We start from the raw sequence: 54,403 nt of genomic DNA on the forward strand, positions 1-54,403 counted from the left end.
CGTAAATCTCGGACAGCGCGACGCCGAGCGGATAATAGACGCCCGACGTGCCGCCGGTCAGCACGTTGATGAATTCCTGCGCTCCGGCCGACACGGCGCCGAGGCCGAGCGACAGCGCCAAGGCGCCGGCGGCAACAAATTTCGTCCTGAAATAGAGCATATGGTTTCCTCCTCCTGAAACGGTCGCGCCGCGCCGCCTCCCCGGCGCGAGCTGGTGAGTTTAGACAGGAGGCGCCAAATGCCAACCCGCAATTGCAGACCTTTCTGTTTGACCATGATCTTTTCCAAAAACCGGAATCCACTTTTCGGTATCATGGTCTAGACGAACGGTTGAGTATGGCGAAAAGCGCCGGCTTGCGCTCGATTGGTTCGGGGATGAAAGATTTTCAAGGCGCCTGTCGAAATCGGCCGCGGCCGCACGACTTTAGCTCGGCCCGCGACGACGCGGCCTTCGAGAAACAGGAGAGACCCATGCGATACATGCTGTTGATCTACAACGACGAAGCCGCAATGGCGAATGCGCCGCGCGACAAGACCGAGCAGACCCTCGCGGCCTACGGCGCCTATACGGACGCCTTGAAGAAATCCGGCGCGTACCTTGCCGGCGAAAGGCTGCGCCCGACCCAGGCGGCCACATCGATCCGGCTGGCCAATGGCAAGACCAACGTGCTCGACGGCCCCTATGCCGATACCAAGGAGCAGCTTGCCGGTTTCTACATGATCGAGGCGACCGACATCGACACGGCCATGGAATGGGGCGCGCGCTGTCCGGCAGCCAGCACCGGCACGGTCGAGGTGCGGCCGATCTGGGAAATGACCGACTACCTGTCCTAGGAATATGGACGGTCGCTCGGAGTTGGCGCGGGCGGCGGCCGAGGCGGCCGCCCGGCAGAGCTACGGCAAGCTGGTCGCCTATCTCGCGGCCCGCATGCGCGACGTCGCCGGCGCCGAGGACGCGCTGGCCGATGCGTTCGCCGCCGCGCTGGAGCGCTGGCCGAAGAGCGGCGTGCCCGAAAAACCGGAAGCCTGGCTGCTTGCGGTGGCGCGCCGGCGCGACGTCGACGCCGTGCGGCGGCGGCTGACCGGCGAGGCGGCCCGCGATCACCTGCGGCTGATAGCCGAGGAGGCGGAGGCGCGCATGACGAATGAGGATTTGCCCGACGAACGGCTCAGGCTGATGTTTGCCTGCGCGCATCCGGCGATCGAATCGAGCGTGCGCGCGCCGCTGATCCTGCAGACCGTGCTGGGCTTCGACGCGGCGACCATCGCCTCGGCTTTCCTCGTCTCGCCGGCGACGATGGGCCAGCGCCTGGTGCGCGCCAAGAACCGCATCCGCGAGGCCGGCATTCCCTTTCGCGTGCCGGAACAGGCCGAGCTTGGCGAGCGGCTCGACGCGGTGCTGGAAGCGATCTACGCCACTTTTGCCGAAGGCTGGTCGGACCCGGCCGGCACCGAGACGCGCCGGCGCAACCTCGCCAGCGAAGGCATCTGGCTCGGCCGGCTGGTCGCGTCGCTGATCCCGGACGAACCGGAGACGCTCGGACTTCTGGCGCTGATGCTTTTCGCCGAAGCGCGGCGCGCGGCCCGGCGCGGCCCCGAGGGCGACTTCGTGCCGCTGGCCGAGCAGGACACCGCGCTCTGGGACGACACGCTGATCGACGAGGCGGAAGCGCTGCTGAGGCGCGCCGCGGCCGGGAGAATCATCGGCCGCTACCAATTGGAGGCCGCGGTGCAATCGGCGCATACGGCGCGACGGCGCGGCGGCGGCACCGACTGGGCCGCGATCCGCCAGCTTTACGACGCGCTGATGGCGATTGCCGTCTCGCCGGTGGTGGCGATCAACCGCGCCGTGGCGATCGCCGAAACCGAGGGGGCGGCCGAGGGCCTTGCCGCGCTCGACGCGATCGGCGCCGACAAGCGGCTTGCCGAGTACCAGCCTTATTGGGCGGCGCGGGCCGAGCTGTCGGCCAGGCTCGGCAGGACCGCCGATGCCGCCGAGGCCTATGACCGGGCGATCGGCCTCGAGCGCGATCCGGCATTGCGCCATTTCCTGCAGACGGAGCGGGGGAAGCTGGTCCGGAATTGAGGCGAGGTCGTTCCGTCGACGGATTCCAGGCGGAAAACTTCTGCGTTGGCGGGACAGCGCCCCCTCTGTCCTGCCGGACATCTCCCCCACTTGGGGGGAGATCAGCTTTCACGCTGGCTTTCGCCAACCTCTAACCTTTGCAAGAATGAGCGAGGCGCCGAAACGGCCAATCTCCCCCCTTGTGGGGGAGATGCCCGGCAGGGCAGAGGGGGGCGCGAAGGATCGCTACGGATCCGTTCGAAATCGCTGACCTACGCCCCCAGCCCGTCGAACAGGATCGTCGAGAGATAGCGCTCGGCGAAGGACGGGATGACGACGACGAGGTTCTTGCCCTTGTTCTCCGGCCGCGAGCCGACGACGATGGCCGCCTGCAGCGCTGCGCCCGACGAGATGCCGACCGGCACGCCTTCGAGGCGGGCGACGAGGCGCGCATTGGCGACCGAATCCTCGTTCGAGACCCTGACGATCTCGTCATAGATCGAGGTGTCGAGAATCTTTGGCGCGAAGCCGGCGCCGATGCCCTGGATCTTGTGCGGACCGGGCTGGCCGCCGGAGAGGACCGGCGAGGCTTCCGGCTCGACCGCCACGACATGCACCGAGGGCTTGCGCTTCTTCAGCACCTGGCCGACGCCGGTGATGGTGCCGCCGGTGCCGATGCCGGCAACGAAGATATCGACCTCGCCACTGGTGTCGTTCCAGATCTCCTCGGCCGTGGTGCGGCGGTGGATTTCCGGATTGGCCGGGTTCTCGAACTGCTGCGGGATGATGGCGTTGGGCAGCGTCGCGGCGAGCTCATCAGCCTTGGCGATGGCGCCCTTCATGCCTTTCGGCCCTTCGGTCAGCACCAGCTCGGCGCCGAGCAACGCCAGCATCTTGCGCCGCTCGACCGACATGGTCTCCGGCATGGTCAGGATCAGCTTGTAGCCCTTGGCGGCGGCGGCGAAGGCCAGCGCGATGCCGGTGTTGCCGGAGGTCGGCTCGATCAGCGTGGTCTTGCCGGGCGCGATCTTGCCGGCCTCCTCCAGCGCCTCGATCATCGAAACGCCGATGCGGTCCTTGACCGAGGCGATCGGGTTGAAGAATTCGAGCTTGGCGAGCACGTTGGCGACGATGCCCTTTTCCTTGGCGAATTTATCCAGCCGCACCAGCGGCGTGTCTCCAATCGTCTCGGTGATCGAATTGAAGATGCGGCCGCGGCCGGGGACGCGCGCGGAGGTGACGGGCTTGTTCATTGGTTTCGCTCCCAAGGCAATGGCATAGGCAGACAGAATAATGCTTTCAGCCGCGCAAGATAGGCTGGCGGCCGAAAATATCCGAGTGGGGCGGTTGCTGAAAACCGCGGCACGCCGGAAATGCATTTTCCGGATTGGCCCGTTTTCGGAATGCTTTCGCCGAAATCAAGGCAACTGCGCACCAAGGTGTGTTGAGATTCAGGTCAGGCCGAGCTGAGAAGGGTGGGTTCCGAGAACCGGAGCGGAGCGTACTTGAAGTACGTGAGCACCGGAAGCGCAGGAAACCGCGCTTCGCAGGCCGGCCTCACCTGAATATCAATACACCTTATTGGCGGGCCGCGATTGCCGCTGCCGCACCCATCATGAAGCCGGCGGCGGTGCGGTTCAGCACCTTCAGCGCACGCGGCGATTTCAGGAACCAGCGCGCCTTGGCGGCCAGCGCCAGATAGGGCACCAGCACGACGAACAGGACAACGACGGTGAGCGCTACCAAGATGCCGTAGTCGGCCAGCGTGATGGTCTTCAGGTCGACGATGGTCGGCGTGATGGCGAGATAGAAGATCATCGTCTTCGGGTTGCCGAGCGTGACCGTCAGCCCGGCAATGAAGCTCGCCACGAAACCGCCCTTGGCCTTCCGCCCCTCGATGTTTTCGGGCGAGATGCCGCTGGTCCAAAAGCGCCAGGCAAGGAAAGCGAGATAGGCGACGCCGGCCCATTTGATGGCGAGGAAGACCATGCCGAAGGTCTGCGCGACGAAGGCCAGGCCGAGCACGACGGCGGTGAGATAGGTGATGTCGCCGAGCATCAGGCCGAACGACATCGCCAGCGAGGAACGGAAGCCGGAGCCGAGCGCACGGGCAACCAGCGCCGTGACGCCAGGACCCGGAATTGCGGCGGCGATGCCGAGCGCGGCGCTATAGGCGAGAAATCCGGTGAGTGTCATGATTCTAGACCGTGGGGACCGATGTCGAGCCGGGCTTTTATCATGATGTCGGGTCGACGGTAATTCCCTTGCGGCGAGATTCGTTGCGCCAACTCAACGGGAGCCGGTTCCCCGGCACAGGAATTTTGACCGGTCGGCTATGCTCGCGTTGCCGATCGCATGCCTTCGAGATTGGCCGAAACGGCGAAACCTTCGTCATTCTAGGGCGAAGCAAGGAGCGGAGCGACGCGCGCAGACCCTAGAATCCATGCCGTTACATACGAGCGCTGCTGCGGTGCAAAATTCTGCTCCGCTGCACGCTTCGGTCAAGGTCACGGCATGGATCCCAGGGTCTCCGCGACGCCGCTTCGCGGCTGCTCCGCCCAGGGATGACGAGGTTGGGGAGGCCTCCGCCAATCTCCCGCGTTTGCGCTGATTTCATGGAAATGAGCGGTGAAAGCCTTGCTCTTCGATTGTGGCAGCCTCTAAAATCCCTCTGTCGAGGAGCTATCCACCATAACTGACGCGCCAGATCGTGCCGTTGCCGTCCTCGGTCAGGATCAGCGCGCCGTCCTTCGCCACGGCCACGCCCACCGGCCGGCCCCAGACCTCGTCATCCGAGATGACGAAGCCGGTGGCGAAATCCTCATATTCGCCGGTCGGCTTGCCGTCCTTGAATTTCAGCCGCACCACCTTGTAGCCGGTGCGGACGCCGCGGTTCCACGAACCATGCAAGGCGACGAAGGCGTCGCCCTTGTAGTCGGCCGGGAAGTTGCCGCCTTCATAGAAAGCGATGTTGAGCGGCGCCGAATGCGCCTGTACCAGTACATCAGGCACCGTGACCTTGCCGGCGAGATCGGGCCGCGCGCCCTTGTGGCGCGGATCCTCGTTGTCGCCGATATAGTACCAGGGCCAGCCATAGAAGGCGCCGTCCTTGACCGCCGTGGCGTATTCGAAAGGCACGTTGTCGCCCAGTTCGTCGCGCTCGTTGACGACGCACCAGAGCGCGCCCGTCGCCGGCTGCACGGTCATGCCCGAGCAGTTGCGCAGGCCGGTGGCGACCATCCTGCGGTTCTTGCCGTCTGGATCGAAGGCGAGCACGTCGGCGCGGCCTTCCTCGGCACCCCAGGTGGCGCCGAGCGGCTCGGACCGCGCCCATTCCTCGACACCACCCTTCGGCCTCGCGCCCATATCCTCGGCGATGTTGGAGCCGGAGCCGACCGACAGATAGAGCGTCTTGCCGTCGGGCGAGAAGGCGATGTCGCGTGTCCAATGATGACTGGCCGGAATCTTGGCGACGATGGTTTCCGGCCTGCCCGACGCTTGCATGTCGCCCTCGCGATAGGGAAAGCGCACGATGCTGTTGCTGTTGGCGACATAGACCCATTGCGGCTTGTCGCCCGGTGGATAGAAGGCAATGCCGTAGGGCTGGGTGAGGCCCTTGGCGAAGACGGCTTTCTCGGCGGGCTTCGCGCTGCCTTCCGTCAGCCGATAGACCCTGATTTGATTGGCCTCGCTGTCGGCGACGAAGAGGTCGCCGTTCGGCGCCACGCGCACGACACGCGGATTGTCGATGCCGGAAGCGACGAGCTCGACAGAGAAGCCGGCCGGCACGACGGGCTTGGCATCCGCAGGGCGGTCGGCGAGGCCGGCGCTATTCGACGAGGATTCGGCGACATTCGGCTGCTGGAGATCGTCCGGCTTGATCAGACGCCGCACGCCTGGCCGGTCGGCCTTCCAATCACCGAAGGCCTTTTGTCCGGTGAGCAAAGGTTGGTCGGCCTGCTGCGCGAAAGCGCCGGTAGCCAGAAGCAGGACAACGCCTGCAAGGCCAGCAATCCTTGTCATGCCGTTCTCCGTCATTCGCCGACGCGCCTTGTCAGCACAACCAGACAGCAGATATCGGGCTGGCGCTGCAAAAGAGAAGCGCGGGCACGCAGATTTGACGGGAATTCCCGGCCGGTCAGCTCTCTTCGACGTCGAAATCCTCGTCGAGCCGCTTTTCCAGCGCGACCAGATCGGCCGGCAGCGGCAGACCCATGGCGCGCATTTCCCTGAGCTTCTCGCGCAGCTGCTCCTGGATTTCGTGCTCGTCCTCGGGCTGGTTCACCATTTCCTCGAGAAGCAGGCTGATCTGGGCCTTGAACGATTCCAGCGCCATTTCCACCCTCCTTACGGCGATCGTGCTCGCCTATCTCAGCATGCGCGAAATCAATTGGGCAGTATAGTCGACCATCGGCACGATGCGCGCATAATTGAGCCGGGTCGGGCCGATGACGCCAAGCGCACCGACGACGCGCGCGTCCTTGTCGCGATAGGGCGCGACGACCAGCGACGAGCCGGACAGCGAAAACAGCTTGTTCTCCGAGCCGATGAAGATGCGCACGCCAGGCCCCTCCTCGGCAAGGTCGAGGAGCTGCAGCAGGCCGTCCTGCGTCTCCAGATCCTCGAACAGATGGCGCAGCAGTTCGAGGTCGGCCTGGGCGGTGACGTTCTCCAAGAGGTTGGCTCGGCCGCGCACGATGAGGCGCGCCGGCAGGCCGCTTTCCGCCCCGGCCCAGACCGCGAGGCCCTTCTCGACCAGCTCCTGCGACAGCGTGTCGAGGGCCGCCCTGGTCTCGTCCTTGATGCGGGCGATCTCGATGCGCGCCTCGGCCAGCGTGCGGCCGCGGATATGGGCGTTGAGGAAATTGGAAGCCTCATGCAGCTGCGAGACGGTGATGCCGGCCGGCAGGTCGACGACCCGGTTCTCGACGTCGCCGCTCTGCGACACCATGACGGCCAACGCCTTGGTGGGCTCGAGCTGGATGAACTCGATATGCTTCAGCGCCACCTCGTTCTTGGCCGCGAGCACCAGCCCGGCGCCGCGCGACATGCCGGACAGCATCTGGCTCGCCTCGGTCAGCATATGCTCCAGCGTGGCGCCCGAGCCCGAGGCGCGCACCTGCGCCTCGATGACGCGGCGCTCCTCGTCGGAGAGATCGCCAAGCTCCATGAAGGCGTCGACGAAGAAGCGCAGCCCGGTCTGGGTCGGCAGACGGCCGGCCGATATATGCGGGGCGTAGATCAGGCCCAGATGCTCGAGGTCGCTCATCACGTTGCGGATGGTGGCCGGCGACAGCGACGAGGGCAGGATGCGCGACAGGCTGCGCGAGCCGACCGGCTCGCCGTCGCGCAGATAGGAATCGACAATCCGCCTGAAGATGTCGCGCGACCGCATGTCGAGCGACTGAAGGACGGGTGGCTGCGAAGTTGGGTCGACTGCCTTGTTCATTCCGGCCAGAAACCTCCGCCTAAAAGATATAGACTTCCGCCCCACAGGCGCAACCCGGCCTGCTCTCCTTGCGCCTCGTTTGCTTTGTGCCCTTTTCCTTTGCGCCCCCTTTTTCTTTGCGCCAGGCGCCGCATGCGTCTACAAGCCGCCGACGAATCCGAGAAAAGAACAGAAAGAGCCTCGATGCGCCCCTCCAAACGCCAAGCCGACGAAATGCGCGCCATCTCCTTCGAGCGCGGCGTCTCCAAGCATGCCGAAGGCTCGTGCCTGGTGAAGTTCGGCGACACGCATGTCTTGTGCACGGCGAGCCTGGAGGAAAAGGTGCCGGCCTGGATGCGCAATTCCGGCAAGGGTTGGGTGACGGCGGAATACGGCATGCTGCCGCGCTCGACCGGCGAGCGCATGCGCCGCGAGGCCTCCGCCGGTAAGCAGGGCGGCCGCACGCTGGAGATCCAGCGGCTGATCGGCCGCTCTTTGCGAGCCGTGGTCGACCTGCAGGCGCTGGGCGAGCAGCAGATCACCGTCGATTGCGACGTCATCCAGGCCGATGGCGGCACCCGCACCGCTTCGATCACCGGCGGCTGGGTGGCGCTCTACGACTGCCTGCGCTGGATGGAAGCCCGCCAGATGGCCAGCGTTTCCAAGGTACTGAAGGATCATGTCGCGGCGATTTCCTGCGGCATTCATGACGGCCAGCCGGTCATCGACCTCGACTATCTCGAGGATTCCTCGGCCGGCACCGACGCCAATTTCGTCATGACCGGCAAGGGCGGCATCGTCGAGATCCAGGGCACGGCGGAGGGCGAGCCGTTTTCCGAAGAGCAGTTTGCCGCGCTGATGGGATTGGCCAAGAAGGGCATTTCGCGGCTGGTGAGCTTGCAGCAGATGGCGGTGGCGTAAATCTGAAATGCCGAGCTTGAGCGCCCCCCTCGGTCCTGCCGGACATCTCCCCCTCAAGGGGGGAGATTGGCAGCTTCCGCGCTCCGCTCAGTCCTGCAACGTAGGTGATTGGCGAAAGCCGCAATCGCGGCTGATCTCCCCCCATGTGGGGGAGATGGCCGGCAGGCCAGAGGGGGGCGCCTCGTGACTCCCTCCGCGATCCTGGAATCGGCCCTCTACGTCACCGACTTGCACGCTGCCGAACAATTCTACCGCGACATCATCGGCCTCAACATCGTGGGCAAGGTCGAAGGCCGCCACGTCTTCTTCCGCTGCGGCAACGGCGTGCTGCTGCTGTTCAACGCGGAGGCGACCAAAATCCCGCCGGCGCCCGATGCCAGGCTGGCGGTGCCGCCGCACGGCACGGTCGGCAACGGCCATCTCTGTTTTGCGGCGACTGCCGACGAGATCGCCGGATGGCGCGAGCATCTCACGGCGAACAACATCGCCATCGAAAGCGATTTCGAATGGCCGCAGGGCGGACATTCGATCTATATCCGCGACCCTTCGGGCAATTCCATCGAGTTCGCCGAGCCAAGGATCTGGGGTCTTTGATGCATTCTCTCAACGGACAGAAGATCGTCGTCGCCAGCCACAATGAAGGCAAGCTGCGCGAATTCGCCGACCTGATGGCGCCGTTCGGCTTCGAGGCGAAGTCGGCCAAGGAATATGGCCTGCCGGAACCAGACGAAACCGGCACGACCTTCGAGGAGAATGCCTATATCAAGGCATATGCGGCCGCCAAGGCGACCGGCCTGCCGGCGCTCTCCGATGATTCAGGCCTTTGCGTCGACGCGCTCGACGGCGCGCCGGGCGTCTACACCGCCAACTGGGCCGAGACGCCCGACGGCACACGCGATTTCGGCATGGCGATGCAGCGCACCGAAGTGGCGCTGCAGGAGGTCGGCGCGACCGAACCGGCGCAGCGCAGCGGCCGCTTCGTCGCCGTCATCTGCCTCGCCTTCCCGGACGGCGAGGCAGAATATTATCGCGGCGAGGCCGAAGGCACGCTGGTGTGGCCGCCGCGCGGCACGCTCGGCTTCGGCTACGATCCGGTGTTCCTGCCCAACGGCTTCGACAAGACCTTTGGCGAGATGAGCGCGGAGCAAAAGCACGGCTGGAAGCCCGGCCAGGCAACCGCTCTTTCGCATCGTGCTCGCGCCTTCCAGAAATTCGCGCAAGCCCGCCTGGACTTACGGCGCTTGGATTTGGCGCGGCTCGACTCAAGATGATCGGCACCGGCCAGACCATGCCGCTCGACCGCAGCCCCGGCTTCGGTGTCTATATCCATTGGCCGTTCTGCGCGGCCAAATGCCCTTACTGCGACTTCAACAGCCATGTTCGCCACCAGCCCGTCGACCAGGAGCGTTTTGCGCGCGCCTTCGAAACGGAGCTGGCGACCATGCGCGCCCGCACCGGCCCGCGTGAGGTGACCAGCATTTTTCTGGGCGGCGGCACGCCGTCGCTGATGAAGCCGGAAACCGTGGCGGCGGTGCTGGAGGCGGTGGCGAGAAACTGGACCGTGCCCGCCGGCATCGAAGTGACGCTGGAAGCCAATCCCTCCTCGGTCGAGGCCGAGCGTTTCCGTGGCTACCGGACAGCCGGCGTCAACCGCGTCTCGCTCGGGGTGCAGGCGCTGAACGACAAGGATCTGCGCTTCCTCGGCCGGCTGCACAATGTCGAGGAGGCGCTGCACGCCATCGGGCTCGCGCGGGAGATATTCCCCCGCCTTTCCTTCGATCTGATCTATGCGCGGCCGGGGCAGACGCCCGAGGCGTGGCAGGTGGAGCTGGAGCAGGCGATCGGCCATGCCGCCGATCATCTGTCGCTCTACCAGCTTACGATCGAAGAAGGCACGCCCTTCCATGCGCTGCACGCGGCGCGCAAGTTCGTTATCCCGGACAATGACCAGGCTGCCGACCTCTACGCGCTGACGCAGGAGGTGACTGCGGCGCATGGGCTACCGGCCTATGAGATCTCCAACCACGCGCGGCCGGGCGCGGAGAGCCGGCACAACCTGACCTACTGGCGCTATGGCGAATATGTCGGCGTCGGGCCAGGCGCGCATGGCCGCTTCGTCGAGAACGGCCGCCGCACGGTCACGGTCGCGGAGAGGATGCCGGAGACCTGGCTTAACCTGGTCGAGGCCAAGGGCCACGGCGTCACCGGCGGCGAGGTGCTGACGCGCGCCGAAGAGGCGGACGAGTTCCTGCTGATGGGGCTGCGGCTGGCGGAGGGCATCGACCTTCAGCGCTACGAGGCGCTCTCGGGACGTGGCCTTTCGAGCGCCAGACTTTCCGTGTTGCAGGAAGAAGGGCTGGTGGCGCCGGTCGGCAACGCGCGGCTCCGCGCCACCACCGCCGGCATGATCGTGCTGGATGCGGTGGTGGCGGACCTGGCAAGGTAGGCTTCTACGGGGGGTGCGAAGCCCATGGCGTCGGCGGGACAGCGCCCCCCTCTGTCCTGCCGGACATCTCCCCCACAAGGGGGGAGATCAGATGTCTCGCCGCTTTCGCCAATCACCTTCGTTGCAGGAAGGATGCCGGCGGCGAAGCTGCCAATCTCCCCCCTTGTGGGGGAGATGCCCGGCAGGGCAGAGGGGGGCGCGAAGGAACGCTACATTCGAGGGGAGCGCGTCATCCAATCAAGCGTCGTGCTTCTGGCGGTGCTTGCCGCGGTTCTTCTCGGCATGCGTATCGCCGTTGCGGACCTGCTTCTGGTCAGCCTTGTCGCGGCGGGCGCCTTGCTGTTCGGCGATCGGATGTGAGGGGATGCCCTCGCGGGCGGTTTTGCTTTCAAGTCTGCTGATGAAAATGTCGAAGCGATTGGGCATCGTCCGGTCCTGCCTCCTCCGGGGAATCAGGGATTAAAATCGACCGGCCACGGTTTCGTTCCTCACTGTGGCGAAGGCATGGCGATTTCCTTGCCTCGACTTCACGTTTTGCAACCGGCCGTGAGCCATGCCAAACAGGCATTGTTTTTGCGCAATTCCAGACGGAAAACCGCCGTGCACTTTTCCTGGAATTGCTCAGACGGAGGGTTATTCTTGACCGGCGACAAACGCAGCTATCTGATCGGGCAGACCGAGATTCCGGCGCGACCGATCGCGCCGGCGCTCTATCTGGTGGCGACGCCGATCGGCAATCTGGCCGACATCACGCTGCGCGCGCTGGAGACGCTGGCCAGCGCCGACATCGTCGCCTGCGAGGACACGCGGGTCTCGCGCGTGCTGCTCGAGCGCTACGGGATCCGCCGCCGCACCACCGCCTATCACGAGCACAATGCCCAAGAGGCAGGACCGAAGCTGATCGAGGCCTTGGCGGCCGGGCAAAGCGTGGCACTGATTTCCGATGCCGGCACGCCGCTGGTTTCCGATCCAGGCTACCGGCTGGTCGGCGAGGCGCTGGAGCGCGGCATCCGCGTCGTCCCGGTGCCCGGACCGTCGGCAGCACTTGCCGCGCTGACTGCTTCCGGTCTGCCGTCCGATACTTTCCTGTTCGCCGGTTTCTTGCCTGCCAAGGCAGGCCAGCGGCTGACCAAGCTGGAAAGCTTCAAAGTTGTGCCGGCGACGCTGATCTTCTTTGAGTCGCCGCGGAGGCTGGCCGAAACGCTTGGCGCGATGGTCGCGGCGCTCGGCGGCGCGCGGCAGGCGGCAATCGCCCGCGAGCTGACCAAGACTTTCGAGGAGATGCGCACGGGCACGCTCGGCGCGCTGGCCGAGCACTATGCGGCGGCCGACACGCCCAAGGGTGAAATCGTCATCTGCGTCGGCCCGGCCGAGGCAACGGCGGACCAGCCGGCTGATATCGACAGATTGCTGTTGTCTTTGGCCGCCGAAATGCCGGCGTCCAAGGCGGCGGCGGAAGCTGCAAAAATGACCGGCGGCCAGAAGCAGGCGCTCTACCGGCGGCTGCTGGAGCTCAGAGAAGACGGCGATGGCTGAGCGGTCGGCCGGCCATCGACGCAAGGCCTATCGGCGCGGCCATCGCGGCGAATGGCTGGCGGCGCTGGCGCTGATGCTGAAAGGCTACCGGATTCTCGCCCGCCGCCATCGCACCAAGCTCGGCGAGATCGACCTGATCGCGCGGCGCGGCGATCTGGTTCTCTTCATCGAGGTCAAGGCGCGCCGCACGCTGATCGAGGCGATGGAAGCGATCGCCCACAATTCGGAACGCCGTATCGAGGGCGCCGCCGACCTCTGGCTGTCGCGCCAGCCGGACTATGGCCGGCTTTCGATACGTTTCGACTTGGTGGCGGTGCTGCCCTGGCGCTGGCCGGTGCATGTCGAGAACGCGTTTTATGGAAGGAATTGAGGGGTGTGCGGCCGTAGCTTGCGAGGCGTCGGCGGGACAGCGCCCCCCTCTGGCCTGCCGGCCATCTCCCCCACTTGGGGGGAGATCAGATGTCGCCGTCGCTTTCGCCAATCGCCAACGTTGCAGGAGATAGCGCCCCCGGCGAAGCTGCCAATCTCCCCCCAAGTGGGGGAGATGTCCGGCAGGACAGAGGGGGGCGCGAAGGAACTCGACGTTGCGCTAGTGAGCGGCCCTGCCACTCACCCCCAGATCATCAGCGCCACAAGGCCGAGCCCGCCGACCACCAGCCGCCACCAGCCGAACAGCGAATAGCCCTTGCGGGAGACGAAATCGAGCAGGAAGCGCACCACGAACAGCGCGGTGACGAAGGCGGCGACGAAGCCTACGGCGATGATCGGCAGGTCGGCCGAAGTCAGCACGTTGCGGTTCTTGAACAGGTCGAAGGCGAAGGCGCCGACCATGGTCGGCATGGCGAGGAAGAAGGAGAACTCCGCCGCCGCGCGCTTGTCGACGCCCAACAGCAGCGCGCCGACGATGGTCGAGCCGGAGCGCGAGGTGCCGGGGATCAGCGACAGGCACTGGAACAGGCCGATCTGCAGGTAAAGCCTGGTCGGGAAGCGCTCGACGTCATGATAAACAGGCTTGAGGTTCATGCGGTCGACGGCAAGCAGCACGACGCCGCCGATGATCAGCATGATGCAGATCAGCCGCGGCGATTCGAACAGGAAGGTCTTGATGAAATCATGCGCCAGCGCGCCGATGACCGCGGCCGGCAGGAAGGCGATCAGGATGCCGATGACGAAATGCCGGGTCAGCCGGTCATAGGGCAGTTCGAGCAGCATTTTCCAGAGGCGGCGGAAATAGACGCTCAGGATCGCCAGGATCGCGCCGAGCTGGATCAGGATCTCGAAGGCCTTGCCGGTCGAATGGAAGCCGAGGAAATGGCCGGCGAGCAGGATGTGGCCGGTCGAGGACACCGGAATGAACTCGGTCAGGCCCTCCAGCAACCCAAGCAGTAGCGCTTCGACGATGGTCTGGCTTTCCATGGCAACCTCAGGATTTAGGGGACGGCTGGAGACAACGGCTTGCTTGTCACGGCGCGGAAGTCCCCCTATAGGTCGCAACACCGTGACGGCCGCATGACGGGCCGCCAAGACTTACCGGCGCAGGGGGCGATTCGCCAGTGCGCCCTATCATCGCGGAACCATGCTGACGCTTTTCCACCATCCGATGTTCGCCACTTGCCGGTTCGTGCGCCTCGCTTTCGGCGAGTATGGCGAGGAGCTGGCGCTGATCGAGGAGAAGCCCTGGACGCGGCGCAAGGAGTTTTTGGCGCTGAACCCGGCCGGCACGCTGCCGATCCTGCTTGCCGAGGGCGACGTGCCGATCGTCGGCGCCATGGTGATCGCCGAATATCTCGACGAGACGCGCGGGGTGCTCAAGCGCGACAAGCGGCTGTTCGCCGAGGACCCGATGCAGCGCGCCGAAATCCGCCGGCTGACCGACTGGTATCTTAGCAAGGCCGAAAGCGAGGTCACCCGCCACCTGGTGCGCGAGCGTGTGCTGAAGCCGGTGATGCCGGAGACGGCGGGCGGCGGCTCGCCCGATTCGGCGGCGATCCGCGCCGCGCGCGCCAACATCCGCCAGCACATGAAATATACCAATTGGCTCGCCGGCACGCGCCATTGGCTCGCCGGCAATAAGGTGACCTATGCTGACCTCGCCGCGGCGGCGGCGCTTTCGGTGCTCGATTATCTCGGCGAGATCGACTGGCGCGAGCACTCGGCAGCGCGCGAATGGTATACACGCGTGAAATCACGGCCGTCGTTCCGGCCGCTGCTCACCGACCGGGTGCGCGGCCTGTCGCCGGTATCGCACTATGCGGATCTCGATTTCTGATAAAACCCGCCTGCGCGCGCTGATCGACGCGGAGGCGCGCCGCGCCGGCTTCGAGGCCGTCGCCGTCACCAGGCCGGACGCGATCCCGCTGGCGCCCGCGCGCCTGGCCGAATTCGTCGCGGACGGTTTTCACGGCTCGATGGACTGGATCGCCGAGACGGTTCAACGGCGTGGCGAGCCTTCGACACTGTGGCCGGAGGTGCGCTCGATCATCGTTCTGGCGATGAACTACGGCCCGGACCGGGATCCGCGCGACATCCTCGAAAAACACGATCGCGGCGCGATCTCCGTCTACGCGCAAAACCGCGACTACCACGACGTGATGAAGGGCCGGCTGAAGGAGATCGCCGGCAAGATCGTCGCGCGCGCCGGTGGCGACGTCAAAGTCTTCGTCGATACGGCGCCGGTGATGGAAAAGCCGCTGGCCGAAGCCGCCGGGCTCGGCTGGCAGGGCAAGCACACCAATCTGGTAAGCCGCGCGCATGGCTCATGGCTGTTCCTCGGCACCATCTTCACGACGGCCGAGCTCGAGCCTGATGCACCGGAAGAAGACCATTGCGGCTCATGCCGCGCCTGCCTGGATGTCTGCCCCACCAACGCCTTTCCGGCGCCCTACCGGCTCGATGCGCGGCGCTGCATCTCTTATCTCACCATCGAGAACAAGGGGCCGATCCCGCGCGAATTCCGCGAAAAGATCGGCAACCGCATCTATGGCTGCGACGATTGTCTCGCAGCCTGTCCGTGGAACAAATTCGCCAGCGTCGCCTCCGAGGCCAAGCTTGCCGCGCGCGCCGATCTGCGCGAGCCCCCGCTGTCGGAGTTGTTGCGGCTCGACGACGCGGCGTTCCGGTCCTTCTTTTCCGGCTCGCCGATCAAGCGCATCGGCCGCGACCGCTTTGTCCGCAACGTGCTGATCGCCGCCGGCAATTCGGGCGATGCTTCGCTGACGCCAATCGTGCATGGCCTGCTCGACGATGGCTCGCCACTGGTGCGGGGTGCGGCAGTATGGGCGCTATCGCGGCTGATGCCTCGGCGCGATCTTGCCAAGCTCGCAGCGTCCGCCTTGCAGACCGAAGGCGACGCAACGGTACGCGACGAATGGCTTGCGGCGCAGCGAAATTCTGCAGAGGTTCATTGATGGGCGAAAGACGCTTCTTCATCTTCGGCGCCGGTTATTCCGGCAAGGCTTTTGCGCGAGCCAACGGGCAGGGCACGCCGATCTCCGGCACGACGCGCGCGCCGGAAAAATTCGAGGCGTTGCGGCGGGCGGGCATCGAGCCATTGCGCTTCGACGGCTCGCTGACATCCGAGATCAGTGATGCCCTTCGGCAAACGACGCATCTCATCATCTCGGTCGCGCCGGACGAGTTGGGCGACCCGGTGCTCAACGCCGCCGGCGAGACGATCCGGGCAAAGATGCCGGCGCTGGAATGGATCGGCTATCTGTCGACCGTCGGCGTCTATGGCGATCATGGCGGCGCCTGGGTGGATGAGAGCGCCGACTGCAAGCCGGTGTCGAAGCGCTCGGTGATGCGGGTGGCGGCCGAACGGGACTGGCTGAAGCTCGGCCAGGAGATCGGAAAACCGGTGGCGGTCCTGCGGCTTTCCGGTATTTACGGGCCAGGACGCAACGCGCTTGCGAATATCGAGGACGGCACCGCGAGGCGGCTGGTCAAGAAGGATCAGGTGTTCAACCGCATCCATTGCGACGACATCGCAGGCGCGCTTTGGCATCTGGCCGGGAACAATCTCGGCGGCATCTTCAACGTCACCGACGACGAGCCGGCGCCGCCGCAGGACGTCGTCGCCTATGCCGCCCGGCTGATGGGCGTCGAGCCGCCGCCCGAAATTCCGTTCGAGACCGCCCAACTTTCGCCCATGGCGCGTTCCTTCTATGGCGAGAACAAGCGCGTCGCCAACAAGGCGATCAAGGCGGCCGGTTACAGCTTTCGTTTCCCGAACTATCGGGTAGCGCTGGAGCGGATGTGGGCCGACGGCAACTGGCGGGACGGAGAGCCGCGCAGCCCGATGAAACGCTCATGATCGAAGCGCCGCGCGTGACATGGTATGATTCGCTCGCGCCAACGAGTTTGACTGGAGAGGGGACCCGGCCTGATGACGCTGCGATCGCTGCCCGACAGGAAGCCGTTCCTGACCGCCGCGCTGGCGCTGCTGACGCTGACTGCATTGGCAGCCGGAGCGATTTCCGCCGAGCAACGCGCAAAAGACCTGTTCGGCGCCGAGAAACTGCCGGCGGTAGCACCCGCGCAATCCTTCGGCTTCTATTCCAAGGGATGCTTCACTGGCGGCGTCGCGTTGCCTATGGACGGGCCGAGCTGGGAAGTGATGCGCCCCTCGCGCAACCGCCGCTGGGGCCATCCGGCGATGATCGCGCTGATCGAGAAGCTCGCGCGTGATGCCCACGCGGATGGCTGGCCGGGCCTGTTGATCGGCGATGTCTCGCAGCCGCGCGGCGGCCCGATGATGACCGGCCATGCCTCGCACCAGATCGGCCTCGATGCCGATATCTGGCTGACGCCGATGCCGAGGCGCCCGCTGACGTTTGCCGAGCGCGAGTCGATGAGCGCCACGCTGATGGTCGACGAGAAGACGCATCTGGTGAAGGAGGCGCTGTGGACGCCGGCGCATACGCGGCTGTTGAAGCGCGCGGCGAGCTATCCTGAGGTCGAGCGCATCCTCGTCAATCCGGGCATCAAGAAGAAGCTCTGCGACACGGTCACCGGCGACCGTTCCTGGCTGCGCAAGATCCGCCCGTTCTGGGGCCACGACTATCATTTCCATATGCGCATCGGCTGCCAGGCGGGCTCGCCAGGCTGCAAGGCACAGGAGGCGACGCACGACGACGACGGCTGCGGCAAGCCGCTTGCCTGGTGGTTCACCGAGGAGCCTTGGCGCCCGAACAAGAACCCGGATGCGCCGAAGGCCCGCGACCTGATGACCATGGCCAACCTGCCGAGAGAATGCCAGGCGGTGCTCGCCGCGCCGGACGCGCCTTCGCTGGAGGCCGTGACCTATGATGGCGGGGCGGCGGCGGTAGCGGCAGCCAAGCCGGAACCGACCGAGCCGGCGGAGACGATCTCCAGCGGGGATGCCGTGCTCCCCGCGGCAGCCAGCGCCTTCGCGCCCACCCCCTCGATCGGCATTCCGCTGCCGCGACCGAGACCGGGGAACTGAGGTCCCTGCGTAATCTCCCCTTTGAGGGGGAGATGGCCGCGAAGCGGCCAGAGGGGGGTCGTCTCGCGTAGATCGCCGGCGGTGTCTGTCGTCGCGGAAGGCGCCGGCGGTTCACGCGCGGCGACCCCCTCTGTCGCCTTCGGCGACATATCCCCCTCAAGGGGGGAGAGGATGCCGGCAGGCAGGTGAGGGGCAGCGCAAGCGCTGAAAAGGTGTGGCGAGGCCGGAATTCAAGCCTGAAGCGAAGCCGCTTTCCCTTTGCAGGTCCATGCGCTAGTTCAACGAACAGACAAGCGGCAGATGGCCAAGAATGGGGACGAGCGAGAAAAGATGGCAGGCGAAGACGATACAGCGCTGCGGTTTCCGGTCCTGATCGGCGACATCGGCGGCACCAATGCGCGTTTCTCGATCGTGCTCGACGCCAATTCGGAAGCGACCGAGCCGCAGATCGTCCAGACGGCCAATTTCGCCACCATCGACGAGGCGATCCAGGCGGCGGTGCTCGACCGTTCGTCGATCCAGCCGCATTCGGCGGTGCTGGCGGTTGCTGGCCCGGTCGACGGCGACGAGATCCGGCTGACCAACTGCCCCTGGGTGGTCAAGCCGCACCAGATGTTTGCCAATCTGGGCTTGAGCGAGATTGTCGTGCTCAACGATTTCGAGGCGCAGGCGCTGGCTGTCGTGGCGCTCGGCGAGGAGCATATGGAAAAGATCGGCGGCGGCACGCCCGAGCCGAGCGCCGGCCGGGTCGTGCTCGGCCCCGGAACCGGGCTCGGCGTCGCCGGGCTGATCTACGCGCTGCGCCACTGGATACCGGTGCCGGGCGAGGGCGGGCACATGGATATCGGCCCGCGCACACCGCGCGACTTCGAAGTGTTCCCGCATATCGAGAAGCTCGAGGGCCGTATCTCCGGCGAGCAGATCCTGTGCGGCCGCGGGCTGGTCAATGTCTATCGCGCGGTGGCCAAGGCCGACGCCAAGCCGACGCCGTTCACGACACCGGCCGAAATCACGGCGGCGGCGCTCGCCAAATCCGACCCGGTGGCGGAAGAAGCGCTGTCGCTGTTCGTCACCTGCCTCGGCCGCACCGCGGGCGACCTGGCGCTGGTGTTCATGAGCCGCGGCGGCGTTTTCCTGACCGGCGGCATCGCGCAAAAAATCGTGCCGGCGCTGAAGGCCGGAAACTTCCGCGCCGCCTTCGAGGACAAGGCCCCGCACAGCGCGCTGATGCGGGCGATGCCGGTCTATGTCATCACGCACCCGTTGGCGGCGCTTCTTGGCCTCGCCGCCTATGCCAGGACCCCCTCGCTGTTCGGCGTGCAGACGGCGGGGCGGCACTGGCGGGCGACCGTTTGAGGCTACGGGTTCGTGCCGCGACGAAGTTTCGCCATAGGCAAGCCGCAACCGGAGCGCTAAGAGGGGTGCCAAATTGCGGCCCTGCTGCGAAGGCAACCGAAAAATCACGGAACAAATCCCGATTTGAACCAGTCGCTTCAACCTCAAGCGAAGGCCCTGCCGGGCGAGACCTGGGCGATCCTGCGCCGCATCATCGCCGAGAACGGCCGCGAATACCGCTGGGCCTATGTGACGGCCATCACCTGCTCGCTGGTCGTTTCGGGCACGACGGCCTTCGCCGCATGGATCATGAGCCCGGTCGTCAACGAGATTTTTTACGATCGGCGCGGCGATCTGATCTTTCTGATCTGCGCGGGCATCATGGCTTCTTTCGTGCTGCGCGGACTTGCCACCTACGGCCAGGCGGTGACACTGGCGAGAATCGGTAACAATCTGGTGGCGCGCTACCAGCGCCGCATCTTCGACCATCTGATGAAGCTCGGGGTCGGCTTCTTCACCGACACGCGTTCGGGTCAGCTCGCGGCGCGGGTCAACGAGAACATCAACGGCATCCGCGATCTTCTGTCGATGACGCTGACCTCGATCGCGCGCGATGCGGTATCGCTGATCGGCCTGATCGGCGTCATGATCTACCAGGACCCGCTGTTGTCGCTGTCCTCGCTGCTGATCGGGCCGCCGCTGATCTGGGCCGTCGTCTATCTACAGCGCCGGGTGCGGCGCATCTCGCGCGAATCCGTGCAGATCAACTCGCGGCTGATCGGCGCCATGCAGGAGGCGACGCAAGGCATCGCCATCGTCAAGGCCTTCACCATGGAGGAAGAGCTCGCGCGCCGCATCGGCAAGCTTTCCGAGAGCGCCGAGCAGCGCGGCAACAAGATCGCCCGCGTCTCGGAGCGGCTGACGCCGATCTCCGACTTGCTGGCCGGCCTCGCCGTCACCGGCGTCATCGCCTATTCCGGCTACCGGGCACTGGTGCTCGGCCAGCCGCCGGGGGCGGTCTTCTCCTTCATCACCGCGCTGATCCTCGCCTATGATCCGGCACGCCGGCTGGCGCGCATGCAGGTCGGCATGGAGCGGTCGCTGGTCAATGCGCGCATGATCTACGAGCTGCTCGACCTCGAGCCGCAGCAGGGCGACGCGCCCGGCGCGGCCGCGGCCAGGATCGCCAGCGGCGAGGTGCGCTTCGACAATGTTTCGTTCGGCTATTCGGCCGACATGCCGGTGCTGAAGGATCTGAGCTTCACCGCCGCCGCCGGCAAGGTGACCGCCATCGTCGGCGCGTCCGGCGCCGGCAAGTCGACGCTCGTGGCGCTCTTGCAGCGCTTCTACGACGTCGACCAAGGCAGCATCGTGGTCGACGGCCAGGACATTGCCAAGGTGACCAAGCAGTCGCTGCGCCAATCGATCGCCTATGTCTCGCAGGCGCCCTATCTGTTCGAAGGCACGATCCGCGACAACATTCGCTACGGACGGCTTTCCGCCTCGGATGCCGAGATCGAGCTGGCGGCTGCCCAAGCGGCGGCCGACGAGTTCATCCGCCAGCAGCCGCAGGGCTACGACACGCCGGTCGGCGAGAACGGCGTCACGCTGTCGGGCGGCCAGCGCCAGCGCGTCTCGATCGCGCGGGCCATCGTGCGCCAGGCGCCGATCCTTCTGCTCGACGAGGCGACGTCGGCGCTCGACAACGAGGCGGAGGCGCGCGTCCAGGAAGCGCTGACCCATGTCATGGAAGGACGCACCACCATCGTCATCGCGCACCGGCTGTCGACGGTCGTCAATGCCGACCACATCATCGTCTTGGAAGAGGGCCGGCTGGTCGAGCAGGGCACCCATGCCGCGCTGATGGCCGATCCGCACAGTGTCTATGCCCGCTTCCACCGCGTGCAGGGCAAGAAGGGGCTGGGGCTTGTCGATGACGCCAAGCCAATCCAAACTCCGCAGCGCACGAAAAAGGCCGTCAGGAGAAGCGCATGAGCGAAACGGGCGATATGGGCCTGGTGGTGGTGGGCGCTGCCGGCCGGATGGGGCAGACGCTGATTCGCGCCATCCACACGATTCCGGGTGCAAGAGTAGCCGGCGCCGTCGAAAGGCCAGGTTCGCCCTATCTCGGCAAGGATGCCGGCGAGCTTGCCGGCATCGGCATCATCAACGTGCCGATCGTCGACGATCCGCTGCCGGCCTTCGCCAAGGCCGACGGCGTGCTGGATTTCACGGCGCCCAAAGCAAGCGTCGAATTCGCCGGCTATGCCGCGCAGGCGCGCATCGTCCATGTCATCGGCACGACCGGCTGCTCGGCCGACGACGATGCGAAGATCGCGGCCGCCGCGCGCCACGCCACGATCGTCAAATCCGGCAATATGAGCCTCGGCGTCAATCTTTTGGCGGTGCTGGTGGAGCAGGCGGCACGCGCGCTCGACCCGCAAGATTTCGACATCGAGATCCTGGAGATGCACCACAAGCACAAGGTCGACGCGCCGTCCGGCACGGCGCTGCTGCTCGGCGAGGCGGCGGCCAAGGGCAGGGAAATCGCGCTGAAGGACAACAGCGTGCGGGTGCGCGACGGCCACACCGGCGTGCGCAAGCCGGGCACGATCGGCTTCGCGACGCTGCGCGGCGGCTCGGTGGTCGGCGAGCACTCGGTGATCCTGGCCGGCACCGGCGAGCGCATCACGCTCTCGCATCAGGCCGAGGACCGGGCGATCTTTGCCCGCGGCGCTGTAAAAGCGGCGCTTTGGGCGCGCGGCAAGAAGCCTGGGCTCTACTCCATGCGGGACGTGCTTGGGCTGAGCTGAGGCGGGTCCATATTGTTCTTACACAATTCCGGACGGAAAGCCGCTTTCCCGGAATTGCTCAAACCCTAGAGGAGCAAACATGTCGGGAACTCTCGTGCTCGTGCGCCACGGCCAGAGCGAATGGAACCTGAAGAATCTGTTCACCGGCTGGCGCGACGTCGGCCTGACCGAGCAGGGCAATGCGGAAGCGCTTGCCGCCGGCGAGAAGCTCAAGGCGCGCGGGCTGAAATTCGACATCGCCTACACCTCGGCGCTGAAGCGGGCGCAGAAGACCTGTCAGATCATCCTCGACGTGGTTGGCCAAGGCAACCTCGAGACGATCCGCGACCAGGCGCTCAACGAGCGCGACTATGGCGACCTTTCCGGCCTCAACAAGGACGACGCGCGCAAGAAGTGGGGCGAGGAGCAGGTGCATATCTGGCGCCGCTCCTACGACATCGCGCCGCCCGGCGGCGAAAGCCTGAAGGACACCGGCGCGCGGGTGTGGCCCTATTACCTGCACGATGTGCAGCCGCATGTGCTGCGCGGCGAGACGGTGCTGGTCGCCGCGCACGGCAATTCGCTGCGCGCGCTGATCATGGCGCTGGACGGCAAGAGCGGCGAGGAGATTGTCAAGCTCGAGCTCGGCACCGGCGTGCCGGTGATCTACAAGCTCAACGCCGATTCCACCGTGGCGAAGAAGGAAGTGCTGGAGGGGTGAGGGCTATTGGCAACGCGCTCGGCCGACGCGGCAGGGCGAGATGCAAGACAAGCTTGGCCAGCAAGCGTTGCCGGGTCGCGAAAAAACCGCGTTGACACATATCGTTTGCCCGCTTACATGAGCGCCCACCAGCCCAGATGGCGGAATTGGTAGACGCGCACGGTTCAGGTCCGTGTTCCGCAAGGAGTGGAGGTTCGAGTCCTCTTCTGGGCACCATCTTTCGCTCTTCGAGCTTCGGGTGGCAGGCCACCCCGGAGTTCCAAGAGCGAAGGGTATCCTCCGAAGCCTTGGCGAAGGAGACGCACCATTCGTCCCGACTGCCAACGGGATCGGGCTAATCCTCGACATACAAGGTCGTGAAAGCCGGGAGGTCATCCCGTGCCTTGTGTTCCTTGGCTTATGCTACTGACACGGGTCAAACCGTGAAGGTAGCAAGAAGCTCATCGATAATGACAACGTCATTACAAACTGCTATCCTGAAACGATGAAATACGAATCTCCGGACGAAGCTTCCAAGAGAAGCACGCTGAACATCCGGATCAAGCCCGAGGAACGCGGCTTGATTGACGAGGCCGCGCGCGCGCTTGGCAAGACCCGAACGGATTTCATCCTCGACGCCGCGCGGCGTATGGCCGAGGACACGCTGCTCGACCGCACGCTCATCAAGGTTTCGCCCGAGGCCTACGCGGAGTTCCTTTCTCTGCTCGATGCGCCGGCCAAGTCGAACGAGCGACTGTCCAAGCTGATGAACGCGCCCCTGCCGTGGGAAACTAAGTGACGCTTCGGGCGCCGGCACCGCTCGACCGTACACACGATCTTTCATCCTTTTCATCCGGTGTTCCGGTTTTGGACGACTGGCTCAAACGCCGGGCGCTGGCCAATCAGGACAGCGGAGCAACGCGCACCTTCGTCGCTTGCCAGGGCGACAAGGTCGTCGCCTATTACGCGCTCGCTTCGGGCGGTGTCATCGCCAGCCACACGCCGGGCCGGTTCCGGCGCAACATGCCGGATCCAATTCCGGTTGCTATTCTTGCCCGCCTTGCCATCGATATTTCTCATCAGCACCGAGGCTTGGGCCGGGCGCTCGTTCAGGACGCAGCACGCCGAGCGACGAACGCGGCCGGGTCGCTTGGCATCCACGGCATCCTTGTTCACGCGATCTCGGATGACGCTCGAACCTTTTACACGGCACTGGGGTTCGATCCCTCGCCGCTCGATCCGATGACACTGGTGATCTCTCTCGCCGATCTGCGGAAGGCAATCGCGCAGCGGAATGTTTGATCGAACGCCTTAACCCGCCAGACAGCAAAGCGCTTGTTGCATGACGCCGGCTGGCCGACAGGAGGGCGCCCTATTTCACCGAGCTCGTCACGGTCCGGTCTATTGCCGCGGGGTCGCGGTCGTTGCCGGCGAGCGCGCCGATGATCAGGAGGCTGACGACGACCGGTACGAACAGAATGGCGACGCGCGCCTGGACGTAGAAAATGGCGCGCCATTCATTGCGCTTTTCGGGGCTGTCGTTCATCGCGCTCACTCTGTCATGCCTCCCCGAGGCGGGACATAGTAGCGAAGCGTTAAGCAACCTTTTCCAGAACCGTTAACCGGCGGATTTCAAACAGGCCAATCCGCCAAATCTGATCAGGCAATCGGCAGCGCGAACAGCCTGCCGCCGGCCGGCACGACGTCGTCGATGCCGGCGAGGCGCAGGCAGTGCCAGGCCATGGCGTGGTTGGAGGAGGTGACGGGGATGCCGATGCGCCGTTCCAGCCCCGCCACCGCCTCGGCGACGCGCAGGCTGGTGCAGGAGATGAAGATCGCGTCCACACCCGGCGCCGCCGCCATCCGCTCGGCCGCCGCCTCGATCGAGGCGAGCGAGATGCGGGCCGCCTCGCGGTCGTCGCGGCGGTCGAAGGTGGCGACGGCGGCGATGTCGAGGCCGCGGCCGGTGAAATAGCGGACCAGGCCCTGATTGATCTCGGGTGCGTAGGGCGTGAGCAGGCCGATGCCCTTGGCGCCGAGCGCCTTGAAGGCCGCAAGCGCGCCGGTGACCGGCGTGGTGCAGGCGACGCCCGGCCGCGCCTTCCTGATCTCGGCGAAGACGGCTTCCTCGCCGAGCGTCATGGTCGCCGAGGTGCAGCCGAAGCCGACGACGTCGAGCGGGATGCTGGGCAGGATCAAGTCGACGGTCGGCGCGATCCGCGGGGCGATGGCGCGCAGCGTATCGGGCGTGATGTCGTTGTCGTTGAAGAGGCGGGCTTCGTAGAAGGCGACACCCGGAATGCGCACCAGCGCGCGAAATTCATGCTCCAGCGTCTGGTCGGTGGCGAGGATCGCAAGCCCGATCGCCGCGCGCGAGGCAAGGCCGCCATCGAGCTCCGACGGCAATATGCCGAGATCGACCGGGCCGGAAGCGGTAAGGCGGGCGGCGGCAAGATTGGCGGACATCGCGTTCCCTTTCTTGGCTGAGCAGGATCCTTTCGAACGACCCCGCTTTTGGGATCATGCTCTCAATTCAAAAGTCCATCCATGGAGATCGCCGGCCGGCGGCCGGCGATCAGATCGGCGGTGATGCGGGCCGAGCCGTGCGACATGGTCCAGCCGATATGGCCGTGCCCGGTGTTGAGGTAGAGGTTGCGCAGGCGGCGGCGTCCGAACTCGGGCAGGTTGTTCGGCGTCATCGGCCGCAGGCCCGCCCACATCTCGGCGCGGTCATAGTCGGCGCCCTCGGGATAAAGTTCCTGCGTGACGCCCTTCATGAAGGCGAAATCGGCCGGCTTGTGGCTGGTGTCGTAGCCGGCGAATTCGGCAGTTGCAGTGACGCGGATGCGGTCGCCGAAGCGCGAGATGGCGACCAGATTGTGCTCGTCGACCGAAGCGATGGTCGGCGGATGCGGCCGGTTGCCGACGGGAATGGTCAGCGAATAGCCCTTGATCGGGTAGATCGGCAGGCCGATGCCGATCGTCCTGGCGATCAGCGGGCTGTAGGAGCCGAGCGCCAGCACATAGGCATCGCCCTTGACGCTGCCCTTGTCGGTCAGCACCTGGGCGACGCCGTCTCCGGAAGTCTCTATGCCGGTGATGGTGGCGCCGGTGCGGATTTCGCCGCCGCGCTCGACGACCTTGGCGGCAAGCGCCCGGGTGAACTTCGCGGGATCGCCGGTCTCGTCGGTCGGGCAATAGATGCCGCCGGCGATTTTTTCCCTCGCGGAAGCCAGCGAGGGATCGAGCGCGACGATGCCGGCGCGGTCGAGCACTCTGATCTCCTGCCCGTCGGACTCCAAGAGCTTCATGTGCTCGACGCCCTTGTCGAGCGCCTGCTGGCTGCGGTGGAAATAGACGATGCCGCGGTCGTTGCTGTCATAGTCTATCTGCTCGTCGGCAATGACCTCGTGCAGGACCGATTGCGAATAGGCGGCAAGGCGGTGCTTGAGCAGCGTGTTGCGCCTGGCCTTTTCGGCCGTGCATTCCATCAGGAACAGCCATGACCAGCTGTAGAGCCTGGGATCGGCCGAGAGCCTGAAGCGCAGCGCCTGGTCTTTCAGCACCAGCGATTTCAACAGGATCATCGGCGCCTTCGGCGACGACCAGACGAAGGAATGTCCAGGCGCGATCATGCCGGCATTGCCCCAGCTGGTCTCGGCCGCGACTTGGAGTTGGCGCTCGAGGATGACGACCTCGTGCCCGTCCTTCTGCAGCTGATAGGCGGTGGTGACGCCGACAACGCCGCCACCCAACACGATCACGCGCATGACGCCTCCGGAGATCGCAAAGTGAGTACACTTTAAAGTGTAAGTTGCGGTCTGCAATGGCACACATACCGAGATGTCAGCGGGACAGCGCCCCACGGCCATCCCCTCTTGTGGCAGGGCAATCGCATATGGCGGCGCCAACGCCCTGGAGATGTCGCCAAAGACAGCGGAGAGGGTTCTTGCGCGTCAAGCAGCGACGTATCCTTCGTCATTCTAGGGCGGAGCAAGGAGCGAAGCGACGCGCGCAGATCCTAGAATGACGAAAGACAGGTCGGCAGGACAGAGGGGGGCGCGAAGGATCACGACGAAGGCTGTTTAACCCTGCAGCGCCTGCTCCAGATCCGCGATCAGATCATCCCCATCCTCAATCCCGCAGGACAGCCGCACCAGCGAATCGGAGATGCCGTTTGCCGCGCGCTTTTCGGGAGGAATAGAGCCGTGTGTCATCAGCGCCGGATGCTCGATCAGGCTTTCGACGCCGCCGAGGCTTTCGGCCAGCGTGAAAAGCTGGGTGCGTTCGAGGAAGCGTTTTGTCCCCGCTAGGTCGCGATCGAGGTCGACCGAGATCATGCCGCCGAAGGCGTGCATCTGCTGGACGGCGATGGCGTGCTGCGGGTGGCTGGCGAGGCCGGGATAGATGACGCGGCGCACGTCCTTGCGCGTCTCCAGCCATTGCGCAATCTTCAGGCCGTTGGCGGAATGGCGCTCCATCCTCAGCGCCAGGGTTTTTATGCCGCGCAGCGCCAGAAAACTGTCGAAGGGACCGGAAATGGCGCCGATGGCGTTTTGCAGGAATTTCATCCGGTCGGCCAAATCCTTGTTGTCGCCGACGACCGCCACGCCGCCGACCATGTCGGAATGGCCATTCAAGTATTTCGTCGTCGAATGGACGACGATGTCGATGCCGAGCTCCAGCGGCCGCTGGATGTAAGGGCTGGCAAAGGTGTTGTCGGCGACCGTGATCAAGCCCTTGCGCTTGGCGAGCGCCGCAAGGCCCTCGAGGTCGACGACGCGCAGCAGCGGGTTGGTCGGCGTCTCGACCCAGAGCAGTTTTGTTTCGGGCCGGATGGCGGCTTCGACGGCGGCAAGGTCGGTGAAGTCGGCAAAACTCACCTGCAGGCCGGCCGAGCGCTTGCGCACCCGCTCCATCAGCCGGAAGGAACCGCCATAGATGTCGTCGGTGGCCACCACATGGGCGCCGGCATCGAACAGCTCGAGCACAGTTGCGATCGCGGCCAGGCCTGACGCAAAGGCGAAGGCGTTCGTGCCGCTTTCGAGGTCGGCCACCGCGCGCTCGAAGGCAAAGCGCGTCGGGTTCTGGCTGCGCGCATATTCAAAACCCTTGTGCACGCCGGGCGACTGCTGGCCATAGGTGGAGGTGGCGTAGATCGGCACCATCACCGCGCCGGTCGTCGGATCGTGGCTCTGGCCGCCATGGATGGTGCGGGTGGAAAAGGCCAGGCGGTTCTTGCCGGTGGACGTCATTTTGCGCGGCGCCTCAAATGGTTGATCAGGTCGATACGGGTTATCAGGCCGATGAACTCCTCGCCATCGAAGACGATGGCGACCTCGTTGCGGTCGAAGACCGGCAGCAGCGCATCGAGCGTCTGGCTGGCCTGCAGCGTGTGCAAGGTCGAGGTCATGGCGGTGCGGACGGGCGCGTTGAAACGGTCCCAGCGGCCGTCATAGGGGCCGTCGACCTTGGCCAGGATGTCGCTCTCGTCGACGATGCCGACCAGCCTGCCCTCATCGAGCACCGGCAATTGCGAGACATCGGAGCGGCGCATGCGGCCATAGGCGTTGAGCAGGCTCTCCTCAGGACCGACCCAGACTGTGTCCCCGGTGCGGTAGGTGCGCATGACGAGATCGCGCAGATCGCCATGCTGCTCGCGCTCGGCAAGGCCCTGCTCGGCCAGCCAGAAATCGTCGAAGACCTTCGACAGGTACTTGTTGCCGCTGTCGCAGACCAGGGTGACGACGCGCTTGGCCGTCGTCTGCTCGCGGCAGTAGCGGAGTGCTGCCGACAGAAGCGTGCCGGAGGACGAGCCGGCGAGGATGCCTTCCTTCGACAGAAGATCGCGCACCGTCAGCATGCTCTGCTTGTCGGTGATGGAATAGGCCTTCTTGACCAGCGACAGATCGGCGTTGGGCGGCACGAAATCCTCGCCGATGCCTTCGACGGTCCAGCTGCCGGCCTCCTGCATCTTGCCGGTCTTGATCAGCGGCGCCAGCACCGAGCCGACCGGATCGGCCAGCACCATCTCGGTCTTCGGCGAATGTTTTGCGAAATAGCGACCGATACCGGTAAGCGTGCCGCCGGAGCCGACGCCGACCACCACCGCGTCGACATCGCCGCCGAGCTGCGAAAAGATTTCCGGGCCGGTCGTGGTTTCGTGCGCCAGCGGATTGGCCGGGTTGGCGAACTGGTTGGCATAGAAGGCGCCGGGCAGCTCGGCGGCGATCTTCTCGGCCATGTCCTGGTAATATTCGGGATGGCCCTTGCCGACGTCGGAGCGGGTCATGTGCACCTCGGCGCCCAAAGCGCGCAGGTGCTGGATCTTTTCGCGCGACATCTTGTCGGGCACGACCAGGATGATGCGATAGCCTTTCGGAATGCCGACCTGGGCGAGGCCGAGGCCGGTGTTGCCGGCCGTGGCCTCGACGATTGTGCCGCCGCGCTTCAGCTGGCCCGCCTTCTCGGCCGCCGCGATCATCGACAGCGCGATGCGGTCCTTGATCGAGCCGCCGGGGTTCTGGCTTTCGAGCTTGATGAACAGCCGGCACTTGCCGGTGTCGAATTTGGTGAGCTCGACGACGGGCGTCTGGCCGATCAGGTCGAGCACCGAGGCATAAGGCGGCCGCAACCGCGACAAAGTGCTTTCCGCGCCGTCGGGCGCCGCTTTCCTGTGCACGCTCATGTCAGCTGCTCCATGGGTCGAAACTAGCGTCTTTTCCAGCCGATCGCCGTTGGAAAGAAGATAGATCGTGCCAATCCGGCGGCGAGTGGGGGAATGAAATTCCAGGCCGCCTGTTCTCCCCCCTCGAGGGGGAGATGTCGCCGAAGGCGACAGAGGGGGTCGCCGCGCGTGAAGCGCCAACGTCTTCCGCATACCAGGTCGGCCGTTTCAACGAACCATGTCGTTCGTTGCCGCCGCCGATTTCGCCATGCTAGCCGAACACTGCGCGGGGCCAATGCAAGGAACAGCCGATGAAGATTCTTGCCTTTGACAATTTCAAGCCCGGCGTCACGCTCGACGATCTCAGACCCTACCTGCGCGACGAGGTCTCGAATGTCTGGCGGCTTTGGAAGGCGGGCATCGTGCGCGAGAACTACGCGCGCGCCGATGTCGGCGGCGTCATCATCGTCTTCGAGCTCGACAGCGTCGAAGCGGCCAGGCGCTACACCGACGACTTCCCGCTGTCCAAGGCCGGGCTGCTGGAATGGCACTTCATCGCCTTCGACGCGCCGCTGCCGCTCGAATTCCTGTTCGACCCGACCGTCGACATCGCGAAGCCCTGGGATCGGACCGCGGCATGATCCGGTCGAGCCAAGGCATCGAAATCCCGGCCAGCCTGGCCGAATGGTGCGATCCGCGCCGCATGGCGCTGGTCGTCTACGACATGCAGATCGGTATCTGCCGCCAGGTCGCGGGCGCCGCAGCCATCATCGAGCGCACCGGCACCGTGCTGGAAGCGGCGCGTTCGGCGGGCATGCGGGTGGCGTTCACCCGCCACCTGTCCCTGCCGAAGACATGGATGGGCGCCACGCAATTGCGCACCGCCATGGCCTGGCAGCGGCGCGACGACCCCGACGCGGTCGAGCCCTGGTTTCTGCGCGACGCCGAGGCGACGCGGATCGTGCCGGAACTGGAGCCGCGCGCGGACGAGGCGGTGTTCGACAAGCTGACCATGTCGGCTTTCGATTCCACCTCGCTCGGCTTAGCCTTGCGCGATTGTGGCGTGCGCGCCGTGGCACTCGCCGGCATCGCCATGGAGATCGGCATCGAGCCGACGGTTCGGCAGGCGACCGACAACGGCTTTGTCGCCGTGGTGATCGAGGACGCCTGCGGCTTCGGCAGCAAAGAGGCACGCGACCGCTCGATGGCCACGCTTCGTTTCCTCGGCGAAGCCGTCATCACCGACGTCGCGGGCTTTCGCGGCGCGCTTGCCGATGCGGCCTGAGAGACTCGCTGTGCTAGGCTGCGGCCTCGACATCGGTGCGGAAGCGCACGCCCTCGGCCCGCCCGTGCACGCTGCCCCAGTCATAGAGCGCCTGCAGCGCGGCGGCCAGATCGTGGCCGCGCTCGGTCACCGTGTAGCGCCCCTTGCCGTCGGGCGACGCCTCCAGCGTGACGAAACCGATCTCGACGAGATCGGCCAGGCGCTGCGTCAGCATCTTGTCGGAGAGCGAGGGGATCATGCGGCGCAATTCGGAATAGCGCAGCGGCTTCTCCTTGATTCGCGCCAGGATCACCGTCTTCCACTTGCCGCCGAGCGCGTCGAGCGCGAACTCGACCGGACAGCCATAAAGTCTACCGCGTTGGGTCATGCGCCCGATCGTAGGCAAGGCCGGACCGCGACGAAAGCGAAAATTACCCGGCCATGTGGCGAGGCGACCGGCCGCTGTGCCCGGCATAGACTTCATTGAGGAGAAGCAATCATGAGTGTGCGAGACGCCAATCCAGTCAACGCCCGGAGACCCAAGCGCGTGGCGATCGTCATCGCCAATCCGGCCGTCTCGACCACGACCGGATGGCCGGTCGGCTTCTGGTGGAGCGAGCTGACGCATCCCTGGTTCACCTTCACCGAACGCGGCTATCAAGTCGAGATCTTTTCGCCCGAGGGCGGCAAATGCGAGGCCGATGCGCTGAGCGACCCGCGCGATCCGTCAGGCTATTCGGAGACCGACCTCATCTCGCTCGGCTTCATTTCGAGCCCGAAACTGGCAGCCCTGGTCGACAACACGCGGCCGGTGGCCGAGATCGATGTCGAGCGCTTCGACGCGATCGTCGTCGCCGGCGGCCAGTCACCAATGTTCACCTACGAGCACGCCACCGGTCTTCAGCAAGCATTCGTCGCTTTCCATGAAGCCGGCAAGGTGGCGGCCGCGCTCTGCCATGGCACCGCCATCCTGCGCTACGCCAGACGCGCCGACGGAACGCTGCTTGCCGCCGGCAAGACGGTGACCGGCTTTGCCAATATCGAGGAGGACTTCGCCGACAAGGCGACCTGGGAGATGGGCGCGCTCGACCGCGGCAAGCACCTGATGCCGTGGCGGATCGAGGCCGAGCTCAAGGCGATCGGCGCCAACTATGTCCAGGCCGGCCTGTGGCGCGGCTTTGCCGTGCGCGACGGCAACCTCGTCACCGGACAGCAGAATTTTTCCGGCGCCGAAACCGCGCGGGTGGTGTGCGAGGCGCTTGGCGGCTGAAGCCCGAACGGGAACTAGCCCAGCAATTGCTTGCTCAGCCTGGCACACTGGACGCGGATATCCGGAATGGCGTCGATTTCGAAGAAGGTGCCGCGGGTCAGCGGTCCGACCGCGAGGAGCTTTGACGACACCGTGCCGTCGGCCGCGATCAGCTCGCATCTGGCGGTGACGTCGAGGCCGAGGCGCAGCGGGTCCGGCCGCGCCAGGCCGCGCTCGACCAGCGAGCGCACGACGCCGTTGGACGTGGTTGAGATGTCGCGGGCAATGCCCATGCAGTCATAGATGCGGGCGACTTCGAGCGTTTCGAGCGCCTGCGTGCCACGCTGCTGGACTTTTATGGCAAAGCCATCGTTCGGTTCGATGTCCACCACCCGGCCGGCGACAAGACGGATGCGGCCCGAGCGGACCGCTTCGGTGACGCGCTCATAGACCTCGGGCGCCATGCGGTGGCGGTGGATGTCCCACCAGGCCTTGGTGTGCTCGACGAAGCGGCGTTTCGCCGAGGACGGCCAGTTCTGCCAGATCTTCTGGTTGAAGGGCCTTAAGCCGTCGACGACGTCGCGCCAGTCGCCGCCGGCCTTCTGGTTCTCGCGGATCAGGTTGCGGAACCAGCTGACGAAATAGGAAAGCTGGGTGCCGAGCGGTATGTCGGCAACGTCGAGCTTGATCGGGTTGCCCTTGCGGTGCGGCGAGGGCAGCAGGCCGCGCCGCGACACAGCTATGATCTCGCCGCGATGGCCGCGCTGCTCGAGCGAGAGGAAAGCGTCGACCATGCTCAAGCCCGTGCCGAGCACCAGGACCGGAGCCTCGGGGTCGAGCACGGTGTCCGCCTCCGAGCCCATCCGGATGGCGCGGCCCTGGAAGGCGCCCGGCTGCTCGTCATGGCCGGTGGCTAAAACGGCGAGATGGCCGACGACGCTGGTGCGGTTGGCCAAGGCCACCTCGACGCCCGCCGCGGTCGGCGCAATCGACAGGCTCTCCTCGCGGATCAGGCGTAGCCTTCCCGTCTCGCGCTCGCGATCCTCGAGATCGTCGAGCAATTCCTTCAGATAGCGGGCATAGAGGCTGCGCGGCGCGTAGAACGGTCCCTGGTCCGGCCGGGCGAGACCGCGCTCCAGCACCCAGCGCGCGAAGTTTTCCGGGTCGTCGGCATAGGCGCTCATCAGGGAGGCCCTGACATTCAGCACATGGGCGGAAAGCAGCGTCGAATAGGCCATGCCCTGGCCGAAATGCGGCCGCTTCTCGATCAGCGTGACGCGAAGATCGGGATTGGGCGATTTCAAGAGATGCGCGGCAAGCACGACGCCGCTGGCGCCGCCGCCGACAACGATGATGGAATTGCCGCGTCCAATCATGACCTGGATTCAGAAGCTGTCGAAGGGCCGCGATCGAGCCTAAGCCGCCGTCAGGCCGGCGTCACGAACGACTGGCGGTATGCGGTTCAGGTGGTCGCGCATCGTTCTCTCTCCCTAATGTTGATAAGATTACTATACTAACCCCACCGCGCACGGAACCCCGTTTCAATTCCGCCGCTATCTGGGGCACGGATTTACCTGGAAAAGGTGACGGGAGGATTTTCGTTCGCGGGGGTCCTTTCGTGAGGGTGACAGAGATATGCGATAGTGCTGGCGGTGAAGCTGCCAATCTCCCCCCTCGAGGGGGGAGATCGGATGTCGCGCCGACTTTCGCTAATCTCAAACGCGTCAAGAAAGACATCTTGGGTCTGCGGGGGTCGCTTCGGTCCTTGCTGAAGGATGAAGGCTTCGCCGATCTCCAAGGCCCGCCGGTTGGTGAACCCATTCACGACCGTCCTTTTGCGCCCTCGCAATCAATTCCGGGCGACTTTTTTCCATTGCAGCCGATTCGCTTGGAAGGATTTAACTCTACAAACCCGATAGAATTAACCGACTATGGAAAGGCAATCCGGTTTTCTCTTCCGTTGGGAGCCTTTCATGTCAGCCATTTCCAGACGCATTCTGCTTCTGTCGTCCGCCGCCCTTGCCGGCGCCGCCTATCTCGGTCCGGCCGCGGCCGACGACCTCAAGATCACCATCGGCTACCAGACGGTGGTCGAGCCCTCGAAAGTGCCGCAGGCCGACGGCGCGTACGAAAAAGCCACCAAGGCCACGATCGATTGGCGCAAATTCGATTCCGGCGCCGATGTGATTGCGGCGATCGCCTCCGGCTCGGTCGATATCGGCTATGTCGGCTCGAGCCCGCTGGCCGCGGCGGCGAGCCGCGAGCTGCCGATTGAGACCATCTTCGTCGTCGGCCTGATCGGCCCCTCGGAGGCGCTGGTCGCCCGCAACGGCGCCGGCATCGAGAAGGTCGCCGACCTCGCCGGTAAGAAGGTGGCGGTGCCTTTCGTGTCGACCACGCATTACAGCCTGCTTGCGGCGCTGAAGCATGAGGGCGTCGATCCGAAGGCCGTCGAGATCCTCAACCTCAGGCCGCCGGAAATCGCCGCCGCCTTCGCGCGCGGCGACATCGACGCGGCTTATGTCTGGGACCCGGCGCTCGGCCAGATCAAGACCTCCGGCAAGGTCGTGTTGGACTCATCACAGGTGGCGGCCTGGGGCGCGCCGACCTTCGACGCCTGGATCGTGCGCGCCGACTTCGCCGAAAAGCATCCGGAGGCCGTGCGCGACTTCGTCAAGGTGACCGGCGAGGCCTATGCCCAATTCCTGGCCAAGCCCGAAGCCTGGTCGGTGTCCTCACCCGAGGCCGGCAAGATCGCCAAGCTCACCGGCGCCAAGCTGGAAGAAGTGTCGGAACTGCTCAAGGGCTATGTCTTCCCGACGCTGGAGGAGCAAGCCTCCGACAAGTTCCTCGGCGGCGCCACGGTCAAGGCGATCGCGGCGACGTCCGCCTTCCTCAAGGAGCAGGGCAAGATCGACGCGGTGCTTCCCGACTATTCGAAATACGTCACGGCCAAATATGCCAGCGAGGCGCTTGCCTCGAACTGAGGCACTGAAAGTTCGCGCGGCTTTCTTCCCTGCCGCGCGCCTGCCTGTCCCGGACCGCTGACGAGGAGCGGTTTCGGGGCAGGCACCCCTTTTCCGGCCCAGCAGCAGAGGTTTTAAGTCCAATGCCGCATCTCATCCTGGACAAGGTCACCGTCCATTACGAAGGCCAGCCCGCGCCAGCGGTCGAACGCGTCTCGCTCGACATCAGTAAGGGCGACTTCGTCGTGCTGGTCGGCCGCTCAGGCTGCGGCAAGACCTCGCTGCTCAACGTCGCCGCCGGACTGGTGGAGCCGGCGCGCGGCCGGGCCACGATCGGCGGCCGGCCGATCACCGCGCCTGGGCCGGACCGCGCCGTCGTCTTCCAGAACGATGCGCTGTTTCCCTGGCTGACCGCGCGCGAAAACGTCGCCTTCGCGCTCAGGCTGCGCGGCGTGGCCGCCGACAAGCGGGCGCGGCGCGCCGATGAATTGCTCAAGCTGGTCAACCTCGACAATGCCGGCGACAGACGCATCTGGGAGCTCTCCGGCGGCATGCGCCAGCGCGTCGGCCTTGCCCGGGCGCTCGCCGCCGAGCCGGAATTCCTACTGCTGGACGAGCCGCTCGGCGCGCTTGACGCGCTGACGCGCGAGCGCATGCAGACGACGCTGCTCGATCTTTGGGCCGCTGCCCAAGTCGGCGTGCTGATGGTCACCCATGGCATCGAGGAAGCGCTGGTGCTCGCCACCCGCATCGTCGTGCTGGCGCCGGGACCCGGCCATGTGGTGCGGACCTTCGAAACGCATTTCGGCCGCCGTTATGCGGCCGGCGAGCCGATCCGCGCCATCAAGGCGGACCCAGCCTTTGCCGCGGCCCGCGCGGAGCTGACCGATGCGATTTTCGAGGGAGAGGCGGCATGAGCGTCAGCAGCTACAGCGAACGGCCCGGAGCGAAAGCCGGCGATGCCGATGGCTTCTCGGTGCCGTGGTCGCAACCGCGGCCGAAGCGGACGAGCATCTCGGCGCGGCCGATCAGCGCCATCACCATCCTCATTCTGCTCGGCGCCTGGACGTTGTCGGCTCGGCTGCAGCTCGTTTCGCCTGTCTTCCTGCCCTCGCCCGCCGCCGTCTGGGCCAAGTTCGTCGTGGTCGCCCGCGACGGTTTCGTCGATGCGACGCTTCTCCAGCACATTGCCGCGAGCCTCTGGCGCGTGTTCGCCGCGCTGGTCGCGGCGATCATCGTCGGCATTCCGGTCGGGCTTGCCATCGGCATCAGCAGGATCGGGCGCGGCGTGTTCGATCCGCTGCTCGAGTTCCTGCGGCCGATCCCGCCGCTCGCCTATCTGCCGCTGATCGTCATCTGGTTCGGCATCGGCGAGCCGTCGAAGATCCTGGTGATTTCGATTGCCATGCTGGCGCCGGTGGCGCTGTCGACGGCCGCCGGGGTGCGCGGCGTCTCGCGCGAGCGCATCGATGCGGCGCGCTCGCTGGGCGCGACCCAAGGACAGGTTGTCCGTCATGTCGTGCTGCCCAGCGCGCTGCCGTCGATCCTCACCGGCCTGCGCATCGCGCTCGGTGCCGGCTGGTCGACGCTGGTCGCGGCCGAGCTGGTGGCGGCGACGCGCGGGCTTGGCTTCATGATCCAGTCGGCGGCGCAGTTCCTGGTCACCGACGTGGTGGTGATGGGCATCCTGGTGATCGCGACGATCGCCTTCGCGCTGGAGTTCGTCATCCGCAGGGTCGAGCGGGCGCTGGTGCCATGGGCGGGCAAGGATTGAGCGAAACAAGGAGAATGACGATGACGCATTCCACCGCCGTGCTTTTCGCTGAGATCGGCAACTGGCTGCTTGCCAGGACAAAAGAGACCAAGCCGCAGCAGGACAGGCCGAAATCGCCGGCGCCGGTGCGGCTGGATTCCGAGCGCGACCGCCTGCCGCCGCGCGACGAGAGTTTCTACTGGGCCTGGCAGTACTGGTCGCAGTGATCAGCCTGCGCAGACCTCCCCTTTCCCCACCAGCAACCAGGAGATTCCCATGAGCAACCCGGCCCTTGTCGACCAGACCATTCCAGCGACCGATGTCATTCCGCTGACCGCCCGCGTCGGGGCGGAAATCAGAGGCATCCGCCTCGGCGCAAACCTGTCGGACGCCACCATTGCGGCGATCAATCAGCTTCTTTTGAAGCACAAGGTCGTTTTCTTCCGCGCGCAGCAGCATCTCGACGATTCCGAGCATGAACTGTTCGCCCGGCGCCTCGGGGATCTTGTGCCGCATCCGACGCAAGGCCCGGTCGCGGGCACGGCCTCGATCCTCAACCTGGATTCGAGCCGCGGCGGCGGCCGTGCCGACCAATGGCATACCGACGTGACATTCGTCGACGCCTATCCAAAATTCTCCGTCCTGCGCGGCGTCGTCATTCCGGCGGCCGGAGGCGACACCATCTGGTCCAATACGCATGCCGCCTATGAAAGCCTGCCGGCGCCGCTGAAACTGTTGGCGGACAATCTCTGGGCCATTCACAGCAATGCCTATGACTACGCTGCCGTGCGTCCTCGCGCTTCGGCAGAGGAACGGAAGCATTTCGAGGAGGTGTTCACCTCGACCGTCTACGAAACCGAGCACCCTGTCGTGCGCGTGCATCCGGAAACCGGGGAGCGTTCGCTGCTGCTCGGCAACTTCGTCCAGCGCTTTGTCGGTCTGTCGAGGGGCGATTCTTCAAAACTCTACGAGCTGTTCCAGAGCTATGTGACCACGCCCGAGAACACCGTGCGGTGGCGGTGGCAGGCTGGCGACGTCGCGATCTGGGACAATCGGGCCACCCAGCATTATGCGGTGAACGACTATGGCGACCAGCACCGGATCGTGCGCCGCGCCACCGTCGACGGCGACGTGCCGGTCAGCGTCGACGGACGCCGCAGCGTGACCCACGTCAAGTCGGCCAAGCCTGCGGCAAAGGCAGCGTGAGGGCGGCGCAAGGGTGAGATCGGTAGCGATCCTTCGCGCCCCCCTCTGTCCTGCCGGACATCTCCCCCACAAGGGGGGAGATTGGCAGCTTTGGCGCCCCGCTCAGTCCTGCAGCATTGGCGATTGGCGAAAGCCGCGATGACGGCTGATCTCCCCCCTCGTGGGGGAGATGCCCGGCAGGGCAGAGGGGGGCGCTGTCCCGCCGGCGTGGATTTTTTCCCTGTCAAACGCGCGAGCGGTTCGCCCAGCCGAGGCCGAGCAGGCCGACCACCACGGTGGTCAGCCCGATATAGAGCCATTGCCTCTGGCCGGTCATGAAGCTGCCCTGGACCAGCCCGAGGCCCTGCAGCGACCACAACACGCCGATGGCCAGCACGATCAGCGCCAGCAAATTCCTGATCAGTCGCATCAGAAAAATCCCCCCGGAAAGTCGATTTTCCACCGGAATGCGCATGCATTAAAAGAGAATAAGGAGGCGAGGCAGTCGCTCCCTCTTCTACTTGCAGACTGACGGCCGATCCTACTCAAGACTTCCCGCAAATCGGCGCGATCTTCACAAAGAGTACGCCCGTGCACAGCGAAAATATCATGACAAACTGTTTCGCGGCGACTCCAAACGTGTGCACTTGCCATGGAACCGCCAGACCGCTGCCGCATTTCCCGCCTCATTCGACACATACGGCGGGTTGTCTATAAACGGAGCCCACCCCTAAAAGATGAAGAAAACCAACCGCACCGCGCTTGTCGCGGTAACGGTCGCGGCTGGCCTGATGGCTGGCGCCTCGACCGCCTCCTCGGCCGCCGCGCAATGCGGCCGCGCCTCCTGGTATGCGCTGCATTCGAGAACCGCTTCCGGCGAGCGCATGAACCCCGCCGCGCTGACCGCAGCCCACCGCAGCTTGCCGTTCGGCACCAAGCTCAGGGTCACCAACAAGAACAACGGCCGCAGCGTCGTCGTGCGCATCAACGATCGCGGACCGTTCGTCAGGGGCCGCGTGCTCGACCTCTCCCGCGGCGCCGCCAGCCAGCTCGGCTTCATCGGCTCGGGCCACACCGCAGTCTGCATGGCGCGGGTCTAGCCGTTCCTTGGACCATGATCTTTTCCGAAAACCGGTTTCCACTGTTCGCTGACGCGGACCTTCGGTTCGGGATCATGGTCTGAGTGTCCGGCAGAGGGGGCCGGACACATTTCCTACATATTTCGGCACCGCACATTGAGCCGGCTCTGCCGCCGGGCGCCGCTTTTCAACAGTTTCGACGAAAGCAGCATTCGTCACGCCAAGTGACGTATTGCATCGCAACAATATCTTGTTAACCTCGCTGCGAGACATTCAAGGCTCGGCGCTGCTCGTCGGCCCTTTGGTCGTCAGGCAGCAGCGGGGTTCCCGATGTTCTACCAGCTCTACGAAATGAACCATGCGGCGCTGCAGCCCGCCCGTCTCTACGCCGACGCGGTGCGGTTCTTCTACTCCAACCCGCTCAATCCTATCTCGCACACACCCCTCGGCCGCTCGGTCGCGGCGGCCGCCGAACTCTTCGAGCGCACGACGCGCCGCTACAGCAAACCGGAATTCGGCCTGACCAAGACGGTGGTCGACTGGAAGACCGTCGACGTCACCGAAAGAACCGTCTGGTCGAAGCCGTTCTGCAACCTCATCCGCTTCGAGCGTTCGCTTCCCGCCGGGCGCAAGCCCGATCCGAAGCTGCTGATCGTGGCGCCGATGTCCGGCCACTATGCGACGCTGCTGCGCGGCACGGTCGAGGCGATGCTTCCGCACGCCGACGTGCACATCACCGACTGGGTCGACGCCCGCATGGTGCCGCTGTCGAAGGGCAGCTTCGATCTCGACGACTATATCGACTATGTCATCGAGATGTTCCACGCGCTGGGTCCGGACACCCATGTGATGGGCGTGTGCCAGCCTTCGGTGCCGGTGCTGGCGGCGGTGGCGCTGATGGAAAAGCGTGGCGATCCCTTCGTGCCGTCGACCATGACGCTGATGGGCGGCCCGATCGACACCCGCCGCAATCCGACCGCGGTCAATCTTCTGGCCGAGGAAAAGGGCATCGACTGGTTCCGCGACAACGTCATCATGCAGGCGCCGTGGCCGGTGCCGGGCTTCGGCCGCGAGGTCTATCCCGGCTTCCTGCAGCTTTCGGGCTTCATGAGCATGAACCTCGACCGCCACATCATCGCCCACAAGGACTTCTTCATGCACCTTGTGAAGAACGATGGCGACAGCGCCGAGAAGCACCGCGACTTCTACGACGAATATCTGGCGGTGATGGATCTCACCGCCGAGTTCTACCTGCAGACCGTCGACACGGTGTTCGTGCGGCATGCCTTGCCGAAGGGCGAGATGAAGCATCGCGGCGAAGCCGTCGATCCGGGCGCCATCCGCAACGTCGCGCTCTTCACCGTCGAGGGCGAGAACGACGACATTTCCGGCCTTGGCCAGACCCAGGCCGCGCATGACCTTTGCGTGAACATCCCGGCCGACAGGCAAGCCCACTACATGCAGCCGGCCGTCGGCCACTATGGCGTCTTCAACGGCTCGCGGTTCCGCTCCGAGATCGTGCCGCGCATCGTCGACTTCATCACCAGCTATGGCCGCCAGACCCGGGTGGCCGCGAAGCCGAAGCTGGTCCGCTCCGCCAAGAGCTGAGCGAAGAGCAGGCGTGCCCCAGCCGCCATTAGGCGGCTTTTTGGCGTTGCCCGATGCGTCTGTTGCGAAAGAGCCGCTGCCGGGATCGCGCGGGTAACCATGCCGTCAAACTAGTCGTTGTCTCTAATTGACACGGACTGTAAATCGCCTTTAACGTTTCGTTAATAAAAGAACAGGGCGGACCGGGGGACAATGAACTCCTCACCGATGGCGCGGATGCTGCGTTTGTGTGCAGTCGCAGGGCTGGCGATCTCGGCCCATTGGGCAGTGCCGGCATGGGCGGCGGGCGCCATGACGACAGGCGGCCTGACCTCGCAGCCGATCGGACACTACGATTTCTGCAGGTCGCATCCGAGTGAATGCAACATCCGCCCGACCGATCTCGAGCCGGCCAAGATGACCGGCGGGCTGTGGCGCAAGCTGGCCGGCGTGACCGCCAGGGTCAACGCCGCCGTCAAGCCGATGAGCGATCTCGACAATTACGGCAAGGACGAGGTCTGGACCTATCCGGACAACGGCTTTGGCGACTGCGAGGACTATGTGCTGGAGAAGCGGCGCGAGCTCTATCGCATGGGCATGTCGCTAGCCGATCTCTTGATCACCGTCGTGCGCAAGCCCGACGGGGAAGGCCATTCGGTGCTGACGGTGCGCACCGACAAGGGCGACTACATCCTCGACAATCTGACCGACAAGGTCAAAGCCTGGGACGCGACCGGCTACCGCTATCTGAAGCGGCAGGCGATCGACAACACCGGCCGCTGGGTCTCGATCCGCGACGGCCAGCCGGTGCTGGTGGGCTCGGTGCAGTAGGGTTCGGTACCCACCTTCGCTTCGTCATGTATGGACGGCCCCTTTTGGGCAAGAGGCAAAAATAGCGGCGACGGCGTAAGTTTGGGCCGGCGGGCGCAGGCGTTGAGATTCATGCCGTCACTCTGATCGCCGCAGCGATGCAGGAAATCCGAAATGCTGGCGGGACAGCGCCCCCCTCTGTCCTGCCGGACATCTCCCCCACAAGGGGGGAGATTGGATGTCGCGCCGGCTTTCGCCAATCGCCAACGTTGCAGAAATGGCGCCTTCGGCGAAGTTGCCAATCTCCCCCCAAGTGGGGGAGATGTCCGGCAGGACAGAGGGGGCGCGAAGGATCGCGGCCTATCTCGCTAACCTTCGGCTGAAATCGAGGAGATGCCTAGCGTTCATTTGTGGAACTACCTTCTCAGCGCAGCCCGAACCGACGCCGTGATCTTCCGCAGCTCCGCCTCGTCCAGCTTCTCGATGCTTTCGGCCAACAGATTCGCCAGCTCGGTCGCGGCGGGCGACAGGCCGGAGGTGTCGATCCTGACCCTTGGATGCGAACTTTCGGCGAGGCGGGCGAGGTCCTCGGCATCGTCCCAGATGATGTTGAAATAGCCGATGATCTTCTGGATCAGCGTCCAGGTCGGGGCGCCGCGGCGGCCATGCTCGAGCGCCGACAGGTAGGCCGCGCTGACGCCGATGGCCTGGGCCATAGCCTTCTGGCTGACGCCGCGCTCGGCGCGCAGCGCCCTGAGCCTTTCACCGAACGGGGTCACTGTTGCGTCCTCATGGCCGGCACCCTCATGACCGCGTTCGTCTCAGCCGGATATAGAGCGCGCCCGAGCCGCCATGGTTGCGGGCGGCATGATCGTGGCTGGAGACCAGGTGGCGGAAGGCCGGTGTCGACAGCCAATGCGGCACCGAGCGCCGCAAGATGCCGTCGCCGCCCGACGAAGAGCCCTTGCCGGTGATGACCAGCACATAGCGGATGCCGCCGGCATGCGCCCGGTGCAGGAAGGTCAACAGCAGCGAATAGGCCTCGTCCTGCGTCATGCCGTGCAGGTCGACGCGGCCCTCGATCGGCAACCGGCCTTTTTTCAGTTTTTCGTGCGTCTGGTCGTCGAGCGAATGCGAGACGTGCTGCGTCTTCGGTTTCGCAACGGTGGCCGCAACGCCGTTGACCGGCGGGGGCGCCGGCACAGGCTTGGGCTCGACGATGTCGGGGATCTCGACCGCGGCCTTGCCTTTCAACTTGCCTTTCAGGGGCCGCGTCGACCGCGCCACCAGATTCCAGAGGATGCGGTCGTCCTCGCTGAGTTTGTCGTCGCGACGGGTCACCGGAACCTCCCGTCGATCAGCCCGCGCGGGACCAGCGCATGGAAATCGGCGGCGTTGCGCACGACGCCGGCGATTTCCCCGGCGGCATCACCCGACCCGGCGAAGAGGTCGCCCCGCGCGGGTCCGGTGATGGCCGAGCCGGTGTCCTGCGCGATCATCAGCCGCCGGAACGGTTTTTGCTCGAAGGCGGTCAGCGTCGGCGCATCGATGTAAAAAGGCGTGCCGAAGGTGTGCAGCAGCCGGTCGACGGCGACCGAGCGACCAGGCGTCAGCGGCACCTTGGCGGCGGCGATAGGCCCAAGCGCCGCGTCCTCGACCGGGGCTTCGCGGAAGAAGATATAGGAGCGGTTCTGCCACAAGATCTCGTCGACGCGGCCGGGATGCGCCTTGAACCAGGCGCGGATCGACTGCATCGTCACCTTTTCCAGCGGAATTTCGCCGATCTCGCTCAGGATCCTGCCGGGACCGGTGAAGCGCTGGCCGGATTTGGCGGCATAGGTGACCCGGCACAGCCTGCCGTCGGTCATCCTCAGCCGCGCCGCGCCCTGCACATGGATGAAGAAGGCATCGACCTTGTCGGCCAACCAAGCGATCTCGAGCTTCCGACCGGAGAGCGCGCCGCGCTCGATCTCGCCGCGATCGCAATATTCGACCAGCCCCGAGTGCGTATCGCGCGCGAAGGCGAGATAGGGATCCATGCCGGCGGGGCGGTTTTTCTCATCGATATCGATCAGGTCGGCGGGGCGGGAAAGCAGCGGCACGACGAACCGCTCCGTCCTGATCGGCGAGGCCTCGACCTCCGGCTCATAGAAGCCGGTGACGAGGCCGGCGCCGCCGTTTTCGGCTGCCACCAGCATCGGAACGAAATGGCGCTCGAAGAAGGACCGCGCCTCCGACCGATTCGCCGGCGAAACGGAGCGCGCTTCGGCATAAGCCTCGGCAAAAGCGTCGAATGCGACGCCGAGCGAACCGGTGCGATAGGGCTTGGTCAGCACATGGAAGGCGGAACGTTTGAACGCCGCGAAAGCGGCGAGGTGATCGTCCTCGCCCCAGCCGGGCAGGTCGCCGAAGGATTTTTCGCTGAATTGGGAAGATAGCGACACGGCAGCCGCCACCTAGACTCAGTCTTCTTCTTCCGTGGCGACGAGCTTCCAGTTCGGATCGCGCGAGCGGGTATCGCGGAAGAAGGTCCAGACATCCTTGACCTCGGCGACTTTCTCGGGATCGCCGTCGATGACGGCGCCGACCTTGTCGCGGGTCGCCGAAATCAGCTCGCTGACGATGCGCAGCGTAATATGCGCCTCGGTGCCTTTCATCTCGGCGGCGACGACGTCGACCTTGTCGATGCCGACGAAGGAAGACTGGATCTTTTCCGATTTCGCCTCACGCTCGCCGATCGCGGCGACGAAGCTGTCATAAACCTCGCGCGACAACAGGTTCTTCAGCGTCTTGCGGTCGCCGTCGGCAAAGGCCATGACGATCATCTCATAGGCCATCTTGGCGCCGTCGACAAAGGTTTTCGGGTCGAAAGCCGGATCGTTGTCCTTGATCGTGCGCAGGCCCTTGTTGAGATCGCTGTCGGGCTTGGCGAAAGCGTCGATCTCGGCATAGGTCTCGGCCGCCGTCTCGCCGGGCATGCGCTTGCGCGGCAGCGACACCACATTCTCGGATTTCTGCGCCGCGTCCTGGTCGCGCGTGCGGTTCGCCGAATAGGGATCGAAGGGCGGGCGCTCGTTTCCGGTGCGACGTCCAAGCACGTTGCGCAGCTGGAAAAAGATCACAACTGCCGCAATCAAGAAGAAAATCGTGCCGAAGTCGAAGAAACCCATATCTTCCGCCAATTCGATCCCTGTCCTGGCCGGACCACCAGAGCCTCACCCGGAGTCTCACAATGGCGGCGGTCGCATAGCATTCAACACCCAAAGCATATAGAACGGCGGGCGCAATCATTCAAATCAAAGGCAGCCATACCTATCTAATGGCCCCAGTGCCAGCGGCGATTGCCCGCAGGCCCGCAAACAAGAAAGCGATCGGTCAAGACTTGCGCGTTTCACTGTTCCCGCTCTTCCTGCTCCTGCTGCCGCTGCTGGAGATCGCCGGCTTCGTCATCGTCGGCCGCGAAGTGGGCGCTTTGGCGACGGTCGGGCTGGTCATCCTCTCCACCGTTGCCGGCAGCCTGCTGCTTCGGCACCAGGGTTTTGGGGTGATGGCGCGGGTGCGGGCGGAAATGGATGCCGGGCGCGATCCCAGCCGCCAGCTCGCGCATGGCGCGATGATCGTGCTGGCGGCGATCCTTTTGATCATTCCGGGCTTCATCACCGACATCATCGCCATCCTGCTGCTCCTGCCGCCGGTGCGCGATTTTGCCTGGCGGCTGCTCAAGAACCGCATCGTGATGGCGACGAGCTTCAGCAGCGGCTTTCGCGCCCGCAGCCGCGACAAGGTGATCGACCTCGACGACAGCGACTATTCGCGCGCCGACGATTATACGCGCGGGCCGGACCACAATTCCCCTTGGCGGCGGCTGAAAGACGACTAGGTCCCTCGACACCGGGAGTTTGTAAGGTTGCAGGCTTGTCGGCGGGCAGCATTTCACCGAAGCGCAAACGCCGGGGATTGGCGGAAGCCTCCCAACTTCGCGATGGGCGTTTCGGCCAATCTCCAAGCCATGTCACCTGAAAGCGCAGACTGAGCCGACCGCCCAAAGGAAACTAGGTCCCGACCTGTGACCGCCCGACGGCGGCAAAACTTGTCTTGTCCTGCCGAGCATGATAGCGAACCCCCGATTTCAATCCGGTCAGCAATGCTGACCAGGCAAAAGGACAAAGGCTCATGGCCAGCAACGATGACGCCGCGGCAGGCGCCGCCAACGGCAACGGCAACCAGGCACAGCCCTCGCTCAACGTGCTCGCCCAGTATGTGAAGGACCTGTCCTTCGAAAGCCCCGGCGCGCCGAATTCGCTGCGCGGCCGCGACAAGGCTCCGGGCATCGCCATCAACGTCAACGTCAACGCCAATCCGCTCTCGGACAAGCAGTTCGACGTCAACCTGACCTTGAACGCCAAGGCTTCCTTCGACCAGGAAGTGCTGTTCAATGTCGAGCTGGTCTATGGCGGCGTCTTCGCCATCAGCGGCTTCCCGCAGGAGCACATGCTGCCGATCCTGTTCATCGAATGCCCGCGGCTTCTGTTCCCCTTCGCCCGCCAGATCATCGCCGACGCCACCCGCAACGGCGGCTTCCCGCCGCTGATGCTCGACCCGATCGATTTCGCGCAGATGTTCCAGCAGCGCATCGCCGAGGACCAGGCGGCGAGCAAGGTGCAGGTGAGCTGAGGCGCGCGCTCCATCGCAACTATCGAAAAACCCAGCTTCGTGCTGGGTTTTTTGTTGGAAATGCTGGCGGGACAGCGCCCCCCTCTGGCCTGCCGGCCATCTCCCCCACAAGGGGGGAGATCAGATGTCGCGACGGATTTCGCCAATCTCAAGCGCTGAAGAACCAGGCGAGGCGGCGAAACAGCCAATCGCCCCCCTTGTGGGGGAGATGCCCGGCAGGGCAGAGGGGGGCGCGAAGGATCGCTGCCTGTCCGATTGTCCGTTAACCCGCGGCCGCCACTTTCAGCCACAGCGCCTTCTCGCCAAGCGTGCCGACAAGGCCGGCGTGCGCCGCTCGGTCGGCTTCGGTCAGGCGCGGCGGCAGGGCGATCGGCCTGGCGCCGATACTGATGTCGATATCGGCGACCTCGCCGGAACCGTTCATCTGCATTGCAACAGACTCCAGGACCAGCGCCGCCTGCTTGCCGCCGATGAGCTCGATATAGACCTCGGCCAGCAATTCGGAGTCGAGCAATGCGCCGTGCTTGGTGCGGCGGGTGTTGTCTATGCCGTAGCGCCGGCAGAGCGCATCCAGCGAATTCGGGCCCATCGGATGCTTGCGGCGCGCCAGCGCCAGCGTGTCGACGACGCGGCCGATATCGATGGCCGGATGGCCGAGCCGGCTGAATTCGAGGTTGAGGAAGCCGATATCGAAGGTGGCGTTGTGGGCGATCAGCTTGGCGCCGTCGGTGAAGGCCAACCACTCCTCGACGACTTCCGTGAAAGTCGGCTTGCCGACCAGGTCGTCGGCGCTGATGCCGTGCACGGCCTGCGCCTCGGCGTGAATGGCGCGACCCTGCGGATTGATGAATTTGTGGAAGGTGCGGCCGGTCGGGAAGCGGTTGACCAGCTCGACGCCGCCAAGCTCGATGATGCGGTCGTCGCGCAAATCGAGGCCGGTGGTTTCCGTATCGAAGATGATCTCACGCATCCGAATCAGTCCGCTCTAAAGAGCAGAATCACGAACCGGAACAAAATGGCAATGGGGACTGCTGACAGTAGGCGTCATGAAGCGTTCCCGCCAGACTTATCCCCCGTCAATTCCCCGATGATCGCCTCGACTGCGGCGCGCGCGGCTGCAAAACCCTGGCCGGTGTCGACGATGAAATCGGCCTCATGGCGCTTTTCGGCGTCCGGCACCTGCTTGGCGAGAATCGCTTCGAATTTCGCCTCGCTCATGCCGGGCCGCTCCAGCACGCGGGCGCGCTGGATCTCGGCCGGCGCGGTGACGACCACGACCTTATCGACGCGGTTGCGGCCGCCGGTCTCGAACAAGAGCGGAATGTCGAGCACGGCGAGCGGCGCGCCGGCGGCGCGATGCCTGGCCAGAAACGCATCGGCATCCGCGCGCACCAGCGGATGGATGATCGCCTCCAGCTTCTTCAGCGCGGCCGGATCGCCCAGCACTTTCTCGGCCAGCCTGGCGCGATCGACCACGCCCGCTTGCGTCGTGCCGGGAAAAGCCGCTTCGACCAAAGGCGCGGCTTTGCCGGCGTAGAGGCGATGCACGGTCTCGTCGGAATCATGCACCGGCACGCCGGCCTCGGCGAACATTTTTGCCGTGGTCGACTTGCCCATGCCGATCGATCCGGTGAGGCCGAGCACGATCATGACTTTGCCCGTCATCTCAATGGGCTTCGATGTCGGCGACGATCATGCGCCGCAATTCCAGCGTCACTTCCGGCCGCTTGCCGAACCAGCGCTCGAACCCGGGCACCGCCTGGTGCAGCAGCATGCCGAGGCCATCGACCGTCTTCAGGCCGCGGGCGCTCGCCGCCGCCAGAAGCGGTGTCTCGAGCGGCACATAGACGATGTCGGTGACGATGGCGTGGCCGGGCAGACCGGCCGGATTGGCGGCAAGGGTTCCGTTGCCATGCATGCCGAGTGCTGTCGTGTTGATGAGCAGGCCGGCATCGCCGAGCAGCTCGCCGACCGCGCCGGCGCCATGCGCCGATACGCCGGCGCCAAAGTGGCGGCCGAGTTCCTCGGCTCTTGCGAGCGTCCGGTTGACGATGCGGATGTCCTTGATGCCGCGCTCCTTCAGCGCATGGATGACCGCGCGGGAGGCGCCGCCTGCTCCCAGCACCACGGCCGGGCCATTGGTTGCCCAGCCCGGAACATAGTCATCGAGGTTGGCGGCAAAGCCGTAGCCGTCCGTATTGCCGCCCCAGAGAACGCCATCCTCAAACCACAGCGTGTTGACGGCGCCGATCGCGTCGGCCGCCTCGTCACGGCGCTCGACCAGGGCAAAGGCGGCTTCCTTGTGCGGGATGGTGACATTGCCGCCGCGGTAGCCGTTCTCGCCAAGGGATTTCAGGAAAGCGGCGAAATCCTCCGGCCGAACGTCGATCGCCCGGTAGCTGCCGTCGATGCCGTATTTCGCCAGCCAGTGGCCGTGGATCTTTGGCGAGCGCGAATGCGCGATCGGGTGGCCGGTGACAAAGGCCTTTTTCTCAGCCATCGATGGCTCCCAATGCGCGCAGCTCCTTCAGCACCGGCAAAAGCGGCAGGCCGACAATGGTGAAATAATCGCCTTCGATCTTCTCGAAGAGCTGGATGCCCTCGCCCTCGATCTGGTAGGCGCCGACGCTCGACAGCGCCTTGGCGCCGACGCGCGCCAGATGCCGGCCGATGAAGGCGGGATCGAGCTTGCACATGGTGAGGCTGGCGACGCCGACATGGCGCCACAGCACTTCGCCGTCGCGGCAAAGCACGGCGGCGCTGTTCAGCTGATGGGTCTTGCCGGACAAAGCCAGGAGATGCCTCCGCGCGCCCTCCATGTCGGCCGGCTTGTGGAAGATTTCGTCGCCGAGCGACAGCGTCTGGTCGCAACCAAGCACCAGCGTGCCCGGCCTGCGCTCGCTGACTTCGGTCGCCTTGGCCTCGGCGAGGATCGAGGCGACGTCTTCGGGAGACACGCCGCTGTCCTGCAACGGCGCCTCGAGCGCGCGCTCGTCGACTTCTGCCGGAACCGCCTCGATGTCGAGCCCGGCATTGACGAGCATCGCCTTGCGGAACGGGCTGCCCGAAGCGAGGATGATTTTCTCGGCCATGCTGGTTCACCCAACGGTCGCGTTCCGTCCAGCACCCCTCATCCGTCTCGGCGCTATCGCGCCGATCCACCTTCTCCCACAAGGGGAGAAGGAAAGTCCTGCGCTAACGCTGCTGCAAATCGCCACCTGGCGGTATTTGCGGGACGCCGGCGCCACGTTCTTCCTTCTCCCCTTGTGGGAGAAGGTGGCCGAGCGAAGCTCGGTCGGATGAGGGGTGTTGGACGGAGTGCTCACTTATATCGCCTGCCCTAGCGCGTCTTTCCCCGCAGGGCAACGATGGCCGCCGCCGTTTCCTCGATCGAGCGCCGGCTGACGTCGATCATCGGCCAGCCATGCCTGGTGCAGAGCTGGCGCGCATAGGCGAGCTCCTCATTGATCGCGGCGCGGTCGATATAGTCGGTCGACACATAGGGCGCGGTGTTGCCGAGGATGCGGTTCTGCCGCACATGCGAGATGCGCTCCGCGGTGGCGACCAGGCCGACGATCAGCGGCGTCTTGGCGGCGATCAGGCTTTCCGGCAGCGGCACGCCGAGCACGATCGGAATGTTGGCGGTCTTGATGCCGCGATTGGCGAGATAGATGCTGGTCGGCGTCTTCGAGGTGCGCGAGATGCCGATCAGCACGATATCGGCATCGTCCATGTTGGCCGGCAGCTGGCCGTCGTCATGCTCCATGGTGAAGTTCAGCGCGTCGATGCGGCGGAAATATTCGGCGTCGAGCACATGCTGGGCGCCGACGCGCCGGCCGGCCGGGGTGCCGAGATAGGACTGGAAGACGCTGAGCACCGGTTCCAGCACCGAAACGCATGGCAGGCCCATGGCGGCGCAGCGCTCGTCGATGCTGCGCGCGAGCTTCTGGTCGACGACGGTGTAGAGAATGATCCCCGGTTCCTCCTCGATGTCCTCGAACACCTTGGCGACCTGTTTTTCGGTGCGGATCAGCGGATAGATATGCTCGATGGCGCGCGCGTCCTTGTATTGGGCGGACGCCGCGCGGCCGGCCGCCAGCAGCGTCTCGCCGGTGGCGTCGGAAATCAGGTGCAGGTGGAAGAAACTCTGGGGTTTGTTCACAAGCGCGGTTCCAGGCTGTGGGCTGTTGTGGACAAGGCTGGATGAAAAAGCCGATCCGGTGAAAGCGACTGTATCAGATGGCACCTTGTCCACAATTCGCCCCGCTGTAGGCTTTGTCGGGGCGCTGGGGACAAAACCGGGGAACAACTTTTCTTGGCCGATATCGTCCACAGCGCGAAGCACGGGAGCAGGAAGCCAAGCTTTTGACTCCAAAGCCTGAATCCGGTTCTTCCCCAGATCCCTCCAATTTGCGAACGAGGCTGCGCGACAATATGCTGACTGGCCTTTTCGAGTGGCAGGCTGGACAGGTCGCAACCACCACAACCAACAGACTCTTAGAATCAGAAGACTCTTTTAAAATAGATATTTGATTTAAGAGGAGCAGCGCATGGCCCCGAAGCGGAGCTTCGGAAAGGACCATGCGCCAGAGTAAGTGCTACAGCGTCCTTCGCGCGTCCAAGGACGCGCGGCGCTGTAGAGAGGACGAGCACTGGATGGCTGGGAAACGGATCATGCTGGACGTCCTCAAGGGCGAGACGGTTTCACCGCCGCCGCTCTGGATGATGCGTCAGGCAGGCCGCTATCTTCCGGAGTACCGCCAGACCCGGAAGCGGGCCGGATCCTTCCTCGATCTCTGCTATGATCCCGACCTTGCCGTCGAAGTGACGCTGCAGCCGATCGAGCGTTTTGGTTTCGATGCTTCGATCCTGTTCTCCGACATTCTCGTGGTGCCCAACGCGCTGGGGCGGGAGGTCCGCTTCGAAGAGGGACACGGACCGGTCCTGAAACCGATAACGCCGGCCGAGATTTCGGCTCTGAACGGCGAAACGTTTCACGTGAATCTCGAACCGGTCTACGAGACAGTCCGCCGCTTGCGCGCGAAACTGCCCGTTGAAACGACGCTGATCGGCTTCTGCGGCGCGCCCTGGACGGTGGCGACCTACATGATTGCTGGCCATGGCACGCCGGACCAGGGACCGGCGCGGCTTTTCGCCTATCGCGAGCCGGAGGCCTTCGCCCGGCTTTTGAAAATACTGGCCGACCATTCGGCGGCCTATCTCATGCGCCAGATCGAGGCCGGCGCCGATGTGGTGCAGATTTTCGATTCCTGGTCGGGCGTTCTGGACGAGCCTTCCTTCGAGGCGTTCTGCGTCGAGCCGGTGGCCGAGATCGTCCGGCAGGTGAAGGTCGCGCATCCGGATGTCCCGGTGATCGGATTTCCGAAAGGCGCTGGCGAGCGCTATCGCGACTACAGGAAGAAGACAGGCATCACCGGCCTCGGCCTCGACTGGACGGTGCCGTTGTCGATGGCGCGGGAGCTGCAAGCGGAAGGCGCGGTGCAGGGCAATCTCGATCCGCTGCGGCTGGTGGCCGGCGGCAAGGCGCTTGCCGACGGCGTCGACGCCATCCTTCGCTCGCTGGGTGACGGGCCGCTGATCTTCAATCTCGGCCACGGCATCACGCCGGAAACGCCGGTGGCGCATGTCGAGGCCATGGTGAAAATGGTGAGGAGCGGCCGATGACCGGCAAGAGCGGCGAGAACAGCGCCGGCCAGGCAATGAAGCGCATGGTGATCGGCATTGTCGTGCTCGTCGTGCTGACCGCGCTCCTCTATTTCGCGGCACCCGACAGTTTCTATCCCTGGGCGAAAGCCATCCATGTGATTGCCGTCATCTCCTGGATGGCCGGCATGCTCTATCTGCCGCGGCTCTTCGTCTACCACGTCGAAGCCGAGAAAGGCTCTGTACAGTCCGAAACCTTCAAGGTGATGGAGCGCCGGCTGCTGAGAGCCATCATCAATCCGGCGATGGTCGTGACCTGGGTATTTGGCCTCTGGCTGGCCTGGAAAGGTTTCGGCTTCCAGGGCGGCTGGCTGCACGCCAAGATCCTCGCGGTGCTGTTGCTTTCAGGGCTGCATGGCTATCTCGCCGGAGCGGTGCGGAAATTTGCCGAGGACAAGAACGAAAAGCCAGCGAGGCACTGGCGGATCGTCAATGAAGTCCCCACATTGCTGATGATCGTCATCGTCATCCTGGTCGTCGTGAAGCCGTTCTAGGGCTTCCCAGCACCTGGCAAAAGGCGGCTTGCTCTTTCGGGCGACCGACGATAAAAGACGGGTCTTCCTTCCCGTCACGCGCCGCCCTTTTTTCGCTTCGGCCGCGCTCGGCATTTGTCGCATACCAGCCGATTTTTCTCCCCAAAGCCTACCCAGAGTCTATCTAATGCAAGAAATGAAACTCGCCGAGTTCAAGAATAAGAAGCCGCCAGAACTGATCGCTTATGCCGAATCGCTGGAGGTCGAGAACGCCAGCGTGATGCGCAAGCAGGAGCTGATGTTCGCGATCCTGAAGAAGCTTGCCGCCCAGGACGTCGAGATCATCGGCGACGGCGTGGTCGAGGTGCTGCAGGACGGTTTCGGCTTCCTGCGTTCGGCCAATGCCAACTACCTGCCCGGTCCCGACGACATCTATATTTCGCCGTCGCAAATCCGGCGCTTTTCGCTGAAGACCGGCGATACGGTGGAAGGGCCGATCCGCAGCCCGAAAGAGGGCGAGCGCTACTTCGCGCTGCTCAAGGTCAACACCATCAACTTCGACGACCCGGAAAAGATTCGGCACAAGATCCACTTCGACAATCTGACGCCGCTCTATCCGACCTCGCGGCTGAAGATGGAGGTCGAGAATCCGACCTCGAAGGACATCTCGCCGCGTGTGATCGATCTGGTGGCGCCGATCGGCAAGGGGCAGCGCGCTTTGATCAACGCGCAGCCGCGCACCGGTAAGACGGTGCTTTTGCAGAACATCGCGCACTCGATCACCGCCAACCATCCGGAATGCTATCTGATCGTGCTTCTGATCGACGAGCGTCCTGAGGAAGTGACCGACATGCAGCGCTCGGTGAAGGGCGAGGTGATTTCCTCGACCTTCGACGAGCCGGCGGCGCGCCACGTGCAGGTCGCCGAAATGGTGATCGAGAAGGCCAAGCGCCTGGTCGAGCATGGCCGTGATGTCGTGATCCTGCTCGATTCGATCACCCGCCTCGGCCGCGCCTACAACACGGTGGTGCCGTCATCCGGCAAGGTGCTGACCGGCGGTGTCGACGCCAACGCGCTGCAGCGCCCGAAGCGCTTCTTCGGCGCCGCCCGCAACATCGAGGAAGGCGGTTCGCTCACCATCATCGCCACGGCGCTGATCGATACCGGCAGCCGTATGGACGAAGTCATCTTCGAAGAGTTCAAGGGCACCGGCAACTGCGAAATCCAGCTCGACCGCAAGGTGGCCGACAAGCGCATCTATCCGGCGATCGACATCCTCAAATCCGGCACCCGCAAGGAAGACCTTCTGGTGCCGCGCTCGGACCTGCAGAAGATCTTCGTGCTGCGCCGGATTCTCGCGCCGATGGGAACCACCGACGCGATCGAGTTCCTCATCGACAAGCTCAAGCAGACCAAGACCAACGGCGACTTCTTCGATTCGATGAATACGTGATTGGGCTACCCTCCCCACAAGGGGAGGGCAATTGCATATGGCGGCGCCAGTCCCCCACTCCGGCCGCTGCGCGGCCACCTCTCCCCCATGTTCATGAGGGAGAGGAACCCAGGCTTTTCAAGGCCGCGACCTTCGCGGTTGGCATTTCCTCTCCCTCCACGAATGTGGGGGGAGAGGTGGCTCGGCGAAGCCGAGACGGAGTGGGGGAGCGCCATAAGCGATTACCCTGCCCCAAGGGGGGTGGGAGTCTACCCTTTCCACAGCAGCTTCTCCAACTCATCCGCATCGGTCACCACCGGCAGGCACACCTGCCCGCTGCAGAACCAGGCTCCGGGCTTGTCGGTTGGCGGCAGCACGCCGCCCGGCAGCAATGGTCGATTCGCTTCCGTACCGATCGCCACGATGATATCGACCCGGCGTGGGTCGGGATTTCGATTCACAACCGGAACGAGGCTTGAAGACTCTGGTTTGTCTACAATGACGAGCTTCAGCGGCTCGAGCGCCAGCGCGCAGGCGTTGACGATGCCGGCCTGGCCATAGGCCTGTTGCGCGGTGCGGCCCATGGCATGCTCGGCTGTCGCCCAGGCCTTTTCCCAGAGATTGGGGTCGCCGGTGAGCGAGGAGAGCCGTACCAGCGCCTCGACGATCTGGCTCGTGGCCGACGGGATCGCCTCGTCGACGTCGCCGCGGATGCGGATCGGGACATCGCCGCTGTCCGATGCCGTCAGATAGTAGCCGGTCTTCTCGCTGTCCTGGTGCCAGCGGTCGAGTTCACCGATGAACTGTTGGGCGTGGTCCGAATAAGTCGAATCGTCGGTCGCCTCGAACAGCG

At 64.8% G+C, this 54,403-nt stretch carries 60 protein-coding genes and 1 tRNA gene (2 of these 61 cut by a window edge); 35 read left to right on the forward strand and 26 right to left on the reverse strand.

The window, feature by feature from the left end; all coding sequences use genetic code 11:
• Positions 1-160, reverse strand: the 5' portion of a protein-coding gene (locus AC4FWB_RS24535; protein ID WP_491028815.1) for a TAXI family TRAP transporter solute-binding subunit. It extends 800 nt beyond the left edge of the window; 160 of the gene's 960 nt are visible here — the first part of the coding sequence; the start codon lies at positions 158-160; the stop codon falls past the left edge of the window.
• A 311-nt stretch (positions 161-471) separates the two neighbouring features.
• Between AC4FWB_RS24535 and AC4FWB_RS24540 the strand changes: the two genes are divergently transcribed.
• Positions 472-834 (forward strand): YciI family protein, encoded by a 363-nt coding sequence (locus AC4FWB_RS24540; protein ID WP_491028816.1) that lies wholly within the window; start codon positions 472-474, stop codon positions 832-834.
• Positions 835-838: 4 nt separating this feature from the next.
• Positions 839-2,086, forward strand: coding sequence for an RNA polymerase sigma factor (locus AC4FWB_RS24545; RefSeq protein ID WP_491028817.1), 1,248 nt, complete (start codon positions 839-841; stop codon positions 2,084-2,086).
• A gap of 251 nt (positions 2,087-2,337) precedes the next feature.
• Here AC4FWB_RS24545 and cysK read toward each other — a convergent pair whose 3' ends face one another.
• The 5 genes from cysK to hrcA all read right to left on the reverse strand — a co-directional run bounded on the left by cysK (position 2,338) and on the right by hrcA (position 7,514).
• Entirely contained in the window at positions 2,338-3,318 is a 981-nt protein-coding gene (gene cysK / locus AC4FWB_RS24550) for a cysteine synthase A (protein ID WP_491028818.1), read from the reverse strand.
• Between the two features lie 325 nt (positions 3,319-3,643).
• Positions 3,644-4,261: a LysE family translocator gene (locus tag AC4FWB_RS24555; RefSeq protein ID WP_491028819.1), complete on the reverse strand. Its 618-nt coding sequence runs from the start codon at positions 4,259-4,261 to the stop codon at positions 3,644-3,646.
• A 486-nt stretch (positions 4,262-4,747) separates the two neighbouring features.
• Entirely contained in the window at positions 4,748-6,088 is a 1,341-nt protein-coding gene (locus AC4FWB_RS24560) for a PQQ-dependent sugar dehydrogenase (protein WP_491028820.1), read from the reverse strand.
• Between the two features lie 115 nt (positions 6,089-6,203).
• Positions 6,204-6,401, reverse strand: coding sequence for a hypothetical protein (locus AC4FWB_RS24565; protein ID WP_126096973.1), 198 nt, complete (start codon positions 6,399-6,401; stop codon positions 6,204-6,206).
• 30 nt (positions 6,402-6,431) lie between these two features.
• Positions 6,432-7,514, reverse strand: coding sequence for a heat-inducible transcriptional repressor HrcA (gene hrcA / locus AC4FWB_RS24570; RefSeq protein ID WP_491028821.1), 1,083 nt, complete (start codon positions 7,512-7,514; stop codon positions 6,432-6,434).
• A gap of 183 nt (positions 7,515-7,697) precedes the next feature.
• On the opposite strand from hrcA, the gene rph reads away from it, so the two are divergent.
• From rph to hemW, 4 genes are all read left to right on the forward strand, one after another.
• Complete coding sequence (gene rph, locus AC4FWB_RS24575; RefSeq protein ID WP_320223681.1) at positions 7,698-8,414, forward strand: ribonuclease PH; 717 nt, start codon at positions 7,698-7,700, stop codon at positions 8,412-8,414.
• A gap of 183 nt (positions 8,415-8,597) precedes the next feature.
• Entirely contained in the window at positions 8,598-9,008 is a 411-nt protein-coding gene (locus tag AC4FWB_RS24580) for a VOC family protein (protein WP_491028822.1), read from the forward strand.
• A complete protein-coding gene (gene rdgB / locus AC4FWB_RS24585; protein ID WP_491028823.1) occupies positions 9,008-9,685 on the forward strand; it encodes an RdgB/HAM1 family non-canonical purine NTP pyrophosphatase in 678 nt (225 codons plus the stop codon). Before AC4FWB_RS24580 ends, rdgB begins: the two co-directional genes overlap by 1 nt.
• Complete coding sequence (gene hemW / locus AC4FWB_RS24590; protein ID WP_491028824.1) at positions 9,682-10,860, forward strand: radical SAM family heme chaperone HemW; 1,179 nt, start codon at positions 9,682-9,684, stop codon at positions 10,858-10,860. The genes rdgB and hemW overlap by 4 nt, the downstream gene beginning before the upstream one ends.
• Positions 10,861-11,097: 237 nt before the next feature.
• Here hemW and AC4FWB_RS24595 read toward each other — a convergent pair whose 3' ends face one another.
• On the reverse strand, positions 11,098-11,286 hold the full coding sequence (locus AC4FWB_RS24595) for a hypothetical protein (RefSeq protein WP_491028825.1): 189 nt from the start codon (positions 11,284-11,286) through the stop codon (positions 11,098-11,100).
• Positions 11,287-11,499: 213 nt separating this feature from the next.
• On the opposite strand from AC4FWB_RS24595, the gene rsmI reads away from it, so the two are divergent.
• Positions 11,500-12,396 (forward strand): 16S rRNA (cytidine(1402)-2'-O)-methyltransferase, encoded by an 897-nt coding sequence (gene rsmI, locus AC4FWB_RS24600; RefSeq protein ID WP_491028826.1) that lies wholly within the window; start codon positions 11,500-11,502, stop codon positions 12,394-12,396.
• On the forward strand, positions 12,389-12,766 hold the full coding sequence (locus tag AC4FWB_RS24605; protein WP_491028827.1) for a YraN family protein: 378 nt from the start codon (positions 12,389-12,391) through the stop codon (positions 12,764-12,766). Before rsmI ends, AC4FWB_RS24605 begins: the two co-directional genes overlap by 8 nt.
• Positions 12,767-13,005: 239 nt before the next feature.
• Here the strand turns inward: AC4FWB_RS24605 and AC4FWB_RS24610 are convergent, their stop codons facing one another.
• Entirely contained in the window at positions 13,006-13,812 is an 807-nt protein-coding gene (locus tag AC4FWB_RS24610; protein ID WP_491028828.1) for an undecaprenyl-diphosphate phosphatase, read from the reverse strand.
• Positions 13,813-13,972: 160 nt separating this feature from the next.
• Between AC4FWB_RS24610 and AC4FWB_RS24615 the strand changes: the two genes are divergently transcribed.
• The 11 genes from AC4FWB_RS24615 (at position 13,973) to AC4FWB_RS24665 (ending at position 23,989) form a co-directional block, all read left to right on the forward strand.
• Positions 13,973-14,665 (forward strand): glutathione S-transferase family protein, encoded by a 693-nt coding sequence (locus AC4FWB_RS24615; protein WP_491028829.1) that lies wholly within the window; start codon positions 13,973-13,975, stop codon positions 14,663-14,665.
• Complete coding sequence (gene queG / locus AC4FWB_RS24620; RefSeq protein ID WP_491028830.1) at positions 14,646-15,803, forward strand: tRNA epoxyqueuosine(34) reductase QueG; 1,158 nt, start codon at positions 14,646-14,648, stop codon at positions 15,801-15,803. Before AC4FWB_RS24615 ends, queG begins: the two co-directional genes overlap by 20 nt.
• A complete protein-coding gene (locus tag AC4FWB_RS24625) occupies positions 15,803-16,708 on the forward strand; it encodes an SDR family oxidoreductase (protein ID WP_491028831.1) in 906 nt (301 codons plus the stop codon). The genes queG and AC4FWB_RS24625 overlap by 1 nt, the downstream gene beginning before the upstream one ends.
• Positions 16,709-16,780: 72 nt before the next feature.
• A complete protein-coding gene (gene mepA / locus AC4FWB_RS24630; RefSeq protein WP_491028832.1) occupies positions 16,781-17,860 on the forward strand; it encodes a penicillin-insensitive murein endopeptidase in 1,080 nt (359 codons plus the stop codon).
• A 330-nt stretch (positions 17,861-18,190) separates the two neighbouring features.
• On the forward strand, positions 18,191-19,216 hold the full coding sequence (locus AC4FWB_RS24635) for a glucokinase (protein ID WP_491028833.1): 1,026 nt from the start codon (positions 18,191-18,193) through the stop codon (positions 19,214-19,216).
• Between the two features lie 123 nt (positions 19,217-19,339).
• Positions 19,340-21,190 (forward strand): ABC transporter ATP-binding protein, encoded by a 1,851-nt coding sequence (locus AC4FWB_RS24640; RefSeq protein ID WP_491028834.1) that lies wholly within the window; start codon positions 19,340-19,342, stop codon positions 21,188-21,190.
• A complete protein-coding gene (gene dapB / locus AC4FWB_RS24645; protein WP_491028835.1) occupies positions 21,187-22,008 on the forward strand; it encodes a 4-hydroxy-tetrahydrodipicolinate reductase in 822 nt (273 codons plus the stop codon). The genes AC4FWB_RS24640 and dapB overlap by 4 nt, the downstream gene beginning before the upstream one ends.
• A 79-nt stretch (positions 22,009-22,087) precedes the next feature.
• Positions 22,088-22,708, forward strand: a complete 621-nt coding sequence (locus AC4FWB_RS24650; RefSeq protein WP_491028836.1) for a 2,3-bisphosphoglycerate-dependent phosphoglycerate mutase — start codon at positions 22,088-22,090, stop codon at positions 22,706-22,708.
• Positions 22,709-22,839: 131 nt separating this feature from the next.
• Positions 22,840-22,924, forward strand: a tRNA-Leu gene (locus AC4FWB_RS24655).
• A gap of 268 nt (positions 22,925-23,192) precedes the next feature.
• A complete protein-coding gene (locus AC4FWB_RS24660; RefSeq protein ID WP_491028837.1) occupies positions 23,193-23,486 on the forward strand; it encodes a type II toxin-antitoxin system TacA family antitoxin in 294 nt (97 codons plus the stop codon).
• Complete coding sequence (locus AC4FWB_RS24665; RefSeq protein ID WP_491028838.1) at positions 23,483-23,989, forward strand: GNAT family N-acetyltransferase; 507 nt, start codon at positions 23,483-23,485, stop codon at positions 23,987-23,989. Before AC4FWB_RS24660 ends, AC4FWB_RS24665 begins: the two co-directional genes overlap by 4 nt.
• 70 nt (positions 23,990-24,059) lie before the next feature.
• Here AC4FWB_RS24665 and AC4FWB_RS24670 read toward each other — a convergent pair whose 3' ends face one another.
• The 5 genes from AC4FWB_RS24670 to AC4FWB_RS24690 form a co-directional block, all read right to left on the reverse strand.
• Positions 24,060-24,242, reverse strand: coding sequence for a hypothetical protein (locus AC4FWB_RS24670; protein WP_292428821.1), 183 nt, complete (start codon positions 24,240-24,242; stop codon positions 24,060-24,062).
• Positions 24,243-24,346: 104 nt separating this feature from the next.
• The gene (locus tag AC4FWB_RS24675) at positions 24,347-25,153 is read right to left on the reverse strand and encodes a maleate cis-trans isomerase family protein (RefSeq protein ID WP_491028839.1); all 807 of its coding nucleotides are present in this window, start codon (positions 25,151-25,153) and stop codon (positions 24,347-24,349) included.
• A 62-nt stretch (positions 25,154-25,215) separates the two neighbouring features.
• The gene (locus tag AC4FWB_RS24680; RefSeq protein ID WP_491028840.1) at positions 25,216-26,457 is read right to left on the reverse strand and encodes a D-amino acid dehydrogenase; all 1,242 of its coding nucleotides are present in this window, start codon (positions 26,455-26,457) and stop codon (positions 25,216-25,218) included.
• A gap of 315 nt (positions 26,458-26,772) precedes the next feature.
• Complete coding sequence (locus AC4FWB_RS24685; protein ID WP_491028841.1) at positions 26,773-27,942, reverse strand: trans-sulfuration enzyme family protein; 1,170 nt, start codon at positions 27,940-27,942, stop codon at positions 26,773-26,775.
• The gene (locus AC4FWB_RS24690; protein WP_491028842.1) at positions 27,939-29,375 is read right to left on the reverse strand and encodes a pyridoxal-phosphate dependent enzyme; all 1,437 of its coding nucleotides are present in this window, start codon (positions 29,373-29,375) and stop codon (positions 27,939-27,941) included. The genes AC4FWB_RS24685 and AC4FWB_RS24690 overlap by 4 nt, the downstream gene beginning before the upstream one ends.
• A 290-nt stretch (positions 29,376-29,665) precedes the next feature.
• Here AC4FWB_RS24690 and AC4FWB_RS24695 point away from each other — a divergent pair, with 290 nt between their 5' ends.
• Complete coding sequence (locus AC4FWB_RS24695; RefSeq protein ID WP_491028843.1) at positions 29,666-29,995, forward strand: hypothetical protein; 330 nt, start codon at positions 29,666-29,668, stop codon at positions 29,993-29,995.
• Positions 29,992-30,639, forward strand: a complete 648-nt coding sequence (locus tag AC4FWB_RS24700; RefSeq protein WP_491028844.1) for a cysteine hydrolase family protein — start codon at positions 29,992-29,994, stop codon at positions 30,637-30,639. Before AC4FWB_RS24695 ends, AC4FWB_RS24700 begins: the two co-directional genes overlap by 4 nt.
• A gap of 13 nt (positions 30,640-30,652) precedes the next feature.
• On the opposite strand, the gene AC4FWB_RS24705 is transcribed toward AC4FWB_RS24700, so the two are convergent.
• The gene (locus AC4FWB_RS24705; RefSeq protein ID WP_491028845.1) at positions 30,653-31,006 is read right to left on the reverse strand and encodes a winged helix-turn-helix transcriptional regulator; all 354 of its coding nucleotides are present in this window, start codon (positions 31,004-31,006) and stop codon (positions 30,653-30,655) included.
• 111 nt (positions 31,007-31,117) lie between these two features.
• Here AC4FWB_RS24705 and AC4FWB_RS24710 point away from each other — a divergent pair, with 111 nt between their 5' ends.
• Positions 31,118-31,888: a type 1 glutamine amidotransferase domain-containing protein gene (locus tag AC4FWB_RS24710; protein ID WP_491028846.1), complete on the forward strand. Its 771-nt coding sequence runs from the start codon at positions 31,118-31,120 to the stop codon at positions 31,886-31,888.
• Positions 31,889-31,902: 14 nt separating this feature from the next.
• Here the strand turns inward: AC4FWB_RS24710 and AC4FWB_RS24715 are convergent, their stop codons facing one another.
• Positions 31,903-33,243, reverse strand: coding sequence for an FAD/NAD(P)-binding protein (locus tag AC4FWB_RS24715; protein ID WP_491028847.1), 1,341 nt, complete (start codon positions 33,241-33,243; stop codon positions 31,903-31,905).
• 597 nt (positions 33,244-33,840) lie between these two features.
• Here AC4FWB_RS24715 and tauA point away from each other — a divergent pair.
• The 5 genes from tauA (at position 33,841) to AC4FWB_RS24740 (ending at position 37,792) form a co-directional block, all read left to right on the forward strand.
• Positions 33,841-34,854, forward strand: coding sequence for a taurine ABC transporter substrate-binding protein (gene tauA, locus AC4FWB_RS24720; RefSeq protein WP_491028848.1), 1,014 nt, complete (start codon positions 33,841-33,843; stop codon positions 34,852-34,854).
• 122 nt (positions 34,855-34,976) lie between these two features.
• Positions 34,977-35,750, forward strand: a complete 774-nt coding sequence (locus AC4FWB_RS24725; RefSeq protein WP_491028849.1) for a taurine ABC transporter ATP-binding protein — start codon at positions 34,977-34,979, stop codon at positions 35,748-35,750.
• Entirely contained in the window at positions 35,747-36,607 is an 861-nt protein-coding gene (locus AC4FWB_RS24730) for an ABC transporter permease subunit (RefSeq protein WP_491028850.1), read from the forward strand. Before AC4FWB_RS24725 ends, AC4FWB_RS24730 begins: the two co-directional genes overlap by 4 nt.
• Positions 36,608-36,627: 20 nt before the next feature.
• On the forward strand, positions 36,628-36,813 hold the full coding sequence (locus tag AC4FWB_RS24735; RefSeq protein WP_491028851.1) for a hypothetical protein: 186 nt from the start codon (positions 36,628-36,630) through the stop codon (positions 36,811-36,813).
• Between the two features lie 49 nt (positions 36,814-36,862).
• On the forward strand, positions 36,863-37,792 hold the full coding sequence (locus tag AC4FWB_RS24740) for a TauD/TfdA dioxygenase family protein (protein ID WP_491028852.1): 930 nt from the start codon (positions 36,863-36,865) through the stop codon (positions 37,790-37,792).
• Between the two features lie 223 nt (positions 37,793-38,015).
• Here the strand turns inward: AC4FWB_RS24740 and AC4FWB_RS24745 are convergent, their stop codons facing one another.
• On the reverse strand, positions 38,016-38,201 hold the full coding sequence (locus AC4FWB_RS24745; RefSeq protein WP_491028853.1) for a hypothetical protein: 186 nt from the start codon (positions 38,199-38,201) through the stop codon (positions 38,016-38,018).
• Positions 38,202-38,508: 307 nt separating this feature from the next.
• On the opposite strand from AC4FWB_RS24745, the gene AC4FWB_RS24750 reads away from it, so the two are divergent.
• The 3 genes from AC4FWB_RS24750 to AC4FWB_RS24760 all read left to right on the forward strand — a co-directional run bounded on the left by AC4FWB_RS24750 (position 38,509) and on the right by AC4FWB_RS24760 (position 41,268).
• Positions 38,509-38,871, forward strand: a complete 363-nt coding sequence (locus tag AC4FWB_RS24750; RefSeq protein ID WP_491028854.1) for a septal ring lytic transglycosylase RlpA family protein — start codon at positions 38,509-38,511, stop codon at positions 38,869-38,871.
• Between the two features lie 309 nt (positions 38,872-39,180).
• Positions 39,181-40,458, forward strand: coding sequence for a polyhydroxyalkanoate depolymerase (locus AC4FWB_RS24755; protein ID WP_491028855.1), 1,278 nt, complete (start codon positions 39,181-39,183; stop codon positions 40,456-40,458).
• A gap of 192 nt (positions 40,459-40,650) precedes the next feature.
• The gene (locus AC4FWB_RS24760) at positions 40,651-41,268 is read left to right on the forward strand and encodes a transglutaminase-like cysteine peptidase (RefSeq protein WP_491028856.1); all 618 of its coding nucleotides are present in this window, start codon (positions 40,651-40,653) and stop codon (positions 41,266-41,268) included.
• Positions 41,269-41,663: 395 nt separating this feature from the next.
• Here AC4FWB_RS24760 and AC4FWB_RS24765 read toward each other — a convergent pair whose 3' ends face one another.
• Genes AC4FWB_RS24765 through AC4FWB_RS24780 form a run of 4 tightly spaced genes read right to left on the reverse strand, consistent with a single transcriptional unit; the run spans position 41,664 to position 44,417 of the window.
• Positions 41,664-42,026, reverse strand: coding sequence for a helix-turn-helix domain-containing protein (locus tag AC4FWB_RS24765; protein ID WP_491028857.1), 363 nt, complete (start codon positions 42,024-42,026; stop codon positions 41,664-41,666).
• A gap of 25 nt (positions 42,027-42,051) precedes the next feature.
• The gene (locus AC4FWB_RS24770) at positions 42,052-42,588 is read right to left on the reverse strand and encodes a Smr/MutS family protein (RefSeq protein WP_491028858.1); all 537 of its coding nucleotides are present in this window, start codon (positions 42,586-42,588) and stop codon (positions 42,052-42,054) included.
• Positions 42,585-43,691 carry a murein transglycosylase A gene (gene mltA, locus AC4FWB_RS24775; RefSeq protein ID WP_491028859.1) on the reverse strand — a complete coding sequence of 369 codons (1,107 nt, stop codon included), beginning with the start codon at positions 43,689-43,691 and terminating at the stop codon, positions 42,585-42,587. Before mltA ends, AC4FWB_RS24770 begins: the two co-directional genes overlap by 4 nt.
• Before the next feature lie 18 nt (positions 43,692-43,709).
• Positions 43,710-44,417: a Tim44/TimA family putative adaptor protein gene (locus AC4FWB_RS24780; protein ID WP_491028860.1), complete on the reverse strand. Its 708-nt coding sequence runs from the start codon at positions 44,415-44,417 to the stop codon at positions 43,710-43,712.
• A gap of 212 nt (positions 44,418-44,629) precedes the next feature.
• Between AC4FWB_RS24780 and AC4FWB_RS24785 the strand changes: the two genes are divergently transcribed.
• A complete protein-coding gene (locus tag AC4FWB_RS24785; protein ID WP_491028861.1) occupies positions 44,630-45,127 on the forward strand; it encodes an FxsA family protein in 498 nt (165 codons plus the stop codon).
• Positions 45,128-45,420: 293 nt separating this feature from the next.
• Complete coding sequence (secB, locus tag AC4FWB_RS24790; RefSeq protein ID WP_059189571.1) at positions 45,421-45,921, forward strand: protein-export chaperone SecB; 501 nt, start codon at positions 45,421-45,423, stop codon at positions 45,919-45,921.
• A 262-nt stretch (positions 45,922-46,183) separates the two neighbouring features.
• Here secB and dnaQ read toward each other — a convergent pair whose 3' ends face one another.
• From dnaQ to AC4FWB_RS24815, 5 genes are all read right to left on the reverse strand, one after another.
• On the reverse strand, positions 46,184-46,891 hold the full coding sequence (dnaQ, locus tag AC4FWB_RS24795; RefSeq protein ID WP_491028862.1) for a DNA polymerase III subunit epsilon: 708 nt from the start codon (positions 46,889-46,891) through the stop codon (positions 46,184-46,186).
• Positions 46,892-46,965: 74 nt separating this feature from the next.
• Positions 46,966-47,571 (reverse strand): dephospho-CoA kinase, encoded by a 606-nt coding sequence (gene coaE / locus AC4FWB_RS24800; protein ID WP_491028873.1) that lies wholly within the window; start codon positions 47,569-47,571, stop codon positions 46,966-46,968.
• Between the two features lie 16 nt (positions 47,572-47,587).
• A complete protein-coding gene (locus AC4FWB_RS24805; protein ID WP_491028863.1) occupies positions 47,588-48,421 on the reverse strand; it encodes a shikimate dehydrogenase in 834 nt (277 codons plus the stop codon).
• Complete coding sequence (locus tag AC4FWB_RS24810; RefSeq protein ID WP_491028864.1) at positions 48,414-49,013, reverse strand: Maf-like protein; 600 nt, start codon at positions 49,011-49,013, stop codon at positions 48,414-48,416. The genes AC4FWB_RS24805 and AC4FWB_RS24810 overlap by 8 nt, the downstream gene beginning before the upstream one ends.
• Positions 49,014-49,261: 248 nt before the next feature.
• Positions 49,262-50,083, reverse strand: a complete 822-nt coding sequence (locus tag AC4FWB_RS24815) for a pyruvate, water dikinase regulatory protein (protein WP_126097020.1) — start codon at positions 50,081-50,083, stop codon at positions 49,262-49,264.
• Between the two features lie 494 nt (positions 50,084-50,577).
• Between AC4FWB_RS24815 and hemE the strand changes: the two genes are divergently transcribed.
• The 3 genes from hemE to rho all read left to right on the forward strand — a co-directional run bounded on the left by hemE (position 50,578) and on the right by rho (position 53,571).
• The gene (gene hemE / locus AC4FWB_RS24820; RefSeq protein ID WP_491028865.1) at positions 50,578-51,606 is read left to right on the forward strand and encodes a uroporphyrinogen decarboxylase; all 1,029 of its coding nucleotides are present in this window, start codon (positions 50,578-50,580) and stop codon (positions 51,604-51,606) included.
• Positions 51,603-52,139 carry a protoporphyrinogen oxidase HemJ gene (hemJ, locus tag AC4FWB_RS24825; protein WP_491028866.1) on the forward strand — a complete coding sequence of 179 codons (537 nt, stop codon included), beginning with the start codon at positions 51,603-51,605 and terminating at the stop codon, positions 52,137-52,139. The genes hemE and hemJ overlap by 4 nt, the downstream gene beginning before the upstream one ends.
• 166 nt (positions 52,140-52,305) lie before the next feature.
• Entirely contained in the window at positions 52,306-53,571 is a 1,266-nt protein-coding gene (gene rho, locus AC4FWB_RS24830) for a transcription termination factor Rho (protein WP_491028867.1), read from the forward strand.
• A gap of 248 nt (positions 53,572-53,819) precedes the next feature.
• On the opposite strand, the gene AC4FWB_RS24835 is transcribed toward rho, so the two are convergent.
• On the reverse strand, positions 53,820-54,403 hold the 3' portion of the coding sequence (locus tag AC4FWB_RS24835) for a thioredoxin domain-containing protein (protein WP_491028868.1). 1,435 nt of this gene lie beyond the right edge of the window; 584 of the gene's 2,019 nt are visible here — the last part of the coding sequence; the start codon falls outside the window, past its right edge — the gene reads right to left on this strand; the stop codon is at positions 53,820-53,822.

This window comes from Mesorhizobium sp. LEGMi-168a, from assembly GCF_058312955.1.

Excerpts from the sequence above, each read along its gene's own strand:
- AC4FWB_RS24540 (WP_491028816.1), top strand. The coding sequence starts at position 472 with ATGCGATACATGCTGTTGATCTACAACGACGAAGCCGCAATGGCGAAT.
- AC4FWB_RS24545 (WP_491028817.1), top strand. The coding sequence starts at position 839 with ATGGACGGTCGCTCGGAGTTGGCGCGGGCGGCGGCCGAGGCGGCCGCC.
- cysK (WP_491028818.1), bottom strand. The coding sequence starts at position 3,318 with ATGAACAAGCCCGTCACCTCCGCGCGCGTCCCCGGCCGCGGCCGCATC.
- AC4FWB_RS24555 (WP_491028819.1), bottom strand. The coding sequence starts at position 4,261 with ATGACACTCACCGGATTTCTCGCCTATAGCGCCGCGCTCGGCATCGCC.
- AC4FWB_RS24560 (WP_491028820.1), bottom strand. The coding sequence starts at position 6,088 with ATGACAAGGATTGCTGGCCTTGCAGGCGTTGTCCTGCTTCTGGCTACC.
- AC4FWB_RS24565 (WP_126096973.1), bottom strand. The coding sequence starts at position 6,401 with ATGGCGCTGGAATCGTTCAAGGCCCAGATCAGCCTGCTTCTCGAGGAA.
- hrcA (WP_491028821.1), bottom strand. The coding sequence starts at position 7,514 with ATGAACAAGGCAGTCGACCCAACTTCGCAGCCACCCGTCCTTCAGTCG.
- rph (WP_320223681.1), top strand. The coding sequence starts at position 7,698 with ATGCGCCCCTCCAAACGCCAAGCCGACGAAATGCGCGCCATCTCCTTC.
- rdgB (WP_491028823.1), top strand. The coding sequence starts at position 9,008 with ATGCATTCTCTCAACGGACAGAAGATCGTCGTCGCCAGCCACAATGAA.
- hemW (WP_491028824.1), top strand. The coding sequence starts at position 9,682 with ATGATCGGCACCGGCCAGACCATGCCGCTCGACCGCAGCCCCGGCTTC.
- AC4FWB_RS24595 (WP_491028825.1), bottom strand. The coding sequence starts at position 11,286 with ATGCCCAATCGCTTCGACATTTTCATCAGCAGACTTGAAAGCAAAACC.
- AC4FWB_RS24605 (WP_491028827.1), top strand. The coding sequence starts at position 12,389 with ATGGCTGAGCGGTCGGCCGGCCATCGACGCAAGGCCTATCGGCGCGGC.
- AC4FWB_RS24610 (WP_491028828.1), bottom strand. The coding sequence starts at position 13,812 with ATGGAAAGCCAGACCATCGTCGAAGCGCTACTGCTTGGGTTGCTGGAG.
- AC4FWB_RS24615 (WP_491028829.1), top strand. The coding sequence starts at position 13,973 with ATGCTGACGCTTTTCCACCATCCGATGTTCGCCACTTGCCGGTTCGTG.
- queG (WP_491028830.1), top strand. The coding sequence starts at position 14,646 with ATGCGGATCTCGATTTCTGATAAAACCCGCCTGCGCGCGCTGATCGAC.
- AC4FWB_RS24625 (WP_491028831.1), top strand. The coding sequence starts at position 15,803 with ATGGGCGAAAGACGCTTCTTCATCTTCGGCGCCGGTTATTCCGGCAAG.
- mepA (WP_491028832.1), top strand. The coding sequence starts at position 16,781 with ATGACGCTGCGATCGCTGCCCGACAGGAAGCCGTTCCTGACCGCCGCG.
- AC4FWB_RS24635 (WP_491028833.1), top strand. The coding sequence starts at position 18,191 with ATGGCAGGCGAAGACGATACAGCGCTGCGGTTTCCGGTCCTGATCGGC.
- dapB (WP_491028835.1), top strand. The coding sequence starts at position 21,187 with ATGAGCGAAACGGGCGATATGGGCCTGGTGGTGGTGGGCGCTGCCGGC.
- AC4FWB_RS24650 (WP_491028836.1), top strand. The coding sequence starts at position 22,088 with ATGTCGGGAACTCTCGTGCTCGTGCGCCACGGCCAGAGCGAATGGAAC.
- AC4FWB_RS24660 (WP_491028837.1), top strand. The coding sequence starts at position 23,193 with ATGAAATACGAATCTCCGGACGAAGCTTCCAAGAGAAGCACGCTGAAC.
- AC4FWB_RS24675 (WP_491028839.1), bottom strand. The coding sequence starts at position 25,153 with ATGTCCGCCAATCTTGCCGCCGCCCGCCTTACCGCTTCCGGCCCGGTC.
- AC4FWB_RS24680 (WP_491028840.1), bottom strand. The coding sequence starts at position 26,457 with ATGCGCGTGATCGTGTTGGGTGGCGGCGTTGTCGGCGTCACCACCGCC.
- AC4FWB_RS24685 (WP_491028841.1), bottom strand. The coding sequence starts at position 27,942 with ATGACGTCCACCGGCAAGAACCGCCTGGCCTTTTCCACCCGCACCATC.
- AC4FWB_RS24690 (WP_491028842.1), bottom strand. The coding sequence starts at position 29,375 with ATGAGCGTGCACAGGAAAGCGGCGCCCGACGGCGCGGAAAGCACTTTG.
- AC4FWB_RS24695 (WP_491028843.1), top strand. The coding sequence starts at position 29,666 with ATGAAGATTCTTGCCTTTGACAATTTCAAGCCCGGCGTCACGCTCGAC.
- AC4FWB_RS24700 (WP_491028844.1), top strand. The coding sequence starts at position 29,992 with ATGATCCGGTCGAGCCAAGGCATCGAAATCCCGGCCAGCCTGGCCGAA.
- AC4FWB_RS24705 (WP_491028845.1), bottom strand. The coding sequence starts at position 31,006 with ATGACCCAACGCGGTAGACTTTATGGCTGTCCGGTCGAGTTCGCGCTC.
- AC4FWB_RS24710 (WP_491028846.1), top strand. The coding sequence starts at position 31,118 with ATGAGTGTGCGAGACGCCAATCCAGTCAACGCCCGGAGACCCAAGCGC.
- AC4FWB_RS24715 (WP_491028847.1), bottom strand. The coding sequence starts at position 33,243 with ATGATTGGACGCGGCAATTCCATCATCGTTGTCGGCGGCGGCGCCAGC.
- tauA (WP_491028848.1), top strand. The coding sequence starts at position 33,841 with ATGTCAGCCATTTCCAGACGCATTCTGCTTCTGTCGTCCGCCGCCCTT.
- AC4FWB_RS24725 (WP_491028849.1), top strand. The coding sequence starts at position 34,977 with ATGCCGCATCTCATCCTGGACAAGGTCACCGTCCATTACGAAGGCCAG.
- AC4FWB_RS24730 (WP_491028850.1), top strand. The coding sequence starts at position 35,747 with ATGAGCGTCAGCAGCTACAGCGAACGGCCCGGAGCGAAAGCCGGCGAT.
- AC4FWB_RS24735 (WP_491028851.1), top strand. The coding sequence starts at position 36,628 with ATGACGCATTCCACCGCCGTGCTTTTCGCTGAGATCGGCAACTGGCTG.
- AC4FWB_RS24740 (WP_491028852.1), top strand. The coding sequence starts at position 36,863 with ATGAGCAACCCGGCCCTTGTCGACCAGACCATTCCAGCGACCGATGTC.
- AC4FWB_RS24745 (WP_491028853.1), bottom strand. The coding sequence starts at position 38,201 with ATGCGACTGATCAGGAATTTGCTGGCGCTGATCGTGCTGGCCATCGGC.
- AC4FWB_RS24750 (WP_491028854.1), top strand. The coding sequence starts at position 38,509 with ATGAAGAAAACCAACCGCACCGCGCTTGTCGCGGTAACGGTCGCGGCT.
- AC4FWB_RS24755 (WP_491028855.1), top strand. The coding sequence starts at position 39,181 with ATGTTCTACCAGCTCTACGAAATGAACCATGCGGCGCTGCAGCCCGCC.
- AC4FWB_RS24760 (WP_491028856.1), top strand. The coding sequence starts at position 40,651 with ATGAACTCCTCACCGATGGCGCGGATGCTGCGTTTGTGTGCAGTCGCA.
- AC4FWB_RS24780 (WP_491028860.1), bottom strand. The coding sequence starts at position 44,417 with ATGGGTTTCTTCGACTTCGGCACGATTTTCTTCTTGATTGCGGCAGTT.
- secB (WP_059189571.1), top strand. The coding sequence starts at position 45,421 with ATGGCCAGCAACGATGACGCCGCGGCAGGCGCCGCCAACGGCAACGGC.
- dnaQ (WP_491028862.1), bottom strand. The coding sequence starts at position 46,891 with ATGCGTGAGATCATCTTCGATACGGAAACCACCGGCCTCGATTTGCGC.
- coaE (WP_491028873.1), bottom strand. The coding sequence starts at position 47,571 with ATGATCGTGCTCGGCCTCACCGGATCGATCGGCATGGGCAAGTCGACC.
- AC4FWB_RS24805 (WP_491028863.1), bottom strand. The coding sequence starts at position 48,421 with ATGGCTGAGAAAAAGGCCTTTGTCACCGGCCACCCGATCGCGCATTCG.
- AC4FWB_RS24810 (WP_491028864.1), bottom strand. The coding sequence starts at position 49,013 with ATGGCCGAGAAAATCATCCTCGCTTCGGGCAGCCCGTTCCGCAAGGCG.
- hemE (WP_491028865.1), top strand. The coding sequence starts at position 50,578 with ATGGCTGGGAAACGGATCATGCTGGACGTCCTCAAGGGCGAGACGGTT.
- hemJ (WP_491028866.1), top strand. The coding sequence starts at position 51,603 with ATGACCGGCAAGAGCGGCGAGAACAGCGCCGGCCAGGCAATGAAGCGC.
- rho (WP_491028867.1), top strand. The coding sequence starts at position 52,306 with ATGCAAGAAATGAAACTCGCCGAGTTCAAGAATAAGAAGCCGCCAGAA.